The following is a 41,810-nucleotide window of genomic DNA, read 5'->3' as shown; positions in this document are numbered from 1 at the left end:
GCTGTCCAGTAACAATCTCAAAGGAATCCTCTTGACGAGGATCATAAATTTACTGGCTATTCGGCACGCTGTTGAGTTCTCAAAGAACACGCGCTCACCATCTTGTCCCGCGTCTTACCGCGGTTCATTCCGGGGCTTTGTGTTTCCGGTGTTTCGCTTGTGTTTGAAGCTTAGCTCGTTCGTTTTCGCGGTGTCAAATCGGCCGGTTCCGGCTTCTTCGCGCAGCGCTGAACCCGCTTCGCATTCAGTTTGTTCCTTGTCCCGTCCGGGCTGAGGCAGCACGCTGTGCTGCTTGTTCTGCTCCGGGGGGGTTTCGCCCCGCTCCGTTCCGGTTTGTCCGGCCCGTTCCGCGCTGGCAGAGAGAAAGTTACACCCCTGTCGCGCGGGAGACAAATCGGGGGGTCGGGTTCGATGTCTCCGCAGCTAGGCGTGGTGCGGGCGGCGTGGGCGGTGGATGCTGGCGTGGTGCACCTGCTCCCCCGCCTCCGCTCGTGGGGTCCGCACGCGGCTCGGCTCCTGCTGGTCGCCGCCTGCTACTACCTCGGCGCGCGCCTGGGTCTGCTCCGAGCTCTGGTCGACGACCAGGTGACACCGTTGTGGCCGCCGACGGGGGTGGCGCTGCTCTCCCTGTTGCTGGGCGGCTTGCGGTTGTGGCCGGGGATCGCGGTGGCGGCGTTCGTGGTGAACGCGCCCCTGGGCGGTGTCGGGGAGGCGCTCCTCATCTGCGCGGGGAACACGCTGGCGCCGGTGGTCGGTTTCCTGCTGCTCCGGCGGGTGGGTTTCCGGTTGGAGCTGGACCGCACGCGGGACGCGCTGTCCCTCGTGCTGCTGGGCGCGTTCACGGGCATGCTGGTCAGCGCCACGGTGGGCAGCGGCGCGCTGCTGCTGTCCGGGGTGGTCGACGGCGTGGACTTCTGGGCGACGTGGTCGGTGTGGTGGACCGGTGACGTGTTGGGGGTGTTGGTGCTCGTGCCGTTGGCCTTGACCGCGCGGTCGTTGCGCGGGCGCCGTCCGGCTCCTCGTCGGGTGGTGGAGGCCGTGGCGCTGCTGGTGAGCACGACGGCGGTGATGGCGGTGGCCACGACGACGGACATCAGGTTGATGTACCTGGTGTTCCCGTTCCTGATCTGGGCGGCGTTCCGCTTCGGGCACGCGGGCACGGCGCCGTGCGCGTTGATCGCGGCGGTGTTGGCGGCGCACGGGGCGACGCGGGCCTCGGGGCCGTTCGAGGGGTTGGAGCTGCTGGTGCGGATGGTGACGTTGCAGGCGTTCAACGGGACGGTGGTGACGACGGCGTTGCTGCTGTCGGCGGTGGTCGCGGAGCGGAACGCGGCGAGGGCGGCGATCGAGCGGACGGTGGCCCAGTTGACGGACGTGGTGTCGCGGCACCGGCCGCTGCTGGTGCGGGACGTGCCGCCGCCGCGCCCGCCGGAGGCGCGCTAGTGGCCGTGGTGGTGGTCGGCGGCGGGCCGGCGGGGCGGGCGCTGGCCCGGGAGTGCGCGGCGCTGGGGTTGCGGACGACCCTGGTGGACCGGGATCCGGGTCGGCCGTGGCGGTCGACGTACGGGGCGTGGTTGGACGAGCTGCCCGAGGGGACGCCGGTGGGTGTGGTGGCGTCGCGGGCGCGGGTGGTCACCACGCGGGAGCACCGGTTGGCGCGGGCGTACGCGGTGTTGGACAACGAGCGGCTGTGGCGGTTGCCGGACGAGGTGGAGGTGGTCGCGGGCCGGGTGGTGGAGCTGACCGGTTCGGGGGCGCGGTTGGCCGACGGGCGGGTGGTGGCCGGTCGGGTGGTCCGGGCGACGGGCGCGGTGGGCGGTCGGGCGGCGCAGACGGCGGTGGGGGTGGTGGTGCCGGCGGCGTCGGCGCGGCCGTTCGTGGCGCCGGACGAGGCCTTGATCATGGATTGGCGGAAGCCGCCCGCGGCGACGACGGCGGACCCGACGTTCCTCTACGCGATCCCGGTGTCGGCGGACGAGGTGCTGCTGGAGGAGACGTCGTTGGCGCGGCGGCCGGGGTTGCCGCTGCCGGAGCTGCGGTTGCGGTTGCACGCGCGGTTGGCGGCGCACGGCGTGCCGGTGCCGGGAGGCGAGGAGCGGGTGCGCATCCCGCTGGACGGGCGGCCGGGTTCGGGCGCGTTCGGCGCGGCGGCGGGGTTCGTCCACCCGGCGACGGGGTACAGCGTGGCGGTCTCGCTGCGGCGGGCGCCGGTGGTGGCGCGGGCGTTGGCGGAGGGTCGCCCGGTGGTGCGGTCGCCGCAGGAGCGGGTGGTGCACGCGTTGCGGTTGCGCGGGTTGACGGCGTTGTTGGCGATGGGTCCGGACGAGGTCCCGGAATTCTTCAACGAGTTTTTCGGATTGTCCGAGATTCATCAACGCGCTTACCTCGGCGGCCACGGTGACCTGCGCGGAACGGTCGGTGCGATGATCAGTTTGTTCGAACTGGCGTCGTGGCGGATGCGCACTCGCATGGTATTTCCTGTGCATTAGGCCAAATCTCCGGGAACAGCTGGTGAACGGCCTCGGTTTTCGGCCGGTCCGGGGAGGACGATCGGCGCGTGCCCGCCTTGCTGGATGACGTCCGCTTCGCCTTCCAGCCGTTGTTCAACCTCCACACCGGGGGTGTGGTGGCGGTGGAGGCGCTGGCCCGGCCGCACGACGGCCACGTGCGGGACCTGCTGAGCGAGGCGTTCCGCGCGGGGTACCTGGCCAACACCGACGTGGCGCTCGCCTGCCGGGCGGTGCGCCACGCGGCCGACCACGGCCTGGGCGTGCCGCTGCACGTGAACCTGCTGGCCGTGACGATCGCGGACCGGCCGGAGCTGTTCGCGCCGCTGCACGGGGCGTTGCGGGAGGTCGGGCGCTCGCCGTCGGACGTGGTGCTGGAGGTGGGCGCGCCGTACTCGCGGGTGCCGAGCCGGCGGCTGGTCGCCAGCCTGCGGCGGTTGCGCGAGGACGGGTTCCGGATCGGCCTGGACGGGGTGGGCGAGGGCGACTCGCCGCTGTCGCTGCTGGTCGACGCGGAGCCCGAGGTGATCAAGCTCGACCGCGGGGTGGTCGTCGCGCTGCCCGAGGACCCGGCGTGGTGCGCGCTGGTCCAGGGGTTGCAGCACCTGTGCGAGCACACCGGGGCGCTGGTGGTGGCCGAGGGCGTGGAGACGGAGGCGCAGCTGGCCGCGCTGCGCCGGCTCGGGGTGCGGCTGGCGCAGGGCAACCTGCTGGCGAGCGCGCAGCGGCGGCCGCGCGTGGACGCGACGATCGCCGCGGTGCTCAGCGAGGTCAACGACCCGGAGGCGGTGAGCAGGACCATGACCGCGCCGCTGCGCCGCCGGTCGGGTCCCGCGGTGACCGACTTCCTGCACCCGGCGACGACGCTGCCGGACTCGGCCACGTCCGAGGAGGTGCTGGAGGTGCTGGCCGGCCAGCCGACGGTGACCGGCGTGGTGCTGGTGGACGAGGGCAACCGGCCGCGGTGGACGGTGGACCGCAACCGGTTCCTGCTGGCGGTGACGGGCCCGTTCGGGCACGCGCTGCACGCCAAGCGGGAGGCGGCGCGGCTGGCGGACAAGCCGAAGGTGATCGGCGCGGGGTCCAGCGCGTTGGAGCTGCTGGACGTGGTGGCGCACGCCAACCGGGAGCGCACCAACGACGACCTGGTGGTCGTGGACGACGAGGACCGGTGCCTGGGCGTGGTGCGGGTGGCGGACGTGGTGCGCGGTGTGGCGGAGCTGAAGGTGGAGCAGGCGGCGGCGCTGAGCCCGCTGACGCGGCTGCCGGGCAGCGACGCGATCGCGCGGGAGGTCGACCGGCGGATCCTGGGCGGCGAGCTGTTCGCGGTGGGCTGGCTGGACGTGGACGCGTTCAAGCGGGTGAACGACTCGCTGGGCTTCGCCGCGGGCGACGACCTGATCAGGCAGCTGGGGCGGGCGCTGACGGAGGGCGCGGCGTCGTACCCCGGTGTGCAGGTGGGTCACGTCGGCGGGGACGACTTCCTGGTGGTGGCGGGGCTGGACGAGGTCGTGCCGTTCGCCGCGGGGGTGCTGGACCGGTCGTTCGCGGCCGAGGGCCTGGCGGTGACGCTGTCGCTGGCCGCGTTGATCTGCGCGGCCGGGTCGGTGGGGTCCTACCGGGAGGTGTCGCGGCTGCTGGCGCCGTTGAAGGAGCACGCGAAGTCGCTGCGCGGGACCAGCTGGGTGCTGGGGCGGCCGGGCAGCGACCACGTGGACGTGCTGCGCGGGCCGCACCTGGCGGTGGGTTAGCGGCGCGTCCGCTGAAGGGCCCGGAGGAACTCCGCGACGGCCTCGGCCAGCTCGGTCGGGGCGTCGTCGTGGATCCAGTGGCCGGCGCCGGGCACCTCGACGAGGTGGGTGTTCGGTCGCCTGGTCGCGGCCCGTCGCGCCAGGTCGGCGGGCAGGAGGGGGCTGTGCTCGCCGCGCAGCAGGAGCGCCGGGCAGGTGGAGGCGAGCCAGTCGGGCCACCAGTCCCCCGCGCCGTGGCGCTGGACCTCGACCATGTCGTCCCAGTCGAACAGCAGCCGCCAGTGGTCGCCGGCCTCGACCGCGCTGAGCGCGAAGTAGCCGGCGTCGGGGACGCCTTGGGCTTCGATGGCGGCCTTGAGGGCGGACCGGGTGGGCGCGCGGTCGGGCCAGCCGCGGACGTCGAGGACGGGGTGGGGCACCTCGGGGCGTCGCGTGACGGGGCCGATGTCCTCGATGACCAGGGCTTCGACCAGGTCGGGCCGGCGGGCGGCGAGCTGGTGCGCGGTGGTGCCGCCCAGCGAGTGGCCGAGCACCACGACGGGGCCGAGGTCGAGGTGGTGGAGCAGGCGCGCGGCGTCGTCGACGAAGTCCTCGCGGGTGTAGGAGGCGGCGCGGTCGCTGCGGCCGTGGCCGCGCTGGTCGGGGGCGATCACGCGGGCCAGGTCGCCCAGGTCGGCGGCGAGGCGGTCGAACACCGCGCCCCTGCCGAAGGTGCCGTGGAGGGCGAGCAGGGGTGTGCCGGGGCCGCCGTGGTCCGCGTAGGCGAGGGTGCGGTTGTCGAGGTGGAGGCGGTGGAGGCGGTGGGAGCGGTGGGAGCGGTCGGGGCGGGAGTGCTCGGGCACGCGGGCGAAGGTAGCCGGGCGCCGGATGTCGACCAACCGCTTTTGTCGGTGGTGGCCGGCAGAATAAAAGCAGGGGCCCCCTCGGGAGGGGACCCCTGCGAAGTGCGGTCGGTGGGCCTGGCCGTCGGGTTCACGGCCAGGCGCCGGACCGGGTCAGGCGCTGGACCGGACCAGGTGCTGGACCAGGTCACGCGCCGGACCGGGCGCTGGGCCAGGTCAGACGGTGAAGCCGAGGGCGCGCAGCTGTTCCCGGCCCTCGTCCGTGATCTTCTCCGGGCCCCACGGCGGCATCCACACCCAGTTGATGCGGAAGTCGTTGACGAGGCCGCCGCCACCGCCGCCGACCAGGGCGGAGCGGGTCTGGTCCTCGATGACGTCCGTCAGGGGGCACGCCGCCGAGGTCAGCGTCATGTCGATCAGGGCGACGTTGTCCTCGTCCACGCGGATGTCGTAGACCAGGCCGAGGTCGACGACGTTGATGCCCAGTTCCGGGTCGACCACGTCGCGCATGGCCTCCTCCAGGTCGTCGAGCGACGCCACGTCGGCCTTCGGCGCGGGCGGTTCGGGCATGCCCTCGACGCCGCGCACCACGTCCTCTTCGGTGCTCATGCCTTCGCTCCCTCGCTGCGGGACACCGCGTCCTTGAAAGCCATCCAGCCCAGCAGCGCGCACTTCACGCGCGCCGGGTACTTCGCCACGCCCGCGAACGCGATGCCGTCCTCCAGGACGTCCTCGTCGGGCTCCACCTGGCCGCGGCCCTGCATCAGTTCGACGAACGCGTCCATCTTCGCGAACGCCTCGTCCAGCGGCCTGCCCACGACCAGGTCCGTCAGCACCGAGGTGGACGCCTGGCTGATGGAGCAGCCCTGCCCGTCGTAGGACACGTCGGCGACCTTGCCGCCGTCCAGCTTCACGCGCAGGGTCACCTCGTCGCCGCACGTGGGGTTGATCTGGTGCGACTCGGCGTCGAACGGGTCGCGCAGGCCGCGCCCGTGTGGGTTCTTGTAGTGGTCCAGGATGATCTCCTGGTACATCTGCTGGAGCTGCATCAGGCCTACCCGAATCTATCCGACACCGAAGAACTTCTGCGCCTCGCGCACGGCGTCCACCAGCGCGTCCACCTCGTCGAGCGTGTTGTACAGGTAGAAGCTCGCCCGGACCGTGGCCGCGGCGTCCATCCTGCGGTGCAGGGGCCACGCGCAGTGGTGGCCGACCCGGACCGCCACGCCCAGGCTGTCGAGCACCTGGCCGGCGTCGTGGGCGTGGACGCCGTCGACGACGAACGACACCGCGCCGCCGCGGTCCTCGGTGCCCAGGGGGCCGACGACCCGCACGCCGGGGATCCCGGCCAGGCCCTTCAGGGCCGCTTCGGTGAGCTGGTGCTCGTGCGCGGCGACCCGGTCCATGCCGATCGCGGTGAGGTAGTCGACGGCCGCGCCCAGGGCGATCGCCTGGGACGTCATGGGCACGCCCGCCTCGAACCGCGCGGGCGGCGGCGCGAACGTGGAGCGGGCCATGTGGACCATCTCGATCATCGACCCGCCGGTGAGGAACGGCGGCAGCGCCTCCAGCAGCTCGCGGCGGCCGTAGAGGACGCCGATGCCGGACGGGCCGAGCATCTTGTGGCCGCTGAACACGGCGAAGTCCACGCCCAGGGCGTGGAGGTCGACGGGGCCGTGCGGCACGGACTGGCAGGCGTCCAGCACGGTGAGCGCGCCCACGCGCCGGGCGGCGTCCACGAGGACGCGCACCGGGTTGACCGTGCCCAGCACGTTCGACTGGTGGGTGAACGCGACGACCTTCGTGCGCTCGGTGACCAGGTCGTCGATGCCCGACAGGTCCAGGCGGCCCTCGTCGGTCACGCCGAACCAGCGCAGCTCGGCGCCGGTGCGGGCGGCCAGCTGCTGCCACGGCACGAGGTTGGCGTGGTGCTCCATCTCGGTGACGACGATCTCGTCGCCGGGTCCGAGGCGGAACCGCTCGGCCTCGGGGCCCGCCGTGGCGGCGTTGCCCATCGCGTAGGCGACCAGGTTGACGCCCTCGGTCGCGTTCTTGGTGAACACGACCTCGCCGTAGTCGACGCCGACGAAGTTCGCGATCTTCTGCCGCGCGGCCTCGTAGGCGTCGGTGGCCTCCTCGGCCAGCTGGTGGGCGCCGCGGTGCACGGCGGCGTTGGCGGTCTCCAGGAACGCGCGCTCGGCGTCGAGGACCTGCCTCGGGCGCTGCGAGGTGGCGCCGGAGTCCAGGTAGACCAGCCGCTTGCCCTCCCGCACGGTGCGGCCCAGGATCGGGAAGTCCGCGCGCACGGTAGCGACGTCCAGTGGAGCGGCTGTGGTGGTCACGGCTCCGACGCCTCCTCTCGGTACGAAGGTCACAACAGGTGCAACGTCAGCCGGTCGTGGCGGCTTCCTGCTTGCCGATGTACTTCACGTAACCCTCGGCCTCCAGCTGGTCGGCCAGCTCGGGGCCGCCGGACTCGACGACGCGGCCACCGGCGAAGACGTGCACGAAGTCGGGCTTGATGTACTTGAGGATCCGGGTGTAGTGCGTGATCAGCATCACGCCCGCCTCGCCGGACTCCTTGTACTTGTTGACGCCCTGGGACACCACGCGCAGCGCGTCGACGTCGAGGCCGGAGTCGGTCTCGTCCAGGATCGCGATCTTCGGCTGGAGCAGGCCCAGCTGGAGGATCTCGTGGCGCTTCTTCTCGCCGCCGGAGAAGCCCTCGTTGACCGAGCGCTCGGCGAAGGCGGGGTCGATGTCGAGGTCGGCCATCGCGCCCTTGACCTCCTTGACCCAGTGCCGCAGGGCCGGGGCCTCGCCGCGCACGGCGGTGGCGGCGGTGCGCAGGAAGTTCGACATCGACACGCCGGGCACCTCGACCGGGTACTGCATGGCGAGGAACAGGCCGGCGCGGGCGCGCTCGTCCACGCTCATCTCCAGCACGTCCTCGCCGTCCAGCAGCACGCTGCCGGAGGTGACGTCGTACTTGGGGTGGCCCGCGATGGCGTAGGACAGGGTGGACTTGCCCGAGCCGTTCGGACCCATGATCGCGTGGGTCTCGCCGGACTTGATGGTCAGGTCGACGCCCTTGAGGATCTCCTTGGACGTCTCGTCGGTCTTGACCGAGACGTGCAGGTCCTTGATCTCCAGAGTGGCCATTGGTGCTCAGTTCTCCTGGTGTGGCAAGCGAAAGTCAGTTCGTGGTGGCGTTCGTGACGGCCGTGACGTCGAGGTAGACGTCACCGCCGCGGAGTTCTACGGCGAACACGTCGACCGGCTCGGTGGCGGGCGGCGAGGACGGGCGGCCGGTGCGCAGGTCGAAGCACGACCCGTGCAGCCAGCACTCCACGCCCTTGCCCGTGACCTCGCCCTCGCTGAGCGAGACCTCCGCGTGCGTGCACAGGTCGCGCAGGGCGTGGACGGCGTCGCCGTCGCGGACGAGCAGGACGGGGGTGTGCCCGTCGCCGACCTCGACCGCGACCGGCTTGCGGTCGTCGAGGTCGGCGACCGAGCACACCCTGATCACACGCCCACCGCTTCCAGCTCCGCCTCGATGGCGGCTTCCAGGCGCTCGCGCACCTCGGGAACGACGATCTTGAGCAGGATCTCCTGGAAGAAGCCGCGCACGACCAGCCGGCGGGCCTGGTCCTCGGGGATGCCGCGCGCCTGGAGGTAGAACAGCTGCTCGTCGTCGAACCGGCCGGTGGCGCTGGCGTGGCCCGCGCCCTCGATCTCGCCGGTCTCGATCTCCAGGTTCGGCACCGAGTCGGCGCGGGCGCCGTCGGTCAGCACCAGGTTGCGGTTGAGCTCGAAGGTCTCGGTGCCCTCGGCCGCGGCGCGGATCAGCACGTCGCCGATCCACACGGTGTGCGCGCCCTCGCCCTGGAGCGCGCCCTTGTAGACCACGTTGCTGCGGCAGTTGGACACCGCGTGGTCGATGAAGGGCCGGTGCTCCAGGTGCTGGCCCGCGTCGGCGAAGTACAGGCCCAGCAGCTCGGCGTCGCCGCCGCGGCCCGCGTAGGTCACCACGGGGGTGAGGCGGACCAGGTCGCCGCCGAGGGTGATGACGGTGTGCTTGAACGAGGCGTCGCGGCCCAGCTTGGCGTGGTGGGCGGACACGTGCACGGCGTCGTCGGCCCAGTCCTGGATGGCCACGACGGTGAGGTGGGCGCCGTCCTCGACGACGAACTCCACGTTGTCGGCGTAGGCGCCGGAGCCGCGGTGGTCGAGGACGACGACGCCCTCGGCGAACGGCTTGGCGTGCACCTGGAGGTGCCCGTAGGCGACGCCGCCCTCGCCGGGGCCGGTGACGGTGACGGTGGTCGCCTCGGACTTCGCGTCACCCGGCAGGGTGATGACGGTGGCCTCGGGGAACGAGGACCACGCCTGGGCGGCGACGCGGTCGCCGGGGATGCCGGCGACGCCGAGGCGCCGGTCGTCGCGACCGACGGTCTCGGCGGTGACGCCCTCGGCCGCGGCGACCTCGACGGCCGCCTTCGCGGTGGCCTCGGCGCCGTTGTGCAGGTTCGCCAGGCGCTTCATCGGGGTGAAGCGCCAGATCTCCTCGCGGCCCCCGGGCACCTCGAACGCGGCCACGTCGAAGGACGTGAAGTGGTCCGCGCGCGAGGAGACGGGGGCGCCGGCGCCGTGCGAGTGGGCCGTCAGGCCGTGCTGCTGGTCTTCGGTGGTGACGGCCATGTCAGCCGACGGCCCCTTCCATCTGAAGCTCGATCAGGCGGTTCAGCTCTAGCGCGTACTCCATGGGCAGCTCGCGCGCGATGGGCTCGACGAACCCGCGCACGATCATCGCCATGGCCTCGTCCTCGTTGAGACCGCGGGACATGAGGTAGAACAGCTGGTCCTCGGAGACCTTCGAGACGGTGGCCTCGTGGCCCATCGACACGTCGTCCTCGCGGACGTCGACGTAGGGGTAGGTGTCCGAGCGGCTGATGGTGTCCACCAGCAGCGCGTCGCACTTGACCGTGGACTTCGAGTGGTGCGCCCGCTTGTTGACCTGCACGAGGCCGCGGTAGGAGGTGCGGCCGCCGCCGCGCGCCACCGACTTCGACACGATCGTGGACGACGTGTGCGGCGCCATGTGGACCATCTTCGCGCCCGCGTCCTGGTGCTGGCCCTCGCCCGCGAACGCGATCGAGAGGACCTCGCCCTTGGCGTGCTCGCCCATCAGGAACACGGCCGGGTACTTCATGGTGACCTTGGAGCCGATGTTGCCGTCGATCCACTCCATGGTCGCGCCCTCTTCGGCCTTGGCGCGCTTGGTGACCAGGTTGTAGACGTTGTTCGACCAGTTCTGGATGGTCGTGTAGCGGCAGCGGCCGCCCTTCTTGACGATGATCTCCACGACGGCGGAGTGCAGCGAGTCCGACGAGTAGATCGGCGCGGTGCAGCCCTCGACGTAGTGCACGTACGCGCCCTCGTCGACGATGATCAGCGTCCGCTCGAACTGGCCCATGTTCTCGGTGTTGATCCGGAAGTAGGCCTGGAGCGGGATGTCGACGTGCACGCCCTTCGGCACGTAGATGAACGAGCCGCCCGACCACACCGCGGAGTTCAGCGCGGAGAACTTGTTGTCACCCGAGGGGATGATGGAGCCGAAGTACTCCTTGAACAGCTCCGGGTGCTCCTTGAGCGCGGTGTCCGTGTCGAGGAAGATGACGCCCTGCTCCTCAAGGTCCTCGCGGATCTTGTGGTAGACGACCTCGGACTCGTACTGGGCCGCGACACCGGAGACCAGGCGCTGCTTCTCGGCCTCCGGGATGCCCAGCCGGTCGTAGGTGTTCTTGATCTCCTCGGGCAGGTCGTCCCAGGTCGCGGCCTGCTTCTCGGTCGACCGGACGAAGTACTTGATGTTCTCGAAGTCGATGCCCGACAGGTCGGAGCCCCACGTCGGCATCGGCTTGCGGTCGAACAGGCGCAACGCCTTGAGCCGGTGTTCCAGCATCCACTCGGGCTCGTTCTTCTTGGCCGAGATGTCCCGAACGACGTCCTCGTTCAGGCCCCGGCGAGCGCTCGCGCCTGCCACGTCCGAGTCGGACCAGCCGAACTCGTAGTTGCCGATGCTCGCCAGGGTCTCTTCCTGGGTGAGCGGGGCTGTGGTGGTGCGCTGCTCGGCAGCGGCAGTCATGCGGGCTCCCCTCCATCTGGGGTCTGATCGTCGGTTCCACCGACCGTGAGCCGGGGTGTGTTCGGGATGTGCGTCGTGCACACGGCGTCGCCGCGCGCGATCGTGGCCAGGCGCTGCACGTGGGTGCCGAGCAGGTCGGCGAACGCCGCCGTCTCGGTCTCGCACAGCTGGGGGAACTCGGCCGCGACGTGCGCGACGGGGCACAGGTGCTGGCAGAGCTGCTCGCCCGCCCCCACGTGCCGCGCCGAGGCAGCGTAGCCCTCCCTGGACAAGGCGACCGCGAGGGCCTTGGCCCGTTCGGCGGCGTCGGGTTGGGCCACGATGGCCGCCCGGTGCTGCTCGACGAGCGCGGAGACGCGTCGCTGCGCGAAGGCCCGTACCGCCTCCTCCCCGCCCTGTTCGGCGAGGAACCGCAGCGCGGCCACGGCGAGGTCGTCGTAGGCGTGCCCGAAGCGGGCCCGCCCCTGCTCGGTCAGCAGGAAGAGCTTGGCCGGGCGACCCCGGCCGCGCTGCCCCCGGCGAGAGGCCTCCCTGCTGGTCGCCTCACCGTCGGCCACCAGCGCGTCGATGTGCCTGCGCACCGCCGTGGGGCTCAGGCCCAGCTGCTCCGCGACCGAGGCCGCGGTGACCGGGCCCTGCTCCAGCAGCAGGCGTGCGACGGCGTGCCGGGTCCGCCCGTCGTGCCCGGCGGGCACGGCGGTCAGGTGGTCCCCGACGTTTTTCACAACACCAGTGTTGCGTATTTCGGCGGGACTCGCAAAGATCACCCCGCGACGGGTGACCCGACTCACCCCGCGAGGGCGGTCGATACCCTTCCGGCGTGACGGCGGGCGGAATGGTGACGGGCGATCGGTCGGAGCTCCGCGAGGCGGCGCCCCTGGACGCGCCGGAGCGCCGTCAGCTCGACATCATCCGCCGCTGGGGCACGGTCGGCGCGCTGCTGCTGGTCGTCGGCTCGCTCGGGTCCGGCGCGGCCCCGGTGTTCAGCCCGCTGCCCGGCACGCCGCTGCTGGGCCTGTTCGTGCGGATGCCCACCGCCTCCATGGCCGTGGCGTGGACCGGCATGTTCATGGTGGTGTCGGCGTGGCTGTGGCTGGGCCGGTTCGCCCGGCCGGGCAGGCCGCGGCTGGTGACGCGCAGCCAGCTGGACCGGACGCTGCTGATGTGGATCACGCCGCTGGTGTTCGTGCTGCCCATGTTCAGCCGGGACGTCTACAGCTACCTGGCGCAGTCGCAGATCGCGGCCAACGGCCAGGACCCCTACGAGCTGGGCCCGGCCACGGCGCTGGGCGTCGAGCACCCGCTGACCAAGAACGTGCCGAACATCTGGCGCGAGACGCCCGCGCCGTACGGGCCGCTGTTCCTGGCCGCCGGGCGGGTCATCTCGATGGTGACCGGCGACAGCGTGCTGCCCGGCGTGTTCCTGCACCGGCTGCTGGTGCTGCTGGGCCTGGCCATGATCGTGTGGGCGCTGCCCCGGCTCGCGCGCCGGTTCGGCGTGCCGCCGGTGAGCGCGCTGTGGCTGGGCGCGGCGAACCCGCTGGTGCTGTTCCACCTGGTCATCGGCGTGCACAACGAGGGTTTGGCGATCGGGTTGATGCTGGTCGGCCTGGAGCTGGCGCTGCGCAGGATGCCCACCACGCCCGGCGCGCCGATGACGCGCGAGGAGCTGCTGTGGATCGTGCTGGGCGCGACCATGATCACCATGGGCGCGGCGGTGAAGATCCCGGCCGCGCTGGCGCTGGGCTTCCTCGGCGTGATGATCGCCCGCCGGTGGGGCGGCCGGTTCTCCGACCTGGTGCGGGCGGCGCTGCTGTTGCTGCTGGTCTCCGGCGTGGTGATGGTGGGCACGTGCGTCGGCACGGGCCTGGGCTTCGGCTGGGTGCAGACGCTGAGCGTCGCCTCCGAGGTCAAGAGCTGGATGTCGCCGCCGACCGCGATGGGCTACCTGGGCGGCGGCCTGGGGCTGGTGCTCAAGCTGGGCAACCACACCGAGTCGATGATCGTCCTGATGCGGCTGGTGACGCAGGCGGTGTCGGTGGCGATCGCGGCGACGCTGCTGTGGAAGGCGTTCCAGGGGCGGATCAAGGCGGTCAACGGGCTGGGCGCGGGCCTGGGCGCGGTGCTGGTGCTGGGGCCGGTGCTCCAGCCGTGGTACGTGCTGTGGGCGGCGTTGCCGCTGGCCACGGCGGTGCTGGCGCGCCGGTTCCGGGTGTTCGCGACCACCGCCAGCGCGGTCATCGCGGTGGTGCTGCCGCCCACCGGCTCGGCGTTCGACGGCCGCGCCTACATCGTGCCGCAGGCCGTGCTGGGCGCGGTGGTCGCGTTCGCGGTGTGCGTGCTGGTGGCGCGCCGCCAGGTGTTCCCGCTGCTGCGGCGGGACCCGCTGCCGGGCTCGGTGTGAGCCGCTCCGGGGCGTGCGCGGGCCGCCCCGAGGTGTAACCGGTTGCCCGGTTCGGGCGAGACACGGTTGCTGGGATGATCGGCCGCACCCCGGGGAGGGATGGCAGATGACCGACGTGCCGCAGGAGCAGATCCGGTTCGCCGTGGTGCTCAACGGCGGGGTGAGCCTGGCCGTGTGGATGGGCGGGGTCGTGCTGGAGCTGGACCGGCTCACCAGGGGCGACGGCCCGTACGCGCGGCTGCTGGACATGGTCGGCAGCACCGCGCGCGCCGACGTCATCACCGGCACGTCCGCGGGCGGCATCAACGGCGCCGCCCTGGCGTTGTCGCAGGTCAACAGCAGTGCCCGGTTGGAGCGGCTGCGGGACCTGTGGGCCGAGCAGGGCCGCATGGAGCAGCTGCTGCGCACCCCGTTCCGGGGGCAGCCGGTGTCGCTGCTGCGGGGCGACGAGTTCTTCCTGCCGCGGCTGCGGGAGGCGCTGGGGCGGCTGACCGCGGACTTCGAGCCGACGCCGCAGCACGAGCGGCCGGTCGACCTGCGCATCACCACCACGCTGCTGACCGGCGTGCCCACGGTCACCCACGACGACCTGGGCCAACCCCTGGTGCAGTCCTCCCACCAGGGCAGCTTCTCGTTCCGCCGCGACCCGGGCGGGCGCGACGACTTCACCGCCGAGCGGCTGCCCACGCTGGTGGAGCGCCTGGCGCTGGCCGCGCGCTCCTCGGCGTCGTTCCCGTTCGCGTTCGAACCGTCGTTCATCCCGGTCGCGCCCGGCGCGCCCGACCAGGGCAGGCCGAACATGGCCGAGGTCGCCTCGTGGGGCAACGGCTCCGACAACCGGTCCCGCTACGCGGTCGACGGCGGCGTGCTGGTCAACACGCCCACTCGGGAGGCGCTGGAGGCCATCGACCGGATGCCCGCCGAGGGGCCGGTGCGGCGGGTGATGCTGCTGGTGTTCCCGCACGCCCGCGACGAGGTCGTGGAACCGGTGGCCCCGGTGGACGGCGCGCTGCCCAGCACCGTCGCCACCGGCGGCAGCCTGCTGGGGGCGCTGACCAGCCAGAGCGGCCGCACCTACGTCGAGCGCATCGAGGAGCACAACCGCGACGCCGCCTCCCGCCGCGGCGGCCGCAACGCGCTGCTGGACCGGCTGGCGTCCGGCGGCTCGGTCACCGCGAAGCTGTACGCGCTGGCCGGCACGCTGCACGAGCACTACGAGGACGTGCGCATCCGGCACGCGGCCCGCGACATCACCGCCCGCCAGTTCGAGGTGCCCGGCGCCAACGCCGCCGGCTGGACGTTCGAGCGGGTGCGCGCGGCGGCCGAGGCGGCCCAGCGGGTGCACCACGCCGAGCGGGGCAGCCTGCCGTACGTGCCGGCCGCGCCGCAGCCCACCGCGCTGCCCGAACGCGGCTGGCCGTGGGGCATCTCCATGGCCGAACGGCTCGCCTCCGCGGCGATGGACCTGCTCAAGCGCCTCGTGTGGGTGATGCCCGACGCGCAGCGGCTCGGCCTGGCCCGCACCGACCTGCACGACGTGCGCGCCCGGCTGCGCGCCCTGCGGTCCGAGCTGGACGAGCACTGGACCACCGCCGAGCTGGAGGAGCTGGACCAGGGGTACTGGGAGCGGCGGCTGCACCGGTTCGCCGACCGGATGCTGACCGCGCCGGACGGCGTCGGGCAGCGGGTGCGCGAGCAGGTGGACCGCATCGCGGCCATCCTCGGCGACGCCCACGGCATCCTCGACGGCCTGGACGACGACCAGCTGCGCCTGGGCGTGCTGCGGTCGTGGCAGCGGCTGCTCACCGAGCCGCGCACCGAAGCCGAGGCCGAGGCCGGGCTGGCGGGTGGCGAGCTGTGGCTGTCGCGGGCGCTGGCGCTGGAGGTGGCGACCACCTGCCTCGCCGACGACACCCGCGGCGAGCTGGACCAGGCCGTGGAGCTGGTGCAGATCAGCCTCCAGACCCGCAACGCGTTCGCCGAGTACAGCCTCACCCCCGACGACAAGGCGGGCGGCGCGGCGCTGAGCCGGTTCTCCGGGTTCCTCAAGCGGTCCTGGCGCGTCAACGACTGGATCTGGGGCCGCCTCGACGGGGCCACCATGCTGTGCAAGGTGGTGTTCGACCCGAAGCGGCTGCTGCGGGTCGACCGGCTCACCGGCGCCGGCGGTGACCCCGCCGAGCGGGCCGGGCGGCGCGTCGACGAGCTGGTGGGCGCCCTGTTCGGCGACGGGCTGCCCGACGACCTGCGGCCGTGCGTGGCGAAGGCCAAGGACGAGCTGGCCCGCGTGTACGCGGACCCCGACGGCGACCACCCGCCGACGTGCGCGGCGCTGGCCGAGCTGGCCTCGTGGGCGCTGCACATCCAGATCGTGTGCGAGGAGCTGCCCGCGCTGCGCGCCGCGATCCTGGCCGACCGGCTGGAGGGCGCGGACCGGCGCTCGCGCGGCGAGCTGTTCCTGGAGGAGCAGGCGGCGCTGCTGGCCCGGCTGCCCGTGCGCACCGACGCCGAACGGGTCGAGGTGGGCCTCCAGGCGCTGCGCGCGTTCGACCGGTCGGGCATCGGGCGCGAGCCGCTGGTGCAGGAGGCGAGCAGCGACCAGGTCATCCGCACCGCGGCGACCGCGGCGGCCGTGGCGGTCACCGTGGTCGACAGCGAGAACTCCGGGTTGGGCACGGCGAAACCGCTGACCAGGGCGTTGCGCGGGGCGGCGCTGCTGCCGTACTGGACGATCACCGGGCTGACCCGCGGCGGGCAGCTGGCGCAGTTCCTCGGGCTGCTGGGCTTCGCGCTGGGCGGCGCGCTGCTGGTGCTGTCGCTGTTCGACCTGCTGCCGCCGTGGGCGGTGGGCCCGGCGGCGGCGCTCGGCGGCGGCACGCTGCTGGCCGCGTTCGGCTACGCGGCGCTGCGGTCCGGGACGCTGCTGCACGGGCTGGTGCTGCTGTCACCGGTGATACCGCTGGTCACGGTGGCGATCGACCGGACGCGGGACGCGATGGCCGGCGGCGAGACCGGCGAGCAGGCCACCACCGGCATGGTCGCGGTGGGCGGCGTGCTGCTGGTCGTGGTGGGCCTGCTGGTCATCGGCAGCCTGCCCGCGCCGGTCGGCACGCCGCTGGCGGTGCTGGCGAAGATCCGGCTCAAGCCGCGCCTGCTGCTGCGGGTGCTGGTCGCGGCGGCGATCGTGGTCGGCGTGTGGGTGTTCGTGCGGTTCCGGCTCTACGACCTGCCGCCCGTGCTGGTGGCCGTGGGCACCGCGGTGGCCGTCCTGTTCGGCGCGGTCACCTCCTACGTGCTGGGCAGCTCGCTGCGGCGGTGGCGGCAGGTCGACGGCGAGTGGGACACCGAGCCCGCCGAGCCGCCCGCGGCGGCGACCGCCGGGTGGGCCGCCGTGTACGGGTCCGTGCTGCTGGTGGCGGCCGCCGCGGTGCAGGTGTTCGAGCTGCGGTTCACCGGCTGGGAGGCGGTGCTGGTCACGGCGCTGGCGTTCGGCCTGGTGCTGCTGTTCGTGACCACGTGGTGGGTGCCGCTGCGGGCCCGGCGCACCATCGCGACGTCGCTGGTGGAGCAGATGGCGATCGTGGACTTCGACCCGGACGACGTGGAGGGCGCGCTCCTGCGGCGGCTGGAGGGCCACGGCATGTTGTTCAAGTTCCTGACCGAACTGACCCCCGACGGCCACCCGCGCCTGAACGCCGCAGGACAACGCATCGCCCACCGCGCCCAGCGGCTGGCCACCGGCGGGGTGGACCGGGACTGAGCGGCTGACCGGCGCTCAGACGATGACGGCGCCGGCTCGTTCGAGGGCTTCGAGCTTCTCTTCGGAGAGACCGCAGTCCCGGCTGAGCTTCAGGCCGACGTTGCTCCGGCCCACGGACGTGCGCCACCGCACCTCGCCGGTGCGCGCCCGGCGGATGGACACCTCGCCGTACCGGCCCACTACGACGAAGTCCTCCCTGTTCGCCGCCGCGGCCATAGTCATGAAGCCGTAACCGCTGTCCTGCCACAGGAGTTCGCCGGTCTCCACGTCGATCCCGGCGAAGTCGCGCCCGTCATGAACGACCACGGTCTTCGACGACGAGAGCAGCACCTCGCTGGGTCGGACCACGAGATCGCCGAAGGAAAGGCCGATCGACCGGATCAGTTCTCCCGAAGGAGCGAAAAGCGACAGGTTCTCGCCTCGGTAGGAGTACACCGCGAGCATTCCGTCGAAATAGTCCCCCGCGAAGACCGGACGGGGCAGATCGGCCACACCGGCTCGCTGGAGGTCCAAACGCGTCGTTGGTTCAACGGACACGATGTCATCCACGATCCTCACCGGGCACACGACACCCGACGAGTCGATGACGAATACCTGCCCTGTTTCGTCACGGTACCCCGTGACCCACTGGTCGGTAATATTGCCGATTCTCAGCGGAGGAGTGCCGTCCACGTGCACGATCTCCCAAGTGAATTTTTCTCCGTCACCACGCTGCACAAGGAATCCTCGGTAGTCACCGCTCATCACCTCTATATAGCCGAGAGTTTTTTCGGCAATCACTTGGCTCCTACCGTCCACTACGTCGAGAAAAGACAGCGTCGAGCCTTCCCACATCGCCAGGCGCGAATCCTCGAAAGGAAACTCGATCTGAGCGTGGCTGGCGTCCACCGGGAAAACCCCACCCGACAGCAGTTCCCTGGGTTCTCCTTCCGGGTCGGCTCCCGGCCAGTGCAGCAGGGATTCGTCGGAGAGCCCGACCACCAGTCCGTGCCTCCCTGTGGCGATTGAGCACGGGTACCACCCCTCCAGGCCGAAATCGACGACTTTGGCGAGCGAAGTGGAGGTCAGGTCGACATCGACGAGGATGGCGCCCTCCAGATCGCCGCCTTCCAAATCCGCCCCCGCCAGAACCGCTCCGGTGAGGTCGACGTACCCGGAGCTGGTTGGGCTTAGCCGGGCGCGCCGCAGGTCGGCGCCCTTCAGATCGGCTCCGCGCAGCGCGCAGCGGTCGAGCTGGGTCAGCAGAGTTGCGGCGTTGCCGCCGACCAGGCCGAGCGTTCCGGTCGGAAGTGGTTTCGTCTGTTCGAGGAGGTGTCGGAGCACCTGCTCCCCCGCTCCCGCATCGACCATGACACGCATGAGGTCGACCACCACCGGCGACAAGATGACCGCGCCGAAGGTGGTGACGAGCCGGTCAGTCGACTCGGTCTCGAACGCGCCGATGAAAGGCCGGTGGGCATCCCCGTTCTCGCGGTGGAAGTACTCCGACCACTTCACCGCGACCGCGCCGCCTCCACCATCCTTGACCAGGGTCAGGAAGTCCTCGTTCAGAACACCCAGTTCAGCAGCCAGCTTGTACGCCGAGAAGAACTCCAGCAGCGACCGGTGCGCAGGCGAGTAGTCGCCGTCACTGTTCCTGATCAGCATGGTCTGGCCGAGCATGTCGTGGTGCCAGTGGTCGAGGTCCTTCTCCTCCTGCACGGCCGCGCCGAAACAGGTGCGGATGCGGTCGGGGAACTGCCGGTAGTTCATGCTCATCGTGTCGGTCGACAGCATTTCCCAGGACAGCTCCGAGAGGAAGAAGACCTTGTCGCTCATCGACGTGAACGTGCGCTCGGAATTGATGTCGCGCGCGATCTTGCGCCGCACCGCGTAGAGGTACACGCGGGCGAGGTCGACCTGCCTCCCCTCAGCGATCTCGGGCAACGCGTCCAGCACCAGTTCCGACATCACCGGGCGGCGCATGAGGTCGCGCAGCTCCTCGTGCCCGGTGATCACGTCGATGACGTCGGGCGTGGTGATGTGCCCGAGCAGCTCGCGCACCTGGTCGTCGTCGAACGGCAGCAGGTCGAGCACCTCGAACTGCGGCGGCGCGCCGGTCAGGGCCTGGGTCGACGCCTTGAGCTGGGCGTTGAGCAGGTCGCGGCTCTCCCGGGCCTCCGGGAAGTGCTCCGTGCGGCAGGTCAGCAGCACCTTGGCGCCGGGCACGACGGCCTTGGCCAGCTCCCAGAAGTTGTTGATCCGCGCCTGCCGGTCCACGCGGGAGGCCATCTCGTCGAAACCGTCGAAGATCAGCAGGAGGCGGCCGGACCGGTTGAGGTACTCGAACACCGAGTAGTTGGCCAGCTTCACCTCGTGCTTGCGGAAGAAGAACTCGGAGAACAGCGACTCGACGCTGACCGCCTTGGCGTAGTCGCGCAGGGGGATCAGCAGCGGCAGCCTGGGCCGGGGCAGGCCGCGGCGCTTGGCCTCCTGGTAGCGCGCCGCCAGCCGGGACGCGAAGTGCAGGCAGAACCAGCTCTTGCCGGTGCCGAACTCGCCCAGCACCGACAGGTGCTCCTTGGAGGGGTCGGCCAGCCAGCTGTCCACGTACCCGTCCAGGCCGCCCGCCCCGGCCTCGTAGGTGCTGTGCGCGGTCGCCTCCCCGCCGCCGTCGTACTCCGTCTTGCGGCAGTGCATCGCCACGTAGTCCGTGTCGATGCGGCGTCGGGCGACTTCCGCCTGGAGCCACTCCAGGTACCCGTCGAAGTTCGCGTCCTGGTCGATCAGCTCGTCCAGCGTGTAGCAGGCGACCCGGTCGTCGGCGGCCTCCCGCGCGGCCGGGCTGACCCGGCGCGGCGCGATGACCCACGCCTCGTCGGCGCGGTTGTCCTCCAGCGACCTGCGCGCCCGGTCGAGGTGGGAGGCGGACAGCTCGCCGACGACCCCGAGCACGACCACGCGGTCGTACCGCCGTCGCAAGGGCACCTGGATGATCCACTCGAACGACGAGGACGACGGCTCCTGGTGGCGCTCGAACGGGTAGCCGATGGCGTCGAACCACGCCTTGACCTCGGCCGCCAGCCACTCCAGGGGGTTCGACTGGCCCGCGGCGGGCGTGGTCGCGACCTCGCGCACCTCCTCGATCGAGGCCAGGGAGGCCAGCTTCCGGTCCAGTTCGGAGAGCTGGTCCTGCAAGCCGTCGATCTTGCGCTCGGCCCGCGCCTCCGCCGCGCCCCGGCTGCGGTCGACCAGCGCGTTGAACACCGCGGTGAACTTCGCGAACTCGCGGCGGCAGTCGCGGCGGAAGTCCCGGCCGAGGTGACCGAGCGCCCCGGTCTCGTCGTTCCAGTCGATGACGCCCTCGGCCTCGCGGTCGAGGTGGCTCGGGTCGCCGGTCGAGAAGGAGTCGAAGAAAGCCCGCTTGACGTACTCGTTGCGGAAGAACTCCACGACCGGTCCCGGCTTGCCGTAGCAGTGCTCCACCAGCGCGTACACGTAGATGCCCTCGAAGTCGCGCGGCGGGACCGCGGGCTCCAGCCTGAGCTTCTTGAGCAGCGCCACGACCTTCTCCTGGCGCGCGACCGCGTCCAGGGCCGGCTTGGCGGCCGCACCCGCGAGCGCCTTCACCGCCACTTCCAACAGCACCCGGCAACCTCCTCGGTCGAAGCTGCCATCCTCGCCGCCCCGGCCGCGGCGTCCTCCGCAAAAGTGCGCCGGAGGACGACCGCGACGGGCTGCGTCCGAGCCGCGACCCGTCGCGCTCCCGGCGGTCAGGCCGCCAAGGCCGTGACCTGCACGGGCGGCAGCCCCATCGCGCGGGCGTACAGCGACTCGAAGGTGTCCAGGGTCGTGTCCAGGGCGTGGGCGGCGATCAGGTCGCTGCTCGCCGCGCCCAGGCGGGCCGTCACGGCCGGGTCGGCGACCACCGCGTGCAGGCGGTCGGCCAGGCCCCGGACGTCGCCGGGGGTGAACAGCCAGCCGTTGCGGCCCGGGCGGCACAGGTGCGGCAGCGCCATCGCGTCGGCCGCCACCACCGGCTTGCCCGCGGCCATCGCCTCCATGGTGGCCAGGCTCTGGAGCTCGGCGATGCCGGGCATGCAGAACACGTCGGCCGCCGCGTAGGCGTCCAGCAGCTCCTCCTCGGACACGAAGCCCCGGAACCGCACCCGGTCGGCGATGCCCAGGTCCCGGGCCAGCAGCTCCCACCCCGACCGGCACGACCCGTCGCCCACGACCTCCGCGCGCAGGCGCGGCACCAGCGCCACCGCGCGCAGCAGCTCGTCCACGCGCTTCTCCTCGTCCAACCGGCCCACGAACAGCACGGTCGGCGCGTCCGAGCGCCGCTCCGGGCACCGACCCCGGTACCGGTCGATGTCGATCCCGCACGACACCGGCACCGCCCGCGGCGGGAACCCGTTGTCGTGCAGCAGCTCCACCGCCCGCGGCGTCGGGGCGGTCACCACGTCCGCCACCCCGTACACCCGCCCCAGGTCGCGCCACGCCCACCGCGACGCCACGCCACGCAGCCACTCCGGCACCCGCGCGTGGCCGAACAGGTTCTCCGGCATGAAGTGGTTGGTCGCCACCGTCGGCACCCCCAGCTCCGCCGCCCGCCGCAGCACGAGCCGCCCCACCACGAAGTGCGCCTGCACGTGCACCAGGTCCGGTCGCAGCCGGTCCAGCAGCACCTCCACGTCCCGGCGCACCTCCCACGGCAGCCCGATGCGGAACGTCCGGTGGAACGGCGTGCGGTGCGACCGCAGCCGGTGCACGGTGATGCCGTCGACGTGCTCGAAGCCCGCCCGCCCCGTCGGGGACGCGCAGATCACGTGCACGTCGTGACCCCGGCCGGCGAGGCCCACGGCCAACCGGTGGGCGAACCTGGCCGCGCCGTTGACGTCCGGCGGGAAGGTGTCCGCGGCGATCACGACCCGCTGGGCGCGTCCGTCGTTCACTGTCTTCTCCGTTCTGGTGGGAACAGCTCGTGGTCCACGTGCCAGCACCACCACGCCGCCGACGGCGACCAGGGCGCAGGCGAGTTCGGCCAGGGCGACGGCGCCGCTGGTCCGGTTCGCCTCACCGAGCAGCCCCGCGCCGATGCCGACGGCCACGAGCGGGTCCACCACGGTGAGGCAGGCGACCGCCAGGTGCGGCGGTCCACTGGCATAGGCGTGCTGGGTGAACCAGCCACCGACGATCAGGGCGACGGCGATGCCCGCCACCGACAGCGCGGTCGTCCAGGACAGGCCACCCCGCTGGACGTCCTGGGACACCGCGCGCATGAGCACCGAGACCAGGCCGTAGGCGACACCGGCCGCCGTGCCGAACCCGAGGGCCCGCGCCGTCGGCCGCTTCGCCAGCACCCCCAGCAGGGCCGGCCCGGCGACCAGGCCGAGCGCCAGCAGCCCGGCGCGCGCCTCCGCCTCCGGCGCGACCGCGGTGGACGTGGCGCTGCCCGCGGCCAGCAGCACGAAGGCGCCCACCCCGAACGTGGTCACCAGCACCGCGGGCAGCTCGCGGCGACGCCCGTCGAGCAGCGCGGTGATGCCGATGGCCACCACGCCCACCGGCTGCACCACGCTCAGCGGCGCCATCCCCAGCGCCACCGCGTGCACACCGGAGCCGAGGACGAGCAGCAGCAGGCCCAGCAGCCACCGCGGCCGGCGCACCAGCTCCGGCAACCTCGGCGCGCCACCGCCCGCCCGCACCGCGTCGTGCTGGAAGCGGGCGGCGAAGGCGAAGCACACCGCGCCCAGCACCGCCAGCGCCACCGCGAACCACGTCACGACGACACCCCCCGGCGGACCGCAGCGGCGGCCAAGGCGAACAGCAGGCCGTAAAGCAGGGCGAACAACACCCGTTCGAAAAGACCCAGCAGAACCGCGCCGCTGCCCGGCCGGACCACCGCGACGTGGCTGAGCATAAAAGCGACCGAGGTGATTCCGGCAGCCACGGAAAATCGACGAACCGCGGTACTGGTGGTGAACGTGCGGGAAACCAACCACCCCGCCAGCGGCAGCGCCGCGAACATCACCGCGCCCGCGTACCGGTGCACCGCCCCCGAGAACGACGTCGGCTCGCCGACCGGGTCCGTCGGGAACACCGCGGCCACCGCCAACCCCGCCGACCACAGGCCCAGCAGCCACGACGCCGCCCCGCGCCCCGGCAGACCGGACCGCACCAGCGCCAGCAGCAGCCCCGCCGACGCCGCCGACAGCGACAGCGCGGTCACCGCCAGCAGCACCGCCCCGTCGTCGACGAAGATGTAATCGCTGACCGTGTGCCGCACCGGGCTCAATTCACCGACCGAAACCACGTGCAGGTACACGACCGGGAGCAGTGAGCCGATCAGCCCCACCACCGCCAACGGCAGCACCACCGCCTGGCTTTTCCCCCTGAATCCCGCCACAACAGGAATCCTGGCGGTCCGAGCGCACCGGAAGATATCCGGAACGCCCCCGAGGCGACCCTGAAGCGAGCCGGGGTAAACCCTGGTAGGGCTGACCCCACCACCGGCCCGAACCGGCCAGGTCCTACGCTTCGCTGTCGTGAGCCCGCACCCCCAGCAGCCTGCCGTGGAAGTGTCGGGGCTGGTCAAGCGCTACGGCTCCACCGTCGCGGTGAACGGACTCGACCTCGCCCTCGACACCGGCTCGGTCCTCGCGCTGCTCGGCCCCAACGGCGCGGGCAAGACCACCACCGTCGAGGTGTGCGAGGGGTTCCGCCGAGCCGACGCCGGGCAGGTCCGCGTCCTCGGCCTCGACCCCGCCCGCGACGGCGACCGGCTGCGCGCCCGCATCGGCGTCATGCCGCAGGGCGGCGGCGGCTACCCCGGCGTGCGCGCCGACGAGCTGCTCCGCCTCGTCGCCGCCTGCGCCGCCAACCCGCACGACCCCGCGTGGCTGCTCGACGTCCTCGGCCTGACCTCCGTCGGCCGCACCCCCTACAAGCGCCTCTCCGGCGGCCAGCAGCAACGCCTGTCGCTCGCCTGCGCCCTCGTCGGCCGACCCGAGCTGGTGTTCCTCGACGAACCCACCGCCGGCCTCGACCCGCAGGCCCGCCACCTCGTGTGGGACCTCGTCGCCGCCCTGCGCGCGGACGGCGTGGGCGTGCTGCTCACCACCCACCTCATGGACGAGGCCGAAGCCCTCGCCGACCAGGTCGTCATCGTCGACGCCGGCCGCGTCGTCGCCCAGGGCAGCCCCGCCGAGCTGACCACCCGGCACGACGAGCAGCAGCTCCGCTTCCGCGCCCGCCCCGGCCTGGACCTGACCCTGCTGCACGAGGCCCTGCCCGAGGGCATGGAGGTCCGCGAGACCACCCGCGGCGCCTACCTCGTGCGGGGCACCATCGACCCGCAGGTCGTCTCCACCGTCACCTCCTGGTGCGCCCAGCAGGGCGTGCTCGCCGAAGAGCTGACCGTGGCCAGGCGGAGCCTGGAAGACGTGTTCCTGGAGCTGACCGGCAGGGAGCTGCGCTCGTGACCGAACACCGGTTCGCCCCCGGCACCTTCACCCCCGCGCCCGGCCGCGGCAACCTCGCCCGGATGCTGTTCGCCCAGGCCCGCACCGAGACCGCGCTCACCCTGCGCAACGGCGAGCAGGTCCTGCTGACCGTCCTCATCCCGGTCGCGCTGCTCGTCGCGATGAGCCTCATGTCGGTCATCCCGGTCCCCGAACCGCGCGTCGCCTCCGCCACCGCCCGCGTCCTCGCCCTCGCGGTGATCTCCTCCGCCTTCACCGGCCAGGCCATCGCCCTCGGCTTCGACCGCCGCTACGGCGTGCTCAAGCGGCTCGCCGCGACCGCCCTGCCCCGCTGGCTGCTCGTCGCCGGCCGCGTGACCGCCGGGCTGGCCGTCGTCGCCGTGCAGGTGCTGGTCCTCTCCGCCGTCGCGCTCCTGCTCGGCTGGCGGCTCCCGCCCGTCACGGGCCTGCTGTGGGCGGCCGCGCTCCTCGTCCTCGGCTCCCTGACCTTCGGCGCCCTCGGCGTCCTGCTCGGCGGCGCGCTGCGCGCCGAGGTCGTGCTCGCCCTCGCCAACATCGCCTGGTTCGTGCTGCTGCTCATCGGCGGCGTCGCCCTCGGCGTGGACACCCTGCCCGCGTGGCTGGGCGTGATCGTGGACGCACTTCCCTCCGCCGCCCTCGCCGAAGGACTGCACCATGCGGTCGTCGACGGCGCCGCACCCGCGCTCCGCCACGTGTTGGTGCTGGTCATCTGGGGTGCGGTCGCGGGCGCGCTGGCCGCCAGGACCACCCGGCTCGACTGACCCCGCCCGGAACGCCCCGCATCGCGGTACCTACCATCGGGAGGTGCCCGCCTGGTTCACCACCGCCCTCAGCCGGTTCCAACGCGCCTTCGCCGTCGCCGTGGTCATCGCCCAGGGCGGCATCGCGGTCACCGGCTCCATCGTGCGCGTGACCGGCTCCGGCCTCGGCTGCCCCACCTGGCCGCAGTGCTTCGAGGGCAGCCTCGTGCCCACCGAGCACCCCGAGGTCGCCTCCCTGCACCAGTGGGTCGAGTTCGGCAACCGCACCCTCACCGGCGTGGTCGGCGTCATCGCCGCGCTGTGCGTGCTCGCCGCCTGGTTCGACCGGCCGCGCCGCAAGCGCGTGGTGACCCTCGCCCTCGTGCAGTTCGGCGGCGTGGTCCTCCAGGCCCTCATCGGCGGCGTCACCGTGCTGACCGGCCTGCTGTGGTGGACCGTGTCCGTGCACTTCCTCGTGTCCATGGCGCTCGTCTGGTTCGCCGTGCTGCTGGTCGCCGCCCTCGGCGAGGGCGACGAACCCGCCCGACCCCTCGTGCCGCGGCCCCTGATGGCGCTCCAGACCGTGCAGGCCGCCGTGCTCGGCCTCCTGCTGCTGGCCGGCACCTTCGTCACCGCCGCCGGGCCGCACGCGGGCGACGCCGACACCCCGCGCCTGGACGCGCCCGTCGACACCCTGTCCCAGCTGCACGCCGACCTGCTGTTCCTGTTCCTCGGCATGCTCGTCGCGCTCGGCTTCGCGCTCAAGGGCCACCCGGTGCCGCGACGGCCCTACTACGTGCTCGTCGGCGTGGTCCTCGCGCAGGGCGTCCTGGGCATGGTCCAGTACTGGACCGGCGTGCCCGAGGTGCTCGTGTCGCTGCACGTGCTCGGCGCCGGCACCGTCGTCGTCGCCACCGCCGCCCTGTGGGTGTCCACCAGGGAACGGGCTCACCGCGCCGAGGGTGGCCTCCGCTCCCAGACCGCGGGCAGCTCCGTCGCCAGCCACGCGTAGAGGTCGTCGACCGCGCGCAGCCGCACGGCCCGCTCCGGGTCACCGCTCATCAGCCGCATCCCCGCCTCGGTCAGCTCGCGCACGCTGACCAGGGCGTCCAGCTTGGCCTGCACCAGGTCGGCCCACCGCTTCTCGTTGATGCGGTACTGCGCCGCCTGCCTGCCCCGCCGGGTCCGCTTGGTCACCAGGCCGGCGTTGACCAGGAACTTCAGGTTCGTGCTGATCGAACCGCTGCTCGCCTCCAGCTCCTGCGACAGCTCCGCGGCCGTGCGCTCGGTGGGCTGGCACACGAGCAGGTAGCCCATGATGCGCCCCCCGATGAGCGGGAAGCCCTCCTTCTCGAAGTGCGCCGCGAACCTCTCGATCCACGCCGACAGCCGGGTCTCCCGTCCGACGCTCACCGCCACCCCCCATGTGCTTCGGTCAACACTGAAACCATAGTAGGTCGCGTGCTGATCTTCGCGCAAAGGCGCGGCGCCGCGTGTCGGGTCCCGGTTCCGGGGGTTCGGGGGTCAGAGGCGGCGCAGGCCCGCCAGGACGCGTTCCATCAGGCCCAGGTCCGGCTGCTCGGCGGAGGCGGTGTCGTGCACGTCGATCAGGCCGCGCTCGGCCATGTCGCCGAGCAGCACCTTGGCCACGCCCAGGGGCAGGCGCAGGAGGGCGGCCACCTCCGCGACCGACCGGGGGTGGTCCACGAGGGTGATCACCTCGTGGTACTCGGCCTTCATGCCGCCCGGGTAGTCCCAGTCCACCGCCGAGACCAGGGTCTCGACCTCCAGCTGGTAGGACGAGGTGGTGCGCCCCCCGGTCCACGAGTAGGCGCGGACGATCGACGCCGCCTCCTCCCGGGGGTAGTCGAAGTCGTCGTCGTCGAACACCGGGCGGTGCGGTTGGGTGTCGCCGGCGTCGCCGGTGTCATCGCCGCCACCGACGGCGGCCGGCTCCTCCGGCGCCGGCCCGTCGCCCGGCTTGCGCCGCCGGGAGTCCAGGCTGAACCCGTTGAGCAGCGCCGCGAACGACTGGTCCGACGACCCGGCTGGGTCTTGGTCGTGGCTCATAACCACCTCATGCGGACGGGCGGGCCATCATCCGCTTGGCGCCGTGGAGCTGGGCGCGCAGCTCGGGGGTGAGGACCTGGCCGACCTGGTCGACCACGACGGTCATCTCGTAGGCGATCTGGCCGACGTCGGCGTCCGGCGCGGCGAGCACCGCCAGGCACGAGCCGTCCCTGATCGACATCAGCAGCATGATCCCGTGCTGCATCTCGACCACCGACCTGAGCACGCTGCCGCCGTCGAAGCAGCGCGACGCCGACTCGGTCAGGCTCGCCACCCCCGCCGCGATCGCGGCCAGCTGGTCGGCCCGGTCCTCCGGCAGGCCGCTGGACGCGGTGAGCAGCAGGCCGTCCACCGAGATCACCACCGCGTGGGCCACACCCGGCACGCGATCGGCGAAGCTGCTCACCAACCAGCCGAACTGGTCGACCTGTCGGGACTTCTGCGCGCTCATCCGTTGTTCTCCTGACCGGCTCGGTTCTCCCCGGACTCCTGCACACCTTGCCGGATACCGGTCTGGTAGCTGGACAGGAAACCGCGTGTCGCCTGCGGATCCCTCCGTACGGGTGCCACCGCTTCGGGTGCGCCCGGCCGTTCGGCCACCAGGTTCTCCACCAGGTTCTTGCGCGGCCGCCTCTTCGGCAGGCCTGACGCGCTCTCGGTCACGGGCGCCTCCCCGCGCTCGTGGTCTTCCGGCGCGCGGTGGCGCGCCGGCTCGGCAGGTCCGGTCGGCACCCTCGTGCCGCCGAACCACGTCGACCCGTTCCGCTGCGGCGCGGGCGCCGGTGTCGGCGCGGGCGCCGGTGCGGTGGGGGTCGACGAGTCGGTGGTGCGGCCGCTGAACGGCGACCAGCCGTCCTCCTTCAGCGGCACGGCGGGCGGCAGCGGCGGCACCGCCGGCGGCATGACCAGCGATTGCGGTCCGGTGGCCGGGGGCTGCGGCAGCACCGGCTGCGGGCCCGTGGACGGCGGCGCGGACGGCGCGGCGGAGGACGGCGCAGTGGAGGAAGGCGCGGCGGAGAAGGGCGCGGGCGGCAGGCCGTGCGCGGGGAACGGCTGCGGGCCCGTCGACGGTCCACCGGGAGGGGCGCCGGCGGGGCGGGCCTTGGGCGAGGGGACGCCGGTCGGGGAGCCCTTCGGGACGGCGCGCTGCGAGCCGGCCATGCCGAGGCCAGGAAGGCGTTGCGGCATACCGGCCACGTGCTTGCCGTTGACCGGCGCGGCGGGGGCCGGGATGTCCTGCGGCGCGACGGCGGCGTGGGCGGGCACGGGCCGGCCGGGCGCGGCGCCCACCGCGCGGACCAGCTCGGCGGGCAGCGCCACCACGGCGCGCAGGCCGTCGCCCTGCTCGCGCAGCACCACCTCGACGCCGTGCCGCCCGGCGAGCCGGCCGATCACGTACAGGCCGAGCTGGCGGGACACCGTCAGCTCGCCGGAGTCCTCGGCGGCGGCCAGCGCGATGCGGCGGTTGGCCTGGGCCAGGTCCTCCTCGGACATGCCGACGCCCTGGTCCACCACGTCCACCAGCACGCCGCCGCCAGGGCGGACCCGGCCGCCCACCACGACCTGGGTGCGCGGCGGCGAGAACGTGGTGGCGTTGTCCAGCAGCTCGGCCACCAGCCGCACCAGGTCGCCCGCCGCGTAGCCGACGACCTCGACCGACGGCGTGGTCTGCACGACGACCCGCTGGTACTGCTCGATCTCGGACGCCGCGGCGCGCAGCACGTCGCCCAGCGGCACCGGGCGGGTGAAGCGGCGGGCCACGTCGCCGCCGGAGAGCACCATCAGGTTCTCGTTGTTGCGGCGCATCCGGGTGGCGAGGTTGTCGAGCTTGAACAGGTTCGCCAGCTGCTCGGGGTTCTCCTCCTGGCGCTCCAGCTCCTCCATGAGCTTGAGCTGCCGCTCCACCAGGCCCTGGCTGCGGCGGGACAGGTTGGTGAACGCGTTGCGCATCGCGGCGCGCAGGTCGGCCTGCTCGGCGGCGGAGCTGACGGCCTGCCGGTGCACCGCGTCGAAGGCGCGGGCCAGCTGGCCCAGCTCCTCCCTGGTGTGCACGGGCACGGGCTCGACGGACACGTCGGGCGCGGCGTTGTCGCGCAGCTGCGCGACCAGCTCGGGCAGCCGGTGCTCGGCCACGTCGAGCGCGGCGCCGCGCAGCGCCCGCAGGGAGCGCAGCAGGTAGCTGCCGACCACGAACCCGATGCCCGCCGCCGCGAACAGCGACGCCAGCAGGATCACCGACGCCGCGCCCGCGCGGTCGCTGGTGGCGTCCTGGAGGCGGGCGGCGGCGGCGTCGAGCTGGTCCTCCAACGTCCGCAGCACGACGCCGACCTGCCTGAGCGCGCCGCGCGAGCTGCTGTTCCACTCGTCCACCGGCACGTCGTTCGAGACCACGCCGGGCACGCTGCGCACGTACTGGAACAGGCGGTTGCGGGTGTCCACGTCCGGGCCGGAGAACGTGGTCCGGTAGTCCTGCTGCTGGCGCGGCGTCGCGACGGCGGCGAAGTCGGCGAGCTTGTCCTCCTGGCGGGTCCAGGACTGCTCCAGCATGGTGAGCTCGTTGGCCAGCAACGTGCCCCGGCTGATGCCCGCGAGCACGGTGGCCTGCTGCCAGGACATCTGCTCGGCGGCCATGGCCAGGTTGTGCAGGGCGGTGGCGGTGCCGGACAGGGCGGGGTCGCCGAAGTCGCCGACCATGGCCTGGTCGAAGTCCATCAGGGCGCGCAGCACCACGCTGTAGCCGCCGACGCCGCCGGCCAGGTCGACGGTGCCCGTGAGCACGCGGTCGCGCAGCTGCGGCAGGCCGTCGAGCTGCACCACCACGTCCTGGAAGCGGGCGGCCGCCACCTCGCCGAGCCTGGCGCGGTCGACGAGGTTCTTCACGCCGGCGGCGGCCGTGTCGGTGGTGCGGACCTGGACCCGGAAGTCGTCCGCGTCGACGCCCTGGCCCTCGGGGCGCCGCGCGGCCATCGCGCGTTCCGACTGCACGCCCTCGATCAGCGGGTCGAGCCCGGCGCGCAGCGTCACCAGGCGCTGCATCGCGGCGTAACCGTCCGCGCTCGCGACGTAACCGCGGATCTGCACCAGGCCCGCGCCGACCGCCACCATCACGGGCACCGCCAGCACGGCGGCGAGCTTGATCGGCAGGCGCCAATTCCGCCAGTCCGCGACGGCGGACCACCACTGCCGTCGCGAGTTGTTGTCGCCAGTCACCAGACAAGCCCCGGAAAGTTCGTAGTTGTTTCAACTTTGAACGACGCCGACAGCTTTATGGCGGCGGGCGGCGGATGTTGCTGCGCGATAGTAAGTGGTGGACAGGCCCGGGACAATGACCTTGCGGTCTGTCCTCATCCGATTGGCGCAGCGTGACGATCGCCGGATCCATCGGACGCCTATTGAGACATCGCGCGACGTCGCAGCGGAGCGACCGGCGCGAAGCCGGCCACCCGGTTGCCCGGGAGGCGTTGACTGGCGGGCCGGCGCGGTTACGCTGAGCACTCGCCGGCGATCCGCGCGATCCCCCGCGCGCGGCGCGGCAAATCCCCGTGGAGGATTGATGACGAAGGCGATCCTGCCTCCGACGGATTCGAGAGCGGCCCGCGGCGGGCGCGGCTTCGCGACTTTCGACGAACCGCAGGCGCCCCTGTTGGTCGACGAGTCCGGGGCGCCGGACTTCGTGGCACTCCAGGCGAGCGACGACTTCCGCGAGCTGCGCCGCCGGACGACGGTCTTCATCCTGCCCGCCACGTGCGGCTTCCTGCTCTGGTACCTGGGTTACGTCGCGCTGTCGGCGTACCTGCCGGAGTTCATGGGCACGCCGGTGTACGGGGTGGTCAACGTGGGGCTGCTGTTCGGGCTGCTCCAGTTCGCCACGACGATCGCGCTCACCCTGGCCTACGCCCGGTACGCGCGCCGCAAGCTCGACCCGCAGGTGGCCGCGGTCCGCTCGCTGACCGACGAGGAGCGGGCCTGATGGGCGGCAACACCGCGATCAACCTCGGCGTGTTCGGCGTCTTCGTGCTGATCACGCTCTACGTCGTGTACCGGGCGGGCTCCCGCAACAGCACCGCGTCGGACTACTACGCCGCGGGCAGCAGCTTCACCGGGCCGCAGAACGGCATCGCGCTGTCGGGCGACTTCCTGTCCGCCGCGTCGTTCCTGGGCATCTCGGGCAGCATCGCGGTCAACGGCTACGACGGGTTCCTGTACTCCATCGGCTGGGTCGTCTCCTGGCTGATGGGCCTGATGATCATCGCGGAGCGGTTGCGCAACACCGGCCGGTTCACCCTGGGGGACGTGCTCGCGTTCCGGATGCGGCAACGCCCGGTGCGCGCGGCGGCGGCGAACGTGACGCTGGTGATCTCGCTGTTCTACATGATCGCGCAGATGGCGGGCGCGGGCGCGCTGATGGCGCTGCTGCTGGACGTGCACACCAAGGGCGGCCAGGCGGTCATCATCGCGGTGGTGGGCGTGGTCATGGTGCTGTACGTGCTGGTGGGCGGCATGAAGGGCACCACCTGGGTGCAGATGATCAAGGCCGTGCTGCTGGTGCTGTGCGTGACCCTGATGACGGTGTTCCTGCTGGGCAAGTTCGGGTTCAGCCTGTCGTCGATCCTGGAGACCGCGTCCCGCAACACCCCGCTGGGCCCGCAGGTGCTGGAGCCGGGCGCCCGGTACGGCGGCACGCCGCTGGCCCGGCTGGACTTCATCTCGCTGGCGCTGGCGCTGGTGCTCGGCACCGCCTCGCTGCCGCACGTGCTGATGCGGTTCTACACGGTGCCCAATGCGCGCGAGGCGCGCCGCTCGGTGGTCTGGGCGACGTGGATGATGGCCACGTTCTACCTGTGCACCCTGGTGATCGGCTTCGGCGCGCTGGCGCTGGTCGGCGCGAACGACATCACCAAGGCGCCGGGCGGCGAGAACTCGGCCGCGCCGCTGCTGGCCTACGAGATCGGCGGCGCGGTGCTGCTGGGCGTGGTGAGCGCGGTGGCGTTCGCGACGATCCTCGCGGTGGTGGCGGGCCTGACGCTGACCGCGTCGGCGTCCTTCGCGCACGACGTGTACGCCAACGTGATCAAGCACGGTCAGGCCGACCCGCGCTCGGAGATCAGGGTGGCCCGGCTGACCGCGGTCGTGGTCGGCCTGCTGGCGATCCTCGGCGGCATCGCGGCCAACGGGCAGAACGTGGCGTTCCTGGTGGCGCTGGCGTTCGCGCTGGCGGCGTCGGCGAACCTGTCCACGATCATCTACTCGATGTTCTGGAAGCGCTTCAACACCAACGGCACCCTGTGGGCGATCTACGGCGGCCTCGGCTCGTGCATCGTGCTGCTGGCCTTCTCCCCCGCCGTGTCCGGCGCGCGGAACTCGATCTTCCCGGACGTGGACTTCGCCTGGTTCCCGCTGAGCAACCCGGGCCTGGTGTCGATCCCGTTCTCGTTCCTGTGCGGGTACCTGGGCACGGTGCTGTCGAAGGAGCGGGCCGACCCGGCCAAGCAGGCCGAGATGGAGGTCCGCGCGCTGACCGGGATCGGGTCGGGACTGAGGTGACGCCGACCGGACCGCAGACCGGACCACCGCCCGGGGGCGAGGGGGAACCGCCGGGTGTCACGGACCCGGTGCTCCTCCGGATCGGCGAGGCGGCGCAACTCGGCCACCGGGGCGAGCGGGAGGCCGCGCGCCTCCTGCTGACCGGGCTCTGGGACGAGATCGGCGGCGAGCGGGGCGACCCGCTGCACCGCTGCACCCTCGCGCACGCGATGGCCGACGTGCAGGACGACGTGCGCCAGGAACTGGTCTGGGACCTGCGCGCGCTGGAGGCCGCCGACCTGCTCGACGACGAGCGGATGGCGCGGGCGGGCGTGGCGCTCCCGGTGGCCGGCCTGTACCCGTCGCTGCACCTGAACCTGAGCGAGTGCCACCGCAAGCTCGGCGACCTCGACCGCGCCCGCGAGCACCTGCGACTGGCCCGGGACATGATCGGCGCGCTGGGCGACGACGGGTACGGGCGGCTGATCAGGCAGGGCTTGGAGGAGATCGCCGAGAAGCTGCGCTGACCCTGTGCCCCTGTGCCCTCCGTGACCCCGTGGCCCTACCGCCGAGCCAGCGCGGCCCGCACGGCCGAGGCGAAGCGGAGCGGCGCGGTCGCGTCGGTCTGCCGGAAGCCCAGCGACGGCTCGACCAGCTCCAGCTCCAGCAGCAGGGGCGAGCCGTCCGCGCCCGGCACCAGGTCGACCCGCGCGTACAGCAGGTCGTGGCGGGCCAGGCCGGTCAGCGCGCCGGCCGCGTCCAAGGCGTCCTCGGCGACCCGCCGCTGCGCGGCCGACGGCGACGCGCCGGCCAGCCGCTCCACGACGTAGAGCCCGGACTCGTCGTACTCGACGTCGGGGGTGAGCATCGCGCCCTTGGTGAAGGCGTGCGAGTACTGGCCGCCGAGGAACACCAGCGCCGTCTCGCCGACCACGTCCACGTCCGCCTGGTACGGCTGCACCAGCGCGCGCACGCCCAGCTCGACCAGGTACCGCGCCGCGGCGTCGCGGTCGCCGGCCGCGAAGCGCAGCACGCCCCGGGAACCCGCGCCGACGACCGGCTTGACCACGAACTCGCCGTCCGGCCAGTCGGTGAACCCGGGCTCCGCCAGTGCCGTCGGCACCACCGGCACACCCGCCCGCGCGAGGTCGAGCAGGTAGGACTTGTCGGTGTTCCAGCGCACCACGCCCGCCGGGTTGACCAGGGCGGGCTGCGCGTCGCACCAGGACAGGAACTCCGGCAGCCGCTCGGTGTAGTCCCACGTGGCCCGCAGCACGACCAGGTCGGACTCGACCGGCGTGCCCCACTCCACCCAGTCGGCGTGCACGCCGACGTCGGCCAGGGCGCCGAACAACGCGTCGTCGTCACCGTCGCCGGCGGGCAGCCCGGCGCAGGTGGCGAAGAGGACCTTCACCGGCCCGCCATCTTGCGGCGGTGCGCGGGGCCGATCTTCACCGCGGCGGTCGTCTCGCGGTCCCAGTCGTGCTTCTCCAGGTCCGGCGTCGCCTCGACGACCGCCTCGGCCGTCGCCACGTCCGGCAGGAACACGTCGCCCATGGCCCCGTCGTCGCCGACCAGCACGAGCCGGGCCCCGGCCCGCCCGACGGGCTCGACGACCGCACGCGCCGGCTTGCCGTGCGCGGCCACGAACTCCGACGCGGTCTTCACCGCGCGGCCGACCTTCTTCGCCTCGGTCTTCTTCTCCTCAGCCACACCTCCCAGACTAGAACCTGCCGGTAACTTCCGCGCACGTGGCAGCGCTCACCGCGCCTCCCGGGACGAGGAACCCGCCGACGGCGCAGGGGCGCGCATCGGCCTACTCCACGAACGTCGCACCGGGGAACAGCGGCGCGACTTCGCCCGCGGCGGCGCGTTCGCGAGCCGGCGCGCTCCTCGCCCGCCGGAGCCGCGGAAGTTCCCGAAGCCGTGGAAGTTTTCGGAGCCGCAGGAGTTCCCGGGCTCCCGAAGGCCGCAGGAGTTTCCGGAGCCGCAGGAGCCGCTGACGTCCTGGGCGCACGGGACCTGAACCCACGCGCGGTCGGCTCGCGTTCGAGGAAGGGGGCGCAAGGCCGCGCAGTGGACCGTGAAGAGCTTCGCATCGTGTGACATGGGCCAATCATCGAACAGGTGTTCGACCAGAAGCAAGATCACTTTCGAGTGAAGCGCTACCCGGCAGCCGCCGGACCGGGCACTCCGGCACCCCCGCCAACGCGGCCCCCGGAGTGTCAACGGGCAAGGCACGACCGGTTCGGCAGCCCCGGGCGCATGGGTCGACCAGCAGGTAACTTCCCTGCTCGTGACTGCGAAGACCGAGGCCGACCGACTGGTCGGCGAGTTCCTGGCCTGGCACTTCGACCGCACTCCGGGGAACGCGGCGATGCTCGGCTCATTGGCCCACGACCACACGCTCGGCGATTTCACCGCCACCGCTTTCGCCGACCACGAACGCGAGGCCGGCTCGTGGCTCGACCGGTTCACCGCCCTGGAGACCGACGACCTCCAGGAGTCGGTCGACCGCGACCTGGTGGTCGCCGTGCTGCGCGGTGTGCGGGCGAAGGCGTCGTGGCCCGCGTGGCGGCGTGACCCGTCGGTCTACACCGGAGCGGTGCTGTTCCCGCTGTTCAGCGCGTTCCTCAACCGGTTGCGGCCGGAGCCGGAGCTGGTGGCGAGCGTGGTGAAGCGGCTGGCCGAGGTGCCGTCGGTGCTCGCCGCGTGCCGCGCGAACCTGGACCCGGAGCTGGCGTCGCCGAAGATCGTGCTGCGCGCCGCGGCCCAGGCGAGGACCGGGCGGGCGTTCCTGACGGGCACGCTGCCCGCCGAGGTGGTCGACCCGGCGCTGCGGGCGGAGCTGGCGGAGGCCGCGGAGCCCGCCGCGCGGGCGTTCGACGAGCTGGCGGCGTTCCTGGACGGGTTCGCGGAGCGGGCGACCGGCGACTGGCGGATGGGCGAGCGGCTGTACTCGACGCTGCTGCGCGAGCAGGAGGTGCTGGGTTACGGCGCGGCGGAGCTGCACGAGCGCGGCAAGGCCGCGTACGCCGAGCTGGACGCCGAGATGCGGGAGCTGGCCGGGTCGGACGACTGGCACTCGGTGATGGCGGGTCTCCAGGACGACTTCCCGCCGACGCCGGAGGCGATGCGGGCGGAGTACGAGGCGGAGACGCGGCGGGCACGGGCGTTCCTGGTGGAGCACGGCCTGGTGACGCTGGCCGAGGGCGAGGAGTGCCGGGTGGTGCCCTCGCCCGCGTTCCAGCGCCCGGTGCTGGCGGTGGCCTCCTACATGTCGCCGCCGCCGCTGACCGACCAGCGGACCGGTCACTTCTTCGTGCCGTTCCCGCCGGAGGGTTTCAGCGCCGAGGAGGTGGAGCAGCGGCTGCGCACCAACTCGCGGGCGCAGCTGGCCACGATCGCCGTGCACGAGGCCTACCCCGGCCACCACTGGCACCTGTCGTGGCTGGCCGCGCAGGACCGGCCGGTGCGCAAGGTGTTCCGCACGCCCTACTTCTCCGAGGGCTGGGCGCTCTACTCGGAGAAGCTGCTGCGCGAGCACGGCTTCTTCACCACGCGGGCCCAGGAGCTGGCGCACGTGGAGGCGCGGCTGTTCCGGGCGGCGCGGATGGTCGTGGACACCGCGCTGCACTGCGGCGACATGGGCGTCGAGGAGGCCGAGGAGTTCATGTCGACCAAGGCGTCGCTGACGCCGGGCACGGCGACCGGCGAGGTCACCCGGTACTGCGCGTGGCCGACGCAGGCGCCGTCCTACCTGACCGGCGCGCTGGAGATCGACCGCATCCGCGCCGAGCACACGGGGTCGCTGCGCGAGTTCCACGACACCATCGCCGGGTCGGGCGCGCTGCCGCTGGGCCTGGCGCGCCGGGTCGCCCTGGCCAAGTGAGACGGCGGAACACGGCGCGACCGCGCCCGGTTGCCCCTGGTGTACGACGCGTGAGCTGTGGACGGAGGACGGCGGATGCCGAAGGCAGTGGTGGTGCGCGCGACGGGTGGCCCCGAGGCGCTGGAGTTCACCGAGGTCGAGGAGCGCTCGCCCGGCGCGGGTGAGCTGCTGGTGGACGTGGCCGCGGCGGGGGTGAACTTCATCGACTGCTACCACCGGGAGGGCCGCTACCCGCTGCCGCTGCCGTTCGTGGTGGGCCTGGAGGGCACCGGCCGGGTGAGCGCGGTGGGTCCGGACGTGGCGGGTTTCGCGGTGGGCGACCGGGTGGCGTGGTCGCAGGCCCCCGGCAGCTACGCGGAGCAGGCGGTGGTGCCGGCGTCGGGCGCGATGGTGGTGCCGGGGGGCGTGGACGACGAGACGGCGGGCGCGCTGATGCTCCAGGGCCTCACCGCGCACTACCTGGTCGCCTCCACCTACCCGGTCCAGGAGGGTGACGTGGTGCTCGTGCACGCCGCCGCGGGCGGTGTGGGCCTGCTGCTGGTGCAGTTGGCCAAGGCGCGGGGCGCGCGGGTCATCGGCACGGTGTCGACCGAGGCCAAGGAGGCGCTGGCGCGGGAGGCGGGCGCGGACGAGGTGATCCGGTACGACCAGGTCGACTTCGCGCCCGAGGTGCGGCGGTTGACCGGCGGCGCCGGTGTCGCGGCCGTCTACGACGGCGTGGGCCGGACCACGTTCGACGGCAGCCTGGCGAGCCTGCGGCCGCGCGGGGTGCTGGCGCTGTTCGGCGGGTCCAGCGGCGCGGTGCCGCCGTTCGACCCGCAGCGGCTCAACCAGGCCGGCTCGGTGTTCCTGGCCCGGCCGTCGCTGGGCGCGCACGTGGCCACCCGCGAGGAGCTGGAGTGGCGGGCGGGCGAGCTGTTCGCGGCCGTCGCGGACGGGTCCCTGCGGGCGCGGGTCGGCGGGCGCTACCCGCTGGCCGAGGCGCGGCGCGCGCACGAGGACCTGGAAGGCCGCCGCACGACGGGCAAGCTGCTGCTCCTGCCCTGACGGGTCACCGGGCGACACGACGGAGGGCCCCGGCGGGTCGCCGGGGCCCTCCGCGCGCCGGGTCAGCCCGCCTGGACCGCGACCGCGTCGACCACGAAGATCAGCGTCTCGCCGGGCTGGATGTCGCCGCTGCCGTTGGGGTAGCCCAGGGCCGGCGGCACGACGAGCAGGCGGCGCCCGCCCTCCTTGAGGCCGATCAGGCCCTGGTTCCAGCCCTGGATGACCCGCGCCTGGCCGATGTCGGTCACCTCGAACGGCTGGCTGCCCCACGACGACTCGCGGGTCTGCTGGTCGCTGAAGGTCGCCAGCACGTAGTTGATCGAGGCCGTGGAGCCCGGCTGGATCTCCGCGCCGGAGCCCTCGGTGATGTCCTTGACGAGCAGGCCGTCCTTCGGCGTGCAGCCGGTGGGCACCGTGATGGACGGCTCCTCGCCCGGCGCGCCCGTCACCTGGTACTGCGAGTCCTCGCACGGCGGGCCGCTCGGCTCGGGCAGCTCGGCCTCGGTGGGCGCGGCCTCCTCGGGCGCGGGGACGGTCGCGGACGGGGTGTTGGTGAGGGTGGACGGCCGGTCGCCAGCGGTGCACGCGGTGAGCGCCAGACCGGCGGACAACAGGGACGCGAGGGCCAGGGCCGTACGGCCGACAGTACGCATGGTTGCCGAGCCTAGGGTGCGACCCCGGAGGACGCGCCGCAGGGCCCACCAGCAGGCCCAACGCCGATCACGGTGCGCTGTCATTGATCTTCGATTGAATCCGCAAACGTGCCACTAATTACCGCTTCCGCCGTTGCGTACCGGCGCGTACAGTTACTGCGCGCACTTGATCGGATACCGAGAGCATTCGGCCGTTCGAGTGGCGATAACCAGGGAGGTGACCCCGTGCGCGCGGAGCCGAAGGGCGTCCGCAGCAATTTGTTGCAGGAATTGTTCTGGACCCGGACGGGCCTGCTGCTGCTGACCCTCGTCGTGATCTCCGGGACCTGCCTGGCCATTTCCAGTCCGATGGAACCGGGCGGAATGCGCTCCTTCCTCACCACGGTGGGCACCAGCACCCTGATCTCGGCGGTGGTCGGGTTCTGGCAGACGCTGCTCACCAGCACGGCCGCGCGCCGGTCGCTGGTGGAACCGGTCGTCGAGGAGAGCAGGAAGGCGCTGCACGAACTGACCGCCGAGTACCGGGCGCTCGACCGCGAGTTCTTCCCCAGCCACGTGTTCGAGCCCACCGCCAGGCCCGATCCGGCGTTCAACCAGGTGATGATGCAGGACCTGGAGCGGACCCGGCTGTACGCGTTCCGGGGCTTCGCGGGCCGCTACGCGGCCTGCCGGCTCCTGCTGTCGCAGACGGAGTGCGAGCTCAGGGCCGTCCTGGCCGACCCGAGGGACGAGGACGCGATCAGCGGCCGCGCCCGCTACCTGCTGCGCCACGAGGGCGCGGACGGCGACTACGACACGATCGTGGCGCGGCTGCGCGAGCAGATCCACGTCGGCCTGGTCGGCCTGTTCCTGGCCAGGGGCCGCTGCTCGCGCATCGACCTCACCATCGTGTCGGACCCGCCGCTGGACCGGATGGAGCTGTTCGACGACAGCGTGTGGCTGACCCTCTACAGCAACGCCGGCGCGGACGTGGTCCGCCTGTACCCGCGCTCGCTGCGGTTCACCGAGGGTTCGTTCATCTACGGCATGGAGCGCGCCGAGTTCCTGCGCATCAGCAATTCCAAGGCGGGGCTCCACGTCGTCATCACCCCGAGCACCACGCGAGCCGATTTCCTCGCGCTCTTCGAGAAGATCACCGGGACCTGGATCGGCGACGACGGGTTCCGGGCGCTCGAAGCGAAGTTCCACAGCTTTCGCAAGGAATTCGCCGCCACCGCTCAGTTGGGGAGCTGATAAACCGTGCTGACCGAGTTCACCGGGACCTCCGCCCTCGCGGAGCTCGCCTCCCTCATCTCCGTGGCCGACCCCCCTGTCGTCGACCGCTGGAGCCACGTCGAACGGGGGTTCCGGGTGTGGGCCGATCGGCCGGGCCTGCGGGAGAGGCTGCGCGGTCACCTCCGCGCCCTCTCCCCGCAGGACCAGGTGCGCGTGGCGGCCAGGTCTCGGGAGACGACGACGCACTTCGCGTGGTGCCTGCGCGACGAGCCGGCCGAGCCGTTCACGTTCTGGCTGCACGAGTACAAGCCGCAGCGGGACTGGCGGCAGGGCTACGCCGACTCCGTCCACAACCACCGCTACCACTTCTGCACCGTCCTCTTGCAGGGCTCCTACCTGCACGAGCGGTTCAGCGCGGAGGTGACGGACGGCGGCGAGGCGATCCTGTCGACCACGCTGCTGCGCCGGGCCGAGGCGGTGGAGGGCCACTCCGGCACGATGCTGGCCCACGAGTTCCACCGCATCCCGCAGGCCGCGGACGACACCATGACGTTCCTGGTCAAGTCCCGCGCGGTCCGCCCGTGGAGCCTGAGCTTCGACCCGGACACCCGCACCAGCCACCGCCACGTGCCCGTCGAGGCGAGGTTGGAGGACCTCACGAACAGCATGTGATCCGCCGCGGAGGTCCACCGCGCGCCTCTACCATCGGCCCACCCGGCACGGGAGGGTCCAATGAGCACTGTCACGAGCTCCGTCACGGCGCAGGCGATCTCCGAGGTGGGGCGCGAGGTGTGGCGGCTGTGCCGCGACCTCGCGCCGAAGCTCCAGTTCCACGGCTGGCACCACGTCAGCTTCGTGCGCGACAAGGCGGTCCACTTCGCCCGGCGCAACGGCGCGGACGCGCCGCTGGTCGAGGTGGCGGCCCTGGTGCACGACGTCAACTACATGGTCCGGCGCAACTCGCTGCCGGTGGACGGGCGCGGGCTGCGGCTGGACATCCTGGCCCGCGCCGGGGTGCCCGACGACGTCGCGCGGCGCGTCGACCGGGTGGTCGAGGAGGCGGAGATGCGCACCCGGGACCGCCACATCTCCCCCGAGGCGCAGGCCCTGTCCGACGCGGACACCCTGTTCAAGGCGCTGCCGGTGACGCCGGTGGTGCTCGCGCCCCGCTACCTGGAGGAGAACGGCATCACGCTGCGCGAGCTGGCGCACAAGATCGTCGGCGAGCAGCGGGACAAGCACGACGAGGGCTACTACTTCTACGACCCGGAGGCGGCGGCCACCTATTCCAGGTGGGCGACGGCCAACCTGGAGCTGTGGTCGTGCATCGTCGAGTCGCTGGACGACCCCAGCGTCACGGAGCTGCTCTCGGCGGTGTCCTGACCACGCAGGGTGACGAAACGCCCGCCGTATCACCGTTAGGTGTGCGGCGGGCCTTCCGCCCGAGGCGTCAGAACGGCCAGCCGAGCACCGGCAGGCCCACCACGGCGTCCACGGCGAGCCCGCAGAACACCAGCATCAGGTACAGGTTCGACAGGTGGAAGAACTTCATGGTGTTGGTCGAGCCGCCGCGCCGCACGACACCGTGCAGCCGGTGCGCGAACACCGCGAACCACACGCCCGACACGGCGGCCACCGCGACGTAGATCCACGAGGTGACCGGCGCCAGCAGCAGCGTGCACACCACCGTGACCCAGGAGTAGATGACGATCTGCCTGGTGACCTGCTGCGCGGTGGCCACCACGGGCAGCATCGGCACGCCGGCCCGCGC

36 protein-coding genes (1 of these 36 cut by a window edge) are annotated in these 41,810 nt (G+C 72.4%); 16 read left to right on the top strand and 20 right to left on the bottom strand.

Translation table 11 applies throughout. The annotated features are described in order from the left end of the window. The first annotated feature begins 411 nt into the window (after window positions 1-411). The 3 genes from ABD223_RS27085 (at window position 412) to ABD223_RS27075 (ending at window position 4,258) form a co-directional block, all read left to right on the top strand. On the top strand, window positions 412-1,443 hold the full coding sequence (locus ABD223_RS27085) for an MASE1 domain-containing protein (protein ID WP_344039352.1): 1,032 nt from the start codon (window positions 412-414) through the stop codon (window positions 1,441-1,443). Further along, window positions 1,443-2,489, top strand: a complete 1,047-nt coding sequence (locus tag ABD223_RS27080) for a lycopene cyclase family protein (protein WP_344039351.1) — start codon at window positions 1,443-1,445, stop codon at window positions 2,487-2,489. The genes ABD223_RS27085 and ABD223_RS27080 overlap by 1 nt, the downstream gene beginning before the upstream one ends. Before the next feature lie 68 nt (window positions 2,490-2,557). Beyond that, on the top strand, window positions 2,558-4,258 hold the full coding sequence (locus tag ABD223_RS27075) for an EAL domain-containing protein (protein ID WP_344039349.1): 1,701 nt from the start codon (window positions 2,558-2,560) through the stop codon (window positions 4,256-4,258). On the opposite strand, the gene ABD223_RS27070 is transcribed toward ABD223_RS27075, so the two are convergent. From ABD223_RS27070 to ABD223_RS27030, 9 genes are all read right to left on the bottom strand, one after another. Next, window positions 4,255-5,100 carry an alpha/beta fold hydrolase gene (locus ABD223_RS27070; protein ID WP_344039348.1) on the bottom strand — a complete coding sequence of 282 codons (846 nt, stop codon included), beginning with the start codon at window positions 5,098-5,100 and terminating at the stop codon, window positions 4,255-4,257. The two genes, ABD223_RS27075 and ABD223_RS27070, sit on opposite strands and share 4 nt — an antisense overlap. A 216-nt stretch (window positions 5,101-5,316) precedes the next feature. Then, window positions 5,317-5,709, bottom strand: a complete 393-nt coding sequence (locus ABD223_RS27065; protein WP_344039347.1) for a metal-sulfur cluster assembly factor — start codon at window positions 5,707-5,709, stop codon at window positions 5,317-5,319. Beyond that, a complete protein-coding gene (gene sufU, locus ABD223_RS27060; RefSeq protein ID WP_344039346.1) occupies window positions 5,706-6,149 on the bottom strand; it encodes a Fe-S cluster assembly sulfur transfer protein SufU in 444 nt (147 codons plus the stop codon). The genes ABD223_RS27065 and sufU overlap by 4 nt, the downstream gene beginning before the upstream one ends. A gap of 15 nt (window positions 6,150-6,164) precedes the next feature. After that, a complete protein-coding gene (locus ABD223_RS27055; RefSeq protein ID WP_344039345.1) occupies window positions 6,165-7,442 on the bottom strand; it encodes a cysteine desulfurase in 1,278 nt (425 codons plus the stop codon). A gap of 46 nt (window positions 7,443-7,488) precedes the next feature. Then, window positions 7,489-8,262, bottom strand: coding sequence for a Fe-S cluster assembly ATPase SufC (gene sufC / locus ABD223_RS27050; RefSeq protein ID WP_344039344.1), 774 nt, complete (start codon window positions 8,260-8,262; stop codon window positions 7,489-7,491). Window positions 8,263-8,296: 34 nt separating this feature from the next. Next, window positions 8,297-8,629, bottom strand: a complete 333-nt coding sequence (locus ABD223_RS27045; protein WP_344039343.1) for a non-heme iron oxygenase ferredoxin subunit — start codon at window positions 8,627-8,629, stop codon at window positions 8,297-8,299. After that, complete coding sequence (gene sufD / locus ABD223_RS27040; protein ID WP_344039342.1) at window positions 8,626-9,801, bottom strand: Fe-S cluster assembly protein SufD; 1,176 nt, start codon at window positions 9,799-9,801, stop codon at window positions 8,626-8,628. Before sufD ends, ABD223_RS27045 begins: the two co-directional genes overlap by 4 nt. A 1-nt stretch (window position 9,802) precedes the next feature. Continuing rightward, a complete protein-coding gene (gene sufB / locus ABD223_RS27035; protein WP_344039341.1) occupies window positions 9,803-11,248 on the bottom strand; it encodes a Fe-S cluster assembly protein SufB in 1,446 nt (481 codons plus the stop codon). Beyond that, window positions 11,245-11,973: a helix-turn-helix transcriptional regulator gene (locus ABD223_RS27030; RefSeq protein ID WP_344039340.1), complete on the bottom strand. Its 729-nt coding sequence runs from the start codon at window positions 11,971-11,973 to the stop codon at window positions 11,245-11,247. Before ABD223_RS27030 ends, sufB begins: the two co-directional genes overlap by 4 nt. A 110-nt stretch (window positions 11,974-12,083) precedes the next feature. Between ABD223_RS27030 and mptB the strand changes: the two genes are divergently transcribed. Together mptB and ABD223_RS27020 are read left to right on the top strand one after the other, a co-directional pair. Next, on the top strand, window positions 12,084-13,652 hold the full coding sequence (gene mptB, locus ABD223_RS27025) for a polyprenol phosphomannose-dependent alpha 1,6 mannosyltransferase MptB (RefSeq protein WP_417750556.1): 1,569 nt from the start codon (window positions 12,084-12,086) through the stop codon (window positions 13,650-13,652). A 106-nt stretch (window positions 13,653-13,758) separates the two neighbouring features. After that, entirely contained in the window at window positions 13,759-17,412 is a 3,654-nt protein-coding gene (locus ABD223_RS27020) for a patatin-like protein (RefSeq protein ID WP_344039338.1), read from the top strand. 15 nt (window positions 17,413-17,427) lie between these two features. Here the strand turns inward: ABD223_RS27020 and ABD223_RS27015 are convergent, their stop codons facing one another. From ABD223_RS27015 to ABD223_RS27005, 3 genes are all read right to left on the bottom strand, one after another. After that, window positions 17,428-21,039: an NACHT domain-containing protein gene (locus tag ABD223_RS27015; RefSeq protein ID WP_344039337.1), complete on the bottom strand. Its 3,612-nt coding sequence runs from the start codon at window positions 21,037-21,039 to the stop codon at window positions 17,428-17,430. Window positions 21,040-21,164: 125 nt separating this feature from the next. Continuing rightward, window positions 21,165-23,180: a glycosyltransferase gene (locus ABD223_RS27010; protein WP_344039336.1), complete on the bottom strand. Its 2,016-nt coding sequence runs from the start codon at window positions 23,178-23,180 to the stop codon at window positions 21,165-21,167. Further along, window positions 23,177-23,803: a DUF998 domain-containing protein gene (locus ABD223_RS27005; RefSeq protein WP_344039335.1), complete on the bottom strand. Its 627-nt coding sequence runs from the start codon at window positions 23,801-23,803 to the stop codon at window positions 23,177-23,179. Before ABD223_RS27005 ends, ABD223_RS27010 begins: the two co-directional genes overlap by 4 nt. Window positions 23,804-23,942: 139 nt before the next feature. Between ABD223_RS27005 and ABD223_RS27000 the strand changes: the two genes are divergently transcribed. The 3 genes from ABD223_RS27000 to ABD223_RS26990 all read left to right on the top strand — a co-directional run bounded on the left by ABD223_RS27000 (window position 23,943) and on the right by ABD223_RS26990 (window position 26,651). Beyond that, on the top strand, window positions 23,943-24,878 hold the full coding sequence (locus ABD223_RS27000) for an ABC transporter ATP-binding protein (RefSeq protein WP_344039334.1): 936 nt from the start codon (window positions 23,943-23,945) through the stop codon (window positions 24,876-24,878). A gap of 62 nt (window positions 24,879-24,940) precedes the next feature. Next, on the top strand, window positions 24,941-25,660 hold the full coding sequence (locus ABD223_RS26995; RefSeq protein WP_344039361.1) for an ABC transporter permease: 720 nt from the start codon (window positions 24,941-24,943) through the stop codon (window positions 25,658-25,660). 43 nt (window positions 25,661-25,703) lie between these two features. Next, complete coding sequence (locus ABD223_RS26990) at window positions 25,704-26,651, top strand: COX15/CtaA family protein (RefSeq protein WP_344039333.1); 948 nt, start codon at window positions 25,704-25,706, stop codon at window positions 26,649-26,651. Here the strand turns inward: ABD223_RS26990 and ABD223_RS26985 are convergent. The 4 genes from ABD223_RS26985 to ABD223_RS26970 all read right to left on the bottom strand — a co-directional run bounded on the left by ABD223_RS26985 (window position 26,588) and on the right by ABD223_RS26970 (window position 30,919). After that, window positions 26,588-27,052 carry a GbsR/MarR family transcriptional regulator gene (locus tag ABD223_RS26985; RefSeq protein WP_344039332.1) on the bottom strand — a complete coding sequence of 155 codons (465 nt, stop codon included), beginning with the start codon at window positions 27,050-27,052 and terminating at the stop codon, window positions 26,588-26,590. The genes ABD223_RS26990 and ABD223_RS26985 overlap by 64 nt on opposite strands. 111 nt (window positions 27,053-27,163) lie before the next feature. Beyond that, complete coding sequence (locus tag ABD223_RS26980) at window positions 27,164-27,709, bottom strand: DUF742 domain-containing protein (RefSeq protein ID WP_344039330.1); 546 nt, start codon at window positions 27,707-27,709, stop codon at window positions 27,164-27,166. Window positions 27,710-27,716: 7 nt separating this feature from the next. Beyond that, entirely contained in the window at window positions 27,717-28,160 is a 444-nt protein-coding gene (locus ABD223_RS26975) for a roadblock/LC7 domain-containing protein (protein WP_344039329.1), read from the bottom strand. Then, the gene (locus ABD223_RS26970) at window positions 28,157-30,919 is read right to left on the bottom strand and encodes a sensor histidine kinase (RefSeq protein ID WP_344039328.1); all 2,763 of its coding nucleotides are present in this window, start codon (window positions 30,917-30,919) and stop codon (window positions 28,157-28,159) included. Before ABD223_RS26970 ends, ABD223_RS26975 begins: the two co-directional genes overlap by 4 nt. A 343-nt stretch (window positions 30,920-31,262) precedes the next feature. On the opposite strand from ABD223_RS26970, the gene ABD223_RS26965 reads away from it, so the two are divergent. The 3 genes from ABD223_RS26965 to ABD223_RS26955 all read left to right on the top strand — a co-directional run bounded on the left by ABD223_RS26965 (window position 31,263) and on the right by ABD223_RS26955 (window position 33,759). Further along, a complete protein-coding gene (locus tag ABD223_RS26965; RefSeq protein WP_344039327.1) occupies window positions 31,263-31,679 on the top strand; it encodes a DUF485 domain-containing protein in 417 nt (138 codons plus the stop codon). After that, window positions 31,679-33,253, top strand: coding sequence for a solute symporter family protein (locus tag ABD223_RS26960; RefSeq protein WP_344039326.1), 1,575 nt, complete (start codon window positions 31,679-31,681; stop codon window positions 33,251-33,253). The genes ABD223_RS26965 and ABD223_RS26960 overlap by 1 nt, the downstream gene beginning before the upstream one ends. Window positions 33,254-33,321: 68 nt before the next feature. Further along, window positions 33,322-33,759 carry a hypothetical protein gene (locus tag ABD223_RS26955; protein WP_344039325.1) on the top strand — a complete coding sequence of 146 codons (438 nt, stop codon included), beginning with the start codon at window positions 33,322-33,324 and terminating at the stop codon, window positions 33,757-33,759. 35 nt (window positions 33,760-33,794) lie between these two features. Here the strand turns inward: ABD223_RS26955 and ABD223_RS26950 are convergent, their stop codons facing one another. Both ABD223_RS26950 and ABD223_RS26945 read right to left on the bottom strand, forming a co-directional pair. Continuing rightward, window positions 33,795-34,646 (bottom strand): ATP-grasp domain-containing protein, encoded by an 852-nt coding sequence (locus ABD223_RS26950; protein ID WP_344039324.1) that lies wholly within the window; start codon window positions 34,644-34,646, stop codon window positions 33,795-33,797. Further along, window positions 34,643-34,945, bottom strand: a complete 303-nt coding sequence (locus ABD223_RS26945; RefSeq protein ID WP_344039323.1) for a hypothetical protein — start codon at window positions 34,943-34,945, stop codon at window positions 34,643-34,645. The genes ABD223_RS26950 and ABD223_RS26945 overlap by 4 nt, the downstream gene beginning before the upstream one ends. Before the next feature lie 583 nt (window positions 34,946-35,528). On the opposite strand from ABD223_RS26945, the gene ABD223_RS26940 reads away from it, so the two are divergent. Further along, window positions 35,529-37,124: a DUF885 domain-containing protein gene (locus ABD223_RS26940; protein WP_344039322.1), complete on the top strand. Its 1,596-nt coding sequence runs from the start codon at window positions 35,529-35,531 to the stop codon at window positions 37,122-37,124. A 75-nt stretch (window positions 37,125-37,199) separates the two neighbouring features. Then, window positions 37,200-38,171 (top strand): quinone oxidoreductase family protein, encoded by a 972-nt coding sequence (locus ABD223_RS26935; RefSeq protein WP_344039321.1) that lies wholly within the window; start codon window positions 37,200-37,202, stop codon window positions 38,169-38,171. A 62-nt stretch (window positions 38,172-38,233) separates the two neighbouring features. Here ABD223_RS26935 and ABD223_RS26930 read toward each other — a convergent pair whose 3' ends face one another. After that, window positions 38,234-38,824: an FKBP-type peptidyl-prolyl cis-trans isomerase gene (locus tag ABD223_RS26930; protein WP_344039319.1), complete on the bottom strand. Its 591-nt coding sequence runs from the start codon at window positions 38,822-38,824 to the stop codon at window positions 38,234-38,236. 225 nt (window positions 38,825-39,049) lie between these two features. On the opposite strand from ABD223_RS26930, the gene ABD223_RS26925 reads away from it, so the two are divergent. Genes ABD223_RS26925 through ABD223_RS26915 form a run of 3 tightly spaced genes read left to right on the top strand, consistent with a single transcriptional unit; the run spans window position 39,050 to window position 41,422 of the window. Continuing rightward, window positions 39,050-40,057, top strand: a complete 1,008-nt coding sequence (locus ABD223_RS26925) for a hypothetical protein (protein WP_344039318.1) — start codon at window positions 39,050-39,052, stop codon at window positions 40,055-40,057. 6 nt (window positions 40,058-40,063) lie between these two features. Continuing rightward, a complete protein-coding gene (locus ABD223_RS26920; RefSeq protein WP_344039316.1) occupies window positions 40,064-40,711 on the top strand; it encodes a hypothetical protein in 648 nt (215 codons plus the stop codon). A 60-nt stretch (window positions 40,712-40,771) separates the two neighbouring features. Next, window positions 40,772-41,422 (top strand): HD domain-containing protein, encoded by a 651-nt coding sequence (locus ABD223_RS26915; protein ID WP_344039315.1) that lies wholly within the window; start codon window positions 40,772-40,774, stop codon window positions 41,420-41,422. A gap of 67 nt (window positions 41,423-41,489) precedes the next feature. On the opposite strand, the gene ABD223_RS26910 is transcribed toward ABD223_RS26915, so the two are convergent. Beyond that, window positions 41,490-41,810, bottom strand: partial view of a heme o synthase gene (locus tag ABD223_RS26910; protein WP_344039314.1) — the 3' end only. It continues 603 nt past the right edge of the window; only the last 321 of its 924 coding nucleotides appear in the window; its start codon lies beyond the right edge, outside the window — the gene reads right to left on this strand; the stop codon is at window positions 41,490-41,492.

It is taken from the genome of Saccharothrix xinjiangensis (genome assembly GCF_039527585.1).
GTDB lineage: Bacteria > Actinomycetota > Actinomycetes > Mycobacteriales > Pseudonocardiaceae > Actinosynnema > Actinosynnema xinjiangensis.
This window is presented reverse-complemented; position numbering and strand designations above follow the sequence as displayed.

What these genes read in the sequence shown, in the direction of transcription:
- ABD223_RS27085 (WP_344039352.1), top strand. Translation starts at nt 412, where the DNA reads ATGTCTCCGCAGCTAGGCGTGGTGCGGGCGGCGTGGGCGGTGGATGCT.
- ABD223_RS27065 (WP_344039347.1), bottom strand. Translation starts at nt 5,709, where the DNA reads ATGAGCACCGAAGAGGACGTGGTGCGCGGCGTCGAGGGCATGCCCGAA.
- sufU (WP_344039346.1), bottom strand. Translation starts at nt 6,149, where the DNA reads ATGCAGCTCCAGCAGATGTACCAGGAGATCATCCTGGACCACTACAAG.
- sufC (WP_344039344.1), bottom strand. Translation starts at nt 8,262, where the DNA reads ATGGCCACTCTGGAGATCAAGGACCTGCACGTCTCGGTCAAGACCGAC.
- sufD (WP_344039342.1), bottom strand. Translation starts at nt 9,801, where the DNA reads ATGGCCGTCACCACCGAAGACCAGCAGCACGGCCTGACGGCCCACTCG.
- sufB (WP_344039341.1), bottom strand. Translation starts at nt 11,248, where the DNA reads ATGACTGCCGCTGCCGAGCAGCGCACCACCACAGCCCCGCTCACCCAG.
- mptB (WP_417750556.1), top strand. Translation starts at nt 12,084, where the DNA reads ATGGTGACGGGCGATCGGTCGGAGCTCCGCGAGGCGGCGCCCCTGGAC.
- ABD223_RS27020 (WP_344039338.1), top strand. Translation starts at nt 13,759, where the DNA reads ATGACCGACGTGCCGCAGGAGCAGATCCGGTTCGCCGTGGTGCTCAAC.
- ABD223_RS26995 (WP_344039361.1), top strand. Translation starts at nt 24,941, where the DNA reads ATGCTGTTCGCCCAGGCCCGCACCGAGACCGCGCTCACCCTGCGCAAC.
- ABD223_RS26980 (WP_344039330.1), bottom strand. Translation starts at nt 27,709, where the DNA reads ATGAGCCACGACCAAGACCCAGCCGGGTCGTCGGACCAGTCGTTCGCG.
- ABD223_RS26975 (WP_344039329.1), bottom strand. Translation starts at nt 28,160, where the DNA reads ATGAGCGCGCAGAAGTCCCGACAGGTCGACCAGTTCGGCTGGTTGGTG.
- ABD223_RS26965 (WP_344039327.1), top strand. Translation starts at nt 31,263, where the DNA reads ATGACGAAGGCGATCCTGCCTCCGACGGATTCGAGAGCGGCCCGCGGC.
- ABD223_RS26960 (WP_344039326.1), top strand. Translation starts at nt 31,679, where the DNA reads ATGGGCGGCAACACCGCGATCAACCTCGGCGTGTTCGGCGTCTTCGTG.
- ABD223_RS26935 (WP_344039321.1), top strand. Translation starts at nt 37,200, where the DNA reads ATGCCGAAGGCAGTGGTGGTGCGCGCGACGGGTGGCCCCGAGGCGCTG.
- ABD223_RS26930 (WP_344039319.1), bottom strand. Translation starts at nt 38,824, where the DNA reads ATGCGTACTGTCGGCCGTACGGCCCTGGCCCTCGCGTCCCTGTTGTCC.
- ABD223_RS26915 (WP_344039315.1), top strand. Translation starts at nt 40,772, where the DNA reads ATGAGCACTGTCACGAGCTCCGTCACGGCGCAGGCGATCTCCGAGGTG.